Annotated in this window: 53 protein-coding genes (1 of these 53 only partly in view); 27 read left to right on the top strand and 26 right to left on the bottom strand. The window is 52.4% G+C overall.

Going from position 1 to position 57,246, the window contains the following annotated elements; translation table 11 throughout:
- The 4 genes from AGRI_RS11550 to AGRI_RS11535 all read left to right on the top strand — a co-directional run.
- Positions 1-369 carry the 3' end of an efflux RND transporter periplasmic adaptor subunit gene (locus AGRI_RS11550; RefSeq protein ID WP_008985118.1) on the top strand. The gene continues 825 nt to the left of window position 1, outside the view, so only the last 369 of its 1,194 coding nucleotides appear in the window; its start codon lies beyond the left edge, outside the window; its stop codon occupies positions 367-369.
- Between the two features lies 1 nt (position 370).
- The gene (locus AGRI_RS11545) at positions 371-1,606 is read left to right on the top strand and encodes an ABC transporter permease (RefSeq protein WP_008985117.1); all 1,236 of its coding nucleotides are present in this window, start codon (positions 371-373) and stop codon (positions 1,604-1,606) included.
- A 124-nt stretch (positions 1,607-1,730) separates the two neighbouring features.
- A complete protein-coding gene (locus AGRI_RS11540; RefSeq protein ID WP_008985116.1) occupies positions 1,731-2,174 on the top strand; it encodes a nucleoside deaminase in 444 nt (147 codons plus the stop codon).
- 12 nt (positions 2,175-2,186) lie between these two features.
- On the top strand, positions 2,187-2,969 hold the full coding sequence (locus AGRI_RS11535; protein ID WP_008985115.1) for a transporter substrate-binding domain-containing protein: 783 nt from the start codon (positions 2,187-2,189) through the stop codon (positions 2,967-2,969).
- Between the two features lie 49 nt (positions 2,970-3,018).
- Here AGRI_RS11535 and AGRI_RS11530 read toward each other — a convergent pair whose 3' ends face one another.
- The gene (locus AGRI_RS11530) at positions 3,019-3,618 is read right to left on the bottom strand and encodes a redoxin domain-containing protein (protein WP_008985114.1); all 600 of its coding nucleotides are present in this window, start codon (positions 3,616-3,618) and stop codon (positions 3,019-3,021) included.
- A gap of 34 nt (positions 3,619-3,652) precedes the next feature.
- Positions 3,653-5,698 carry a protein-disulfide reductase DsbD family protein gene (locus AGRI_RS11525; RefSeq protein ID WP_156808391.1) on the bottom strand — a complete coding sequence of 682 codons (2,046 nt, stop codon included), beginning with the start codon at positions 5,696-5,698 and terminating at the stop codon, positions 3,653-3,655.
- A gap of 197 nt (positions 5,699-5,895) precedes the next feature.
- On the opposite strand from AGRI_RS11525, the gene AGRI_RS11520 reads away from it, so the two are divergent.
- On the top strand, positions 5,896-8,139 hold the full coding sequence (locus AGRI_RS11520) for a TonB-dependent receptor (RefSeq protein WP_008985112.1): 2,244 nt from the start codon (positions 5,896-5,898) through the stop codon (positions 8,137-8,139).
- A gap of 55 nt (positions 8,140-8,194) precedes the next feature.
- On the opposite strand, the gene AGRI_RS11515 is transcribed toward AGRI_RS11520, so the two are convergent.
- The gene (locus tag AGRI_RS11515) at positions 8,195-9,751 is read right to left on the bottom strand and encodes a serine hydrolase (protein WP_008985111.1); all 1,557 of its coding nucleotides are present in this window, start codon (positions 9,749-9,751) and stop codon (positions 8,195-8,197) included.
- A gap of 11 nt (positions 9,752-9,762) precedes the next feature.
- Complete coding sequence (locus tag AGRI_RS11510) at positions 9,763-10,374, bottom strand: flavin reductase family protein (protein ID WP_008985110.1); 612 nt, start codon at positions 10,372-10,374, stop codon at positions 9,763-9,765.
- 122 nt (positions 10,375-10,496) lie between these two features.
- Here AGRI_RS11510 and ltaE point away from each other — a divergent pair, with 122 nt between their 5' ends.
- The 6 genes from ltaE to AGRI_RS11480 all read left to right on the top strand — a co-directional run bounded on the left by ltaE (position 10,497) and on the right by AGRI_RS11480 (position 16,998).
- Positions 10,497-11,579 carry a low-specificity L-threonine aldolase gene (ltaE, locus tag AGRI_RS11505; protein WP_008985109.1) on the top strand — a complete coding sequence of 361 codons (1,083 nt, stop codon included), beginning with the start codon at positions 10,497-10,499 and terminating at the stop codon, positions 11,577-11,579.
- 32 nt (positions 11,580-11,611) lie between these two features.
- Complete coding sequence (locus AGRI_RS11500) at positions 11,612-12,901, top strand: amidohydrolase (protein WP_008985108.1); 1,290 nt, start codon at positions 11,612-11,614, stop codon at positions 12,899-12,901.
- Positions 12,902-12,971: 70 nt separating this feature from the next.
- On the top strand, positions 12,972-14,474 hold the full coding sequence (locus AGRI_RS11495) for an SEL1-like repeat protein (protein WP_008985107.1): 1,503 nt from the start codon (positions 12,972-12,974) through the stop codon (positions 14,472-14,474).
- 15 nt (positions 14,475-14,489) lie between these two features.
- Entirely contained in the window at positions 14,490-15,467 is a 978-nt protein-coding gene (locus AGRI_RS11490) for a tetratricopeptide repeat protein (protein ID WP_008985106.1), read from the top strand.
- Positions 15,467-15,862, top strand: a complete 396-nt coding sequence (gene gloA2, locus AGRI_RS11485; RefSeq protein ID WP_008985105.1) for an SMU1112c/YaeR family gloxylase I-like metalloprotein — start codon at positions 15,467-15,469, stop codon at positions 15,860-15,862. The genes AGRI_RS11490 and gloA2 overlap by 1 nt, the downstream gene beginning before the upstream one ends.
- A gap of 38 nt (positions 15,863-15,900) precedes the next feature.
- The gene (locus AGRI_RS11480) at positions 15,901-16,998 is read left to right on the top strand and encodes a hypothetical protein (RefSeq protein ID WP_008985104.1); all 1,098 of its coding nucleotides are present in this window, start codon (positions 15,901-15,903) and stop codon (positions 16,996-16,998) included.
- Positions 16,999-17,319: 321 nt separating this feature from the next.
- Here AGRI_RS11480 and AGRI_RS11475 read toward each other — a convergent pair whose 3' ends face one another.
- The 6 genes from AGRI_RS11475 to ppc form a co-directional block, all read right to left on the bottom strand.
- On the bottom strand, positions 17,320-17,736 hold the full coding sequence (locus AGRI_RS11475) for a GFA family protein (RefSeq protein WP_008985103.1): 417 nt from the start codon (positions 17,734-17,736) through the stop codon (positions 17,320-17,322).
- 26 nt (positions 17,737-17,762) lie between these two features.
- Positions 17,763-18,401 carry a hypothetical protein gene (locus tag AGRI_RS11470; RefSeq protein ID WP_008985102.1) on the bottom strand — a complete coding sequence of 213 codons (639 nt, stop codon included), beginning with the start codon at positions 18,399-18,401 and terminating at the stop codon, positions 17,763-17,765.
- Between the two features lie 27 nt (positions 18,402-18,428).
- Complete coding sequence (locus AGRI_RS11465; protein ID WP_008985101.1) at positions 18,429-19,028, bottom strand: dienelactone hydrolase family protein; 600 nt, start codon at positions 19,026-19,028, stop codon at positions 18,429-18,431.
- A gap of 242 nt (positions 19,029-19,270) precedes the next feature.
- The gene (locus tag AGRI_RS11460; protein WP_008985100.1) at positions 19,271-19,501 is read right to left on the bottom strand and encodes a hypothetical protein; all 231 of its coding nucleotides are present in this window, start codon (positions 19,499-19,501) and stop codon (positions 19,271-19,273) included.
- 509 nt (positions 19,502-20,010) lie between these two features.
- Positions 20,011-20,967: a DMT family transporter gene (locus tag AGRI_RS11455; protein WP_008985099.1), complete on the bottom strand. Its 957-nt coding sequence runs from the start codon at positions 20,965-20,967 to the stop codon at positions 20,011-20,013.
- A 135-nt stretch (positions 20,968-21,102) separates the two neighbouring features.
- Positions 21,103-23,733, bottom strand: coding sequence for a phosphoenolpyruvate carboxylase (gene ppc / locus AGRI_RS11450; protein WP_008985098.1), 2,631 nt, complete (start codon positions 23,731-23,733; stop codon positions 21,103-21,105).
- Between the two features lie 169 nt (positions 23,734-23,902).
- On the opposite strand from ppc, the gene AGRI_RS11445 reads away from it, so the two are divergent.
- Positions 23,903-24,613 carry a VC0807 family protein gene (locus AGRI_RS11445; RefSeq protein ID WP_008985097.1) on the top strand — a complete coding sequence of 237 codons (711 nt, stop codon included), beginning with the start codon at positions 23,903-23,905 and terminating at the stop codon, positions 24,611-24,613.
- Here the strand turns inward: AGRI_RS11445 and AGRI_RS11440 are convergent.
- The 3 genes from AGRI_RS11440 to AGRI_RS11430 form a co-directional block, all read right to left on the bottom strand.
- On the bottom strand, positions 24,610-25,449 hold the full coding sequence (locus AGRI_RS11440) for an ion transporter (protein ID WP_008985096.1): 840 nt from the start codon (positions 25,447-25,449) through the stop codon (positions 24,610-24,612). The two genes, AGRI_RS11445 and AGRI_RS11440, sit on opposite strands and share 4 nt — an antisense overlap.
- A gap of 123 nt (positions 25,450-25,572) precedes the next feature.
- A complete protein-coding gene (locus AGRI_RS11435) occupies positions 25,573-28,431 on the bottom strand; it encodes a TonB-dependent receptor domain-containing protein (RefSeq protein WP_008985095.1) in 2,859 nt (952 codons plus the stop codon).
- Between the two features lie 258 nt (positions 28,432-28,689).
- Positions 28,690-29,862 carry a cystathionine beta-lyase gene (locus AGRI_RS11430; protein ID WP_008985094.1) on the bottom strand — a complete coding sequence of 391 codons (1,173 nt, stop codon included), beginning with the start codon at positions 29,860-29,862 and terminating at the stop codon, positions 28,690-28,692.
- A 239-nt stretch (positions 29,863-30,101) separates the two neighbouring features.
- Between AGRI_RS11430 and AGRI_RS11425 the strand changes: the two genes are divergently transcribed.
- Positions 30,102-32,600 carry a TonB-dependent receptor plug domain-containing protein gene (locus AGRI_RS11425; protein WP_008985093.1) on the top strand — a complete coding sequence of 833 codons (2,499 nt, stop codon included), beginning with the start codon at positions 30,102-30,104 and terminating at the stop codon, positions 32,598-32,600.
- Positions 32,601-32,691: 91 nt separating this feature from the next.
- On the opposite strand, the gene AGRI_RS11420 is transcribed toward AGRI_RS11425, so the two are convergent.
- Positions 32,692-33,462 (bottom strand): EAL domain-containing protein, encoded by a 771-nt coding sequence (locus AGRI_RS11420; protein WP_008985092.1) that lies wholly within the window; start codon positions 33,460-33,462, stop codon positions 32,692-32,694.
- 82 nt (positions 33,463-33,544) lie between these two features.
- Positions 33,545-34,198 carry a class II aldolase/adducin family protein gene (locus tag AGRI_RS11415; protein ID WP_040291888.1) on the bottom strand — a complete coding sequence of 218 codons (654 nt, stop codon included), beginning with the start codon at positions 34,196-34,198 and terminating at the stop codon, positions 33,545-33,547.
- 151 nt (positions 34,199-34,349) lie between these two features.
- Between AGRI_RS11415 and ubiD the strand changes: the two genes are divergently transcribed.
- The 4 genes from ubiD (at position 34,350) to AGRI_RS16210 (ending at position 38,167) form a co-directional block, all read left to right on the top strand.
- Positions 34,350-35,834: a 4-hydroxy-3-polyprenylbenzoate decarboxylase gene (ubiD, locus tag AGRI_RS11410; protein ID WP_008985090.1), complete on the top strand. Its 1,485-nt coding sequence runs from the start codon at positions 34,350-34,352 to the stop codon at positions 35,832-35,834.
- Positions 35,831-36,109, top strand: a complete 279-nt coding sequence (locus AGRI_RS11405) for a 2Fe-2S iron-sulfur cluster-binding protein (RefSeq protein ID WP_008985089.1) — start codon at positions 35,831-35,833, stop codon at positions 36,107-36,109. The genes ubiD and AGRI_RS11405 overlap by 4 nt, the downstream gene beginning before the upstream one ends.
- 26 nt (positions 36,110-36,135) lie before the next feature.
- Positions 36,136-36,843, top strand: a complete 708-nt coding sequence (fre, locus tag AGRI_RS11400) for an NAD(P)H-flavin reductase (protein ID WP_008985088.1) — start codon at positions 36,136-36,138, stop codon at positions 36,841-36,843.
- A 94-nt stretch (positions 36,844-36,937) separates the two neighbouring features.
- Positions 36,938-38,167, top strand: a complete 1,230-nt coding sequence (locus AGRI_RS16210; protein WP_008985087.1) for a TonB family protein — start codon at positions 36,938-36,940, stop codon at positions 38,165-38,167.
- Between the two features lie 35 nt (positions 38,168-38,202).
- On the opposite strand, the gene AGRI_RS11390 is transcribed toward AGRI_RS16210, so the two are convergent.
- On the bottom strand, positions 38,203-38,919 hold the full coding sequence (locus AGRI_RS11390) for a hypothetical protein (protein WP_008985086.1): 717 nt from the start codon (positions 38,917-38,919) through the stop codon (positions 38,203-38,205).
- Between the two features lie 182 nt (positions 38,920-39,101).
- On the opposite strand from AGRI_RS11390, the gene AGRI_RS11385 reads away from it, so the two are divergent.
- On the top strand, positions 39,102-39,509 hold the full coding sequence (locus AGRI_RS11385; RefSeq protein WP_008985085.1) for an acyl-CoA thioesterase: 408 nt from the start codon (positions 39,102-39,104) through the stop codon (positions 39,507-39,509).
- Between the two features lie 48 nt (positions 39,510-39,557).
- On the opposite strand, the gene AGRI_RS16205 is transcribed toward AGRI_RS11385, so the two are convergent.
- From AGRI_RS16205 to cyaY, 8 genes are all read right to left on the bottom strand, one after another.
- The gene (locus tag AGRI_RS16205) at positions 39,558-40,883 is read right to left on the bottom strand and encodes a TonB family protein (protein ID WP_008985084.1); all 1,326 of its coding nucleotides are present in this window, start codon (positions 40,881-40,883) and stop codon (positions 39,558-39,560) included.
- A gap of 71 nt (positions 40,884-40,954) precedes the next feature.
- On the bottom strand, positions 40,955-41,464 hold the full coding sequence (locus tag AGRI_RS11375) for a DNA-deoxyinosine glycosylase (RefSeq protein WP_008985083.1): 510 nt from the start codon (positions 41,462-41,464) through the stop codon (positions 40,955-40,957).
- Positions 41,440-42,534, bottom strand: a complete 1,095-nt coding sequence (locus AGRI_RS11370; protein ID WP_008985082.1) for a heme biosynthesis protein HemY — start codon at positions 42,532-42,534, stop codon at positions 41,440-41,442. The genes AGRI_RS11375 and AGRI_RS11370 overlap by 25 nt, the downstream gene beginning before the upstream one ends.
- Complete coding sequence (locus AGRI_RS11365) at positions 42,531-43,655, bottom strand: uroporphyrinogen-III C-methyltransferase (RefSeq protein ID WP_008985081.1); 1,125 nt, start codon at positions 43,653-43,655, stop codon at positions 42,531-42,533. Before AGRI_RS11365 ends, AGRI_RS11370 begins: the two co-directional genes overlap by 4 nt.
- On the bottom strand, positions 43,652-44,389 hold the full coding sequence (locus AGRI_RS11360; RefSeq protein WP_008985080.1) for a uroporphyrinogen-III synthase: 738 nt from the start codon (positions 44,387-44,389) through the stop codon (positions 43,652-43,654). Before AGRI_RS11360 ends, AGRI_RS11365 begins: the two co-directional genes overlap by 4 nt.
- A 5-nt stretch (positions 44,390-44,394) precedes the next feature.
- Positions 44,395-45,321, bottom strand: coding sequence for a hydroxymethylbilane synthase (gene hemC / locus AGRI_RS11355; protein WP_008985079.1), 927 nt, complete (start codon positions 45,319-45,321; stop codon positions 44,395-44,397).
- Entirely contained in the window at positions 45,321-46,004 is a 684-nt protein-coding gene (locus tag AGRI_RS11350) for an alpha/beta hydrolase (RefSeq protein ID WP_008985078.1), read from the bottom strand. The genes hemC and AGRI_RS11350 overlap by 1 nt, the downstream gene beginning before the upstream one ends.
- Entirely contained in the window at positions 46,004-46,324 is a 321-nt protein-coding gene (cyaY, locus tag AGRI_RS11345; RefSeq protein WP_008985077.1) for an iron donor protein CyaY, read from the bottom strand. Before cyaY ends, AGRI_RS11350 begins: the two co-directional genes overlap by 1 nt.
- Positions 46,325-46,396: 72 nt before the next feature.
- On the opposite strand from cyaY, the gene lptM reads away from it, so the two are divergent.
- Genes lptM through AGRI_RS11320 form a run of 6 tightly spaced genes read left to right on the top strand, consistent with a single transcriptional unit; the run spans position 46,397 to position 50,955 of the window.
- Positions 46,397-46,570, top strand: coding sequence for an LPS translocon maturation chaperone LptM (gene lptM / locus AGRI_RS16400; protein ID WP_008609791.1), 174 nt, complete (start codon positions 46,397-46,399; stop codon positions 46,568-46,570).
- Between the two features lie 5 nt (positions 46,571-46,575).
- Positions 46,576-47,832: a diaminopimelate decarboxylase gene (gene lysA, locus AGRI_RS11340; RefSeq protein ID WP_008985076.1), complete on the top strand. Its 1,257-nt coding sequence runs from the start codon at positions 46,576-46,578 to the stop codon at positions 47,830-47,832.
- Positions 47,833-47,845: 13 nt separating this feature from the next.
- A complete protein-coding gene (gene dapF, locus AGRI_RS11335; RefSeq protein WP_008609793.1) occupies positions 47,846-48,676 on the top strand; it encodes a diaminopimelate epimerase in 831 nt (276 codons plus the stop codon).
- A complete protein-coding gene (locus AGRI_RS11330) occupies positions 48,673-49,332 on the top strand; it encodes a DUF484 family protein (protein WP_008950641.1) in 660 nt (219 codons plus the stop codon). The genes dapF and AGRI_RS11330 overlap by 4 nt, the downstream gene beginning before the upstream one ends.
- On the top strand, positions 49,319-50,248 hold the full coding sequence (gene xerC / locus AGRI_RS11325) for a tyrosine recombinase XerC (protein WP_008985075.1): 930 nt from the start codon (positions 49,319-49,321) through the stop codon (positions 50,246-50,248). The genes AGRI_RS11330 and xerC overlap by 14 nt, the downstream gene beginning before the upstream one ends.
- Positions 50,248-50,955, top strand: a complete 708-nt coding sequence (locus AGRI_RS11320; RefSeq protein ID WP_008985074.1) for an HAD-IA family hydrolase — start codon at positions 50,248-50,250, stop codon at positions 50,953-50,955. The genes xerC and AGRI_RS11320 overlap by 1 nt, the downstream gene beginning before the upstream one ends.
- Here AGRI_RS11320 and AGRI_RS11315 read toward each other — a convergent pair.
- Complete coding sequence (locus AGRI_RS11315) at positions 50,948-51,331, bottom strand: hypothetical protein (RefSeq protein WP_008985073.1); 384 nt, start codon at positions 51,329-51,331, stop codon at positions 50,948-50,950. The two genes, AGRI_RS11320 and AGRI_RS11315, sit on opposite strands and share 8 nt — an antisense overlap.
- 283 nt (positions 51,332-51,614) lie before the next feature.
- On the opposite strand from AGRI_RS11315, the gene uvrD reads away from it, so the two are divergent.
- The 3 genes from uvrD (at position 51,615) to AGRI_RS11300 (ending at position 56,717) form a co-directional block, all read left to right on the top strand.
- Complete coding sequence (gene uvrD / locus AGRI_RS11310) at positions 51,615-53,783, top strand: DNA helicase II (RefSeq protein WP_008985072.1); 2,169 nt, start codon at positions 51,615-51,617, stop codon at positions 53,781-53,783.
- The gene (locus tag AGRI_RS11305) at positions 53,784-55,859 is read left to right on the top strand and encodes a tRNA(Met) cytidine acetyltransferase TmcA domain-containing protein (RefSeq protein WP_008985071.1); all 2,076 of its coding nucleotides are present in this window, start codon (positions 53,784-53,786) and stop codon (positions 55,857-55,859) included.
- 66 nt (positions 55,860-55,925) lie between these two features.
- Positions 55,926-56,717: a hypothetical protein gene (locus AGRI_RS11300; RefSeq protein WP_008985070.1), complete on the top strand. Its 792-nt coding sequence runs from the start codon at positions 55,926-55,928 to the stop codon at positions 56,715-56,717.
- A 15-nt stretch (positions 56,718-56,732) separates the two neighbouring features.
- On the opposite strand, the gene AGRI_RS11295 is transcribed toward AGRI_RS11300, so the two are convergent.
- Positions 56,733-57,246, bottom strand: a 514-nt coding sequence (locus AGRI_RS11295) for an IS630 family transposase (RefSeq protein ID WP_008985069.1), incomplete at its 5' end; no start/stop codon positions are given.

The following is a 57,246-nucleotide window of genomic DNA, read 5'->3' as shown; positions in this document are numbered from 1 at the left end:
CTCACCGCGCAACCGGAACAGGTACTACAGGGTAAAATTGTCAGCGTTGGTCAGGTAGCGCAATCCCGCGAGCGGCGCGATCCTCGCCGCTATATCGAAGTAATAGTGGCGCCAGACAGCCAGCAAAGCTTCTTCTTGCCGGGTGCGAAAGTCCGCGCCGATATTCTGGCTAATCGTTTAACGCAGGTGCTGACCGTGCCATTACAAGCGGTGTTTAGCGATGAGCAGGGGCAATATGTCTGGAAACAGCAAGGCACAAGTTTAACCCGTCAGGACGTGAGTTTGGGTGCGAAGAGTCTGACACATGCCGAAATTACCGCTGGCCTGAAAGCCGGTGATCGCATCAGCCTGCTGGCACCGGAGAATTAATATGCAACATAGTGCAATGCTCAAAGATACGCTGGCCGAACTGGCGCAGCATAAGTTACGCACCTTCCTGACCTTACTGGGCATGATCTTCGGTGTTGGCGCAGTGATCGCTATGTTGAATATTGGTGAAGGCGCAGAGCGCGAAGCCTTAAAAACCATTGAAACCATGGGCCTGCGCAATATTATCGTCGAAAGTAAAAGCTTTGATGAGAAAACCCTGCTCGAGCATCGTAAACATTCACTGGGAGTCAGTCAGAGCGATCTGCAGGCGGCGGTCAGCACGCTACCGGATATCACCGGCCACAGTGCCGAACGCAAGCTGGAAACCTATGCCATTATCAGCCATAGCGGCAAAAGTGAGGGTGTTGCGGTCGGTGTCTTACCCAGCTACCTGGAGCTGAGTAGTCTGCCACTGGCAGCCGGGCGTAACTTTACCGAACTGGAAGATCTGTATGCGGCCCAGGTGGCGATCCTGGGCTCGCAGATGGCTGGCAGCTTGTTTCCGGACGGCGAAGCACTGGGAAAATACGTGAAGGTTAACCATGTCTGGCTGCAGGTGGTTGGCGTGCTGGCCGAGCCCTTCAGCAGCCAGAATGAATTTCAGGGTATCAAACTTGGCGGCGAGCAGAACCAACTCTTTATGCCGCTGCAAACCGCCCGTAACCGCTTTCGCAGTATACCGCTGGATGCTGAGTTAAGTTCGTTCCGCTTACAACTGGCTGAGGGCGCCAATACCGCAGTGATAGCGCAGGCACTTAACGCTTTGCTACTGCAGCGCCATAATGATATTGATGATTATCGGATCGTGGTGCCGGCGGCCTTACTGGCACAGCAGGAACAAACCCAGAAAATTTTTAATATCGTGATGTCCTGTGTCGCCGGTATCTCGTTGCTGGTTGGCGGTATCGGTATTATGAATATTATGCTGGCGACCGTACTGGAGCGGACCAAAGAAATTGGCTTATTGCGGGCCATTGGTGCCACCAAACGTGATATTAAACTGCAGTTTGTCGCCGAGAGCTTTACCATTGCTATTGTTGGCGGTATTGCCGGTATTCTGTTCGGCATTATTCTGTCGGAATTAATCGCCTTTTATTCCGGTTGGGCGGTGTCCTGGTCGCTACCGGCCATCGTGCTGAGCTTTAGCATCTGTGCACTGATTGGTATCGCCTTTGGCGTCTATCCGGCGATTAAGGCCTCAGAGCTGGATCCCATCACCGCGCTGCAAACCGATTAACAACCTACTCTGCCGGCAGTCTTGGCAACAGGACCGGCCGGCTATCTGCTTTCCTGCTGACAAACAATTAGTGCAAACTAATAAAACGAGCTATGCTAACTGGGGCGTTAAGCAGGAGAACAAGATGCGCGATCCTTTTCTACAAGCCGCTATCGACGAAGCGAAAAAAGGGCTGTCAGAAGGCGGTATCCCTATTGGTTCGGTACTGGTTATTGATGGCAAAATTGTTGGCCGTGGCCATAATCAACGCGTACAACGTGGTAGTGCCATCCTGCATGCCGAAATGGATTGTCTGGAGCAAGCTGGCCGCTTAGCCCCGGCCGATTATAAAAAAGCCACGCTGTATTCCACCCTGTCACCCTGTGATATGTGTAGCGGCACGGCTTTGCTGTATGGCATCCCGAAAATAGTGATTGGTGAAAATCAGACCTTTCAGGGACCGGAAGACTACGTCAAAAGCCGTGGTGTTGAGGTGAGTGTACTGCAGGATGCAGAATGCATTACCTTGATGCAGGACTTTATCTCGGCCGCACCTGAGCTTTGGTTTGAAGATATCGGTAAGGTTTAGGTCAGAGATACTATGAAGTGGTTGCTATATTGCTTAGTCGCTATCCTCTCTTTGCTAGCGCCGGCCCAGGCCAAAACGCTGGTGAAAGTCGGTGCCTATGAATTTCCTCCCTACGTACAAATACAACAACAACAGGCCTCTGGCTTAACGGTGGAGTTAATTTCGCAGCTGAATCAGTTACAGCAGCAGTATCACTTTGAGTTGGTACTGACGACCGCGGTGCGCCGGCATCAGGATTTTCAGCAAGGACTGTTTGATGCCATCTTTTTTGAAGATATCAACTGGGGCTGGCACAACAAAGGTCTGGCCATGCAGCAATCGCCGGCTTTTGCCCGGGATGATGAAGTTTTTATTGCGCTACTTAGCAAAGCCGGATCACAGCAATGGTTTGACAATCTGCAGGGTAAAAGTATAGCCGGTATTCTGGGTTACCATTATCGGATCGCCAATTACGAAACCGATCCCGCCCGCCTGGCAACTGAGTATCTGATGATACCGGTTACCGACCATTTCGCCAGTGTCGAACTGGTGTTAAAAGGGCGTACCGATACCGCCATTGTCACCCGTACTTTTATTAAGCAGTATCTGAGCGTTAATCCGCAACACCACGACGCCCTGCTGATTTCTGAGCGCATTGACCAAAGTTACGGTATGCAATTGTTACTGCGTGAAAGCCACCCGCTTGATATCGCCACACTCTATCAGTGGTTACACCTGATACTGCAACAGCCGGGGTTTCATCAGACTCTCGCTGAACATGGCTTACAACTGTTACCAATAGTGCCACCACAATAAAAACATCCTGCCGGGGCGGCAACAGGCCAGAGCCCCGGCTGGGTTTAGCTTAGTACTTAATGCTGCAACCATAAGGCCGGCTTACCGCCGGATCCGGCGCTTGCCCGGCCAGCACGGCTTTTGCCGCATTGGCAAAGTACGGCGTTGCCGTTTGGATATCTTCTACTTTAGCAGACGGAATGCTATCAATACCGCCCATATACTGCAGTACACCGTTTTTGTCGATCACATACATATGTGGTGTGGTACGCGCATCATAGGCTTTCCCCATCACGCCGTCTTCATCAAAAATAACTGCGGTTGGCGCGGCGCCACGGCTGCTGGTCAGCTCATCCGATTTTGCCTGATTCACATGGCCTTGCTTACCTGGTGCCGAGGAGATCACGCTCAGCCACACTACATCTTGCGCCGTCAGATCTTGTTGCAGTTGCTGCATATTGCCCTGATAGTGTTTTACTACAAAGGGGCAATCGTGATTGGTCCACTCCAGCACCACATTCTTGCCGGCGAAATCCTGCAGGCTATGCACCTGCCCGGCGGAATCTTTTACGGTAAAAGCCGGTGCCGGTTGACCAACCTGCGGCGCAGCAGCCAGGCTACCGGCGAACACCGCCGCAGCGGCCAAAGCTAACAATTTCATCTTTTTCATCATAGACTCCTGTTGCGTTGAAAAACGGGCGACCTTACTGACTACTCAGTCGCTCTAAAGTTTGCCGGAGCGTATCCGGCGTTAAAATCTGCGGTAATACTTCTGGCGCCTGCCCGGGCCAATACAACACATATAGCGGCACGCCATCACGCTGGTATTGGTGTAAATAGGCGGTAATATCGGCATCACGCCGCGTCCAGTCGCCTTTTAAATAGGTCACATCATACAACGCCAGCGCTGCTTTACTGCTTTCGGTATTTAGCGCCACCCGCTCATTGACCAGACAGGTAATACACCAGTCGGCCGTCATATTCACCAGCACCGGCTTGCCGCTTTGTCGCAGCTGCGCCAGTTTATCCGGGCTCCAGGCTTGCCAGTGCGCATCTGCCGCCGCTGCGGCCGGTGTCGCACTGTCCGGCACTAAGCGCAATACCCCAACTGATAATAAGAGTAGCAGCGCCGCCAATAGCGGGCGGCCCCAGCCGGCGCGGCTAAACTGCCAACTACCGTATAACCAGCAGGCAGCGGCGATTGCCACCATACCGCAAAGCAGCACTGCGACCGCATCGATACCCGCCTGGCGACCAAATACCCAAACCAGCCATACTGCACTTAAATACAACGGAAACGCCAGCAGCTGCTTAAGCGTATCCATCCAGGCACCGGGTTTGGGCAGTGCCTGCGCTAATGCCGGCAAATAGGCCAGCAGCAAAAATGGTAACGCCATCCCCAAGCCCAGTGCGACAAAGACCAGTAAGGCTAACAGCGGCGGCTGGGTGACGGCATAGCCTAAGGCTCCGCCCATAAAGGGCGCAGTACAGGGGCTGGCCACCACAACGGCCAGCACACCGGTAAAAAAGCTGCCTTTGGCACCTTTGCTCTGGGTTAAACCGCTACCGGCACTCATCAGGCCAAGGCCAAACTGCACCACGCCGGATAAACTTAAGCCCAGGGCAAACAGTAAATACGCTAATAAAGCCACCAACCAGGGGCTTTGTAACTGGAAGCCCCAGCCCACTGCCGAGCCGGCCGCGCGCAGTGCCAGTAATAACAGCGCCAGACTGACAAAACTGAGCACCACCCCTAGCGTGTACCAGATTGCATCGCGGCGTTGCTCAGCACGCTGCCCGCTATTCGCGGCGATACTTAACGCTTTGAGTGACAGCACCGGAAATACGCAAGGCATCAGATTTAGAATCAGACCACCGGCGGCAGCCATAAGCAGAACCAGCCACAGGCTAGTGCTTTCCGCCGCAGTGGCAGGGCTACTCTCAGCTGCCGCCTCTAACAGCACGCTGTAGCCCTGGCCGTTACCACTTACCAGCACCAACTCAAAACTGTCCGCGGCACTGGTAAAATAGGTATTCAGATTTTGCCGCAGTAACCATTCACCTTCGCTGAATACCAGTTGTTGTTGTGCAGCATGATCCACCAGCTCAGTGGCGGCGACAAAAAACTGCTGAAAATCGACATCCGGCAAACCGCTAACTGCTGCAGAGAAGCTACCGCCAGCAGTATCAAAGCTGCCGCGTACCGCTAATGGCAAGGGCTGACTGCTTTTACCCCGGGCGATCAGAGCGGTGGCACTATCAGACAGCACCGCCGCTGAACCCACTGTCAGCTCGAGCTGAAATTCGGCATCTGCCGGGATACAAATTTCCTCACAGACCAACCAATCAACCTTAGCCTTAATCGGCAGGCTGCTGTCGGTATAATCGAGTGGTATTGTTAATTCCGTCAGCAGGATAGTCGGACCAGCGAAACCATAGTTCATTAGGGGAGGAATAGAAAACGCCTGCGGTGTCGGCCACTGGATAGGACCGGTGCTAACGCCTTCGGGTAACTGCCAGCTAATACTGGTAGGCAAGCCCGAGTCACCGGGGTTTCGCCAGTAGGTATGCCAGTGTTCGTCCGGAATAAAATGCAACGCCAACAGCAGTTTTTGCCCCGGCATCACTTGCTGATACTCGCTGACCAGCTCAGCCCTGATGTGCTTACTTTCTTGCCAGCCACTGCTGTGCGCCCAGGCTGCGGTACTGATACAGCAGCACAACAGCATGCTAATGAAAATTCTGAACACTGTTTCCACCTCCGGTTATTGGTTTACGTTAATACAACATCTGCGATCAACCGACCAGAGAAATTGCGGTAAAATTAAGCTAAAAGCAGGCAAATACACGACAAACCGCTATAATAGAGCGCCGTCTGCAGTCACTGTGGTCACTCCAGTTCTTCGCGCAGACTGCATCATCTTCTAACAACTAAGGTGTAACATTCATGACCCTATTTACCAAATCTGCTGTGTTTGCAGCGGTACAGGCTGCACTGTTCGGTGCAACTCTGGGTTTTTCTCCAGTGCTGCTAGCACAGGAAAGTGACAAAGATCCGGCCGCTGAAGAGAAAAAACTGGAAAAGATCACTATCACGGCACAGCGCCGCAGCCAAAGCATTCAGGAAGTACCGATTTCTGTCGCTACCCTGTCGGGTGAGAAATTCGATAGCATTTTCGTCTCAGGAGACGATATCACCGCCCTGGCGATTAAAGTGCCTGGCCTGTATGCCGAAAGTTCGAATGGCCGCGCAGCACCACGCTTTTATATCCGGGGTTTAGGTAACACCGATTTCGATTTGGCCGCCTCACAACCAGTATCGATCGTGATGGATGACGTGGTAATGGAAAACGTGATCCTAAAAAGTTTTCCACTGTTCGACGTGCAGCAGGTGGAAGTCATCCGCGGGCCACAGGGTACATTGTTCGGCCGCAACACCACAGCCGGTATTATTAAGTTTGATAGCGTGAAACCCCGCCAGGATTTTGATGCCTATCTGAAAACGACCGCCGGCACTTTGGGTACCGCGCATTTTGAAGGTGCTGTCGGCGGCGGCCTGACCGATTCGCTGTCGGCACGGGCCTCGTTCCTGTCACAACACCGCAGTAACTGGATCGATAACAGCTTTACCGGTCAGAACGATGTGATGGGTGGCTACGACGAGCGCACCGGCCGCCTGCAGTTTTTATATGAAAACGAGCAGTTTGACGCCTTATTCCAGGTACATAGCCGTAACTATGACGGTACCTCGACGATGTTCCGCAAAAACATCTTAAGCCCTGGCAGCAACAAGCTGAACCAGAACTATGACCGTGATGTGGTGGCTTATGATGCGCCGGGTAATAACGTACAGCGCTACGATGCCTGGGGCAGCTCGCTGAAATTCGATTTCCATTTAGATGGTATGACGCTAACCAGCATTTCGGCGATTGAAAAAGCAGCGGGTGGTGGTATCGGTGATATCGACGGTGGTAACCCGGATCAGGCGGGTGCTGCCGCAGTGCCTAATGCCGTCACTGAAGATCAGCTGAAAGATTTAAAGCAAGTCACCCAGGAAATTCGTTTAGCCAGTGATACCAGCACTGCGCTGAGCTGGCAGGTAGGTGCCTTCTATTTCGACTCGTCGTTTGGTGTTAATACCATTGACGGTTTCTTCGGTGCCACTGAAGTATTCCACGGCAATACCAGTTGGGCGCTGTTCGGCCAGACCTCTTATCAGGTTAACGATAAGCTGACTCTGACCGGTGGTTTACGTTACACCGATGACGAAAAAACCTTCTCGGTCGGCCAGCAAAACGTTGATGGCTTCGCCTTAGTAATTGGCGCAGCACAAATCCAGCAGTATGACCCGATTAAAGTGCGCGATGATCAAATTAGCTGGGAATTAAGTGCGAATTATCGCCTTACCAACAGCACCAGCGTATTTGGCCGGGTGGCTGAAGGTTTCCGCGCCCAGACCATTCAGGGTCGTGATGTGGCCTTTGAAGCACCACCGTCAGTCGCCGGTGCCGAAACCATCACCTCGTTTGAAGTGGGTACCAAGTCTGATCTGCTGGACAATACGCTGCGCTTAAACGCTGCCCTGTTCTATTACACCATTGATGATATTCAGTTATCTGCGATCGGTGGTCAGACGCAAGGTAACCAGCTGATCAATGCCGACAAAGGTACTGGCTATGGCTTTGAAGTTGACTTCGACTATCGGGTACTGCCAAACCTGAGTTTTGGTGGTGGTTTTAGTTATAACAATACTGAACTGAAAGACGATACGCTGACCGTCGCGCCTTGTGGTTCTGGCCTTTGTACTGTACTGGACCCCACCACTACTGATGGCTTAGCGCTGATTAATGGCAATCCGTTCCCACAAGCGCCGAAAACCATTCTGACACTGAATAGCCGTTATGCCTATCCGGTCGACAGTGGTGAAATTTATGTGTTTGCAGATTACCAGCTGCAGGGTAAAACCAATTTATTCCTGTATGAGTCTGCTGAGTTCCGTAGCAATAACAACCACGAAGCCGGTTTACGTGTTGCCTACGTTAATGATCAGCACAACTACGAAGTGGGTGTATTTGGTCGCAACATCACCGATCAGGACAACCTGAAAGGCGCAATCGACTTTAGTAACCTGACCGGCTTTGTCAATGAGCCGCGGGTATTTGGCGTTGATTTTAGAATTAACTTCTTCTAAGCAATTGCGTTAATGATAAAAGGGCAGCGCTGACTGCCCTTTTTTATGGCCTGTTTTACTGCCGCCGAAAGCGCATATCACGGTAGCTATGCCGCTCACCCGGCTCAGCCGCATAGGGTTCCAGCGTAAAGCCGGTAACCTGACGGCGGTTATTCAACTGAAAGTGGATTAACGCCGGCCCGGCAACATTAGGATCAGTCCAGCGCACGATAAAGCTATGATCGGCAAAAGGTTCCAGCCGGCCTTGCAGATTAATCATCCGCGCCGATTGCAGACTTAACCCCTGCTCATCCTGAGCTATCAGCATGCCACCAAACCAGTTATCGTTATAGTTGCCAGCATACTCCTGCAGCGCCAGCAGTACCTCGCCGGTACCAACAGGTTGTGCCGCGGCCGGCCGACCCGCCGCCCGCTGTTGCTGCGCGGCATAAAACGCCACCCAGTCCTGTTGCTGGTCAGGCGCCAGATAGTGCTTTAACAGGCTTTGCACCACCGCCTGACGCGCACCACTATTCGAACCATTGTTCAGCACCACAAAACCCAGTTGCTGCTCCGGCACCAATACCAGATGCGCCTGAAAACCAGACAAGGTGCCGGTATGATGTACCACTTTAACGCCATGCATATCAGCCATGCGCCAGCCCAGACCATAGGCGGCAAAATTAACCTGATCCAGCTCGCGGTCATTGCTGCCCACCGCCATCAGGGTTTGCGGCGCCCACATTTGCAGCAACTGCGTCTGACTAAAGGGCGCGTTCGCAGCAGCCTTACCCTGATACTGCGCCAGTAAGAACTGCATCCAGGGCACCAGGTCGCTGGCACGACAGACAACACCGCCGGCGGCGGCCGACATCAGCATCTTGCCGTCAATGGCATTACGCGGAATGGCCACAAAGCCATCTTCGGCACTAAAGCGATAGGGTTGGGCGGCATTTTGCAAGGTATCTGCCGGCTGATCTCCGGCAAAACACTGCATATTTAACGGCGCAAAAATGCGTTTAGCGACAAAATCCTGCCAGGGTTCGCCAGCCACTTTCGCCACCAGCTCGGCAGCCGTAATATAGAGCACATTGCTGTACGCATACTGCGACCGGAAGCTGCTGACCGGCGTCAGATAACGCAGATTATGCACCACCTCGTCGCGGCTAAAGCCACTGGGCTCAGGCCAAATCATGCTGTCACCGGCAGCCCCGGCCAGGCCGCTGCGCTGACTTAACAGATCACGAATGGTAAATTCAGCCGTTACCCAGGGATCCTGCAGCCGAAACTGCGGTAAATACTGCACCACCTTGTCATCCCAGCTCAGCTTGCCCTCATCGACCAGAATCGCCACTGAAGCAGCAGTAAAGGCCTTACTGACCGACGCCAGCCGAAAATAGGTGTCACTATCGACCAGGGCGCCCGTTGCCAGATCGCGCTCACCGAAGCCCGCCAGATGCAACACCTGACCATCCTTTACCACCGCGATGGCCATACCGGGTGTATCAAACTGCTGCAACGCCGCCGGCACCAGCTGCGCCAGATCTGGCAGCGCGGCTGGCGGGTTGGTATTGGCCCAAACGCCAACACTGCCGGCAAAACCAAGTACACAAAGCAAATAGCGTATTGTCATTCTGCTGTCCTTTAAACTTGTGGTCTGAGCAAGGTCATTTTCTGGCTGGCACTGAGCGTAAAGTACTCGCCCGGGCCACCGCCGCGCAACAGTGGATCGGCCGCCAGCGTATCAAAGACGCCATTAACCAGCAGTTGCGGTGCGATATGCACCCCTATTACTTCGCCTAACACCAGCCAGGTGGGCAACTCGCGACCATCGGCGGCCTTTAATGGCAACAACTGGCTGAGTTTACATTCAAAGCGCACCAGGCTTTCTGCGACCTGCGGCGGCCGGACTAAGCGCGATTCGGCCATCGTCAGGCCAGCCAGTTCAAATTCGTTGACCTCAGCCGGCACTGTCGCACTGGTTTGATTCATCGCAGCCGCCAGCGGCCGGCTGACCAGATTCCAGCAAAACTCGCCGCTCTGCTGGATATTTTGTACCGAATCTTTCCAGCCGGTGCTGGCAAAACCAATAATCGGCGGACTGTAATTAAACAAATTAAAAAAGCTGTACGGTGCCAGATTGACCTGCCCCGCCGCGCTGATACTGGAAATCCAGCCAATCGGCCGCGGTGCAATAATGCTGTTTAGCGGATCATGGGCCAGGCCATGGCCCTGTGCCGGTTGATAAAAATGCACGCTTATCTTACTCCTTCTCCACCTTTGCCGTTAGCCTACTACTGATGGCCGCAGCCTGCTTGTGTTTAGCCTGCCAGTAAATTAGCTTAAGTGCCAGTGTTGTTCGATTGAGAGCCGTGCCGATGCCTGATTTTCGCAGTGATACCGTAACCCGCCCCAGCCACGCCATGAAAGAAGCGATGTTTCACGCTGCGCTGGGCGATGATGTTTTTAATGATGACCCCACGACGCTAGCCCTACAAGACTATGCCGCTAAGATGCTGGGCTTTGACGCAGCGCTATTTGCACCGAGCGGCACCCAGACCAATCTGATTGCGCTGATGAGCCATTGCCAGCGTGGCGATGAAGCCATTGTCGGCCAGCAGTGGCACACCTATAAATGGGAAGGTGGCGGTATGGCGGTGCTGGGCTCGATTCAGCCGCAACCGCTGGCGCTGCAGGACAATGGCACTCTGGCGCTGCAGGATATTCAGGATGCGATTAAACCAGACGACCCGCATTTTGCCCGTACACGGCTGATTGTGATTGAGAATACCGTCGGTGGCAAAGTGCTGCCGCTTAGTTATATGCAACAGGTCGCCGCCTTAGCCAAAGCGAATAATTTACAATGTCATATTGATGGAGCCCGGCTATTTAATGCGGCGGTTGCGCTCGCGCCCAATCATCAGCTTAGCCCGCAGGCGATGGCCCGGGCACTTTGTCAGGGTTATGACTCAGTCTCGATTTGTTTATCCAAAGGTCTGGGCGCACCGGTTGGCTCCTTGTTATTAGGCTCTGCCGACTTTATTCAGCGTGCACGGCGCATTCGCAAAATGCTGGGCGGCGGCATGCGCCAGACCGGCGTGATTACCGCAGCCGGCCTGTATGCGCTGCAACATAATATCGAGCGGCTGGCTGAGGATCATGCCAATGCCCGCTTGCTGGCGGAAGGCTTACAGGCGTTAAGCCAGCAAGGCCGCTTTGCCGGCCAGCTCAGGGTATTGCCGGTACAAACCAATATCCTGTTTACTGAACTGCCGCTGGCGCTGGCCGATGCGTTGCAGCACTTTTTGGCGCAGCATCAGGTTCAGCTAACCGCCAGTAACTACGCTAATGCCAGCAGTCAGTTCAAACGCATGCGCTGGGTGTGTCATTTGGATATCAGCCGCGGCGATATTGAGCAGACACTGGATTTATTAGCCAGGTTTGCGCATAGTGAAGCTTAACTATTTTGCCAGCCTTGCCGCGGAGCCTGACCATGAAACTGACCTTTATTGCTGCTGCCTTATTTGCCGGTAGCCTGTTAAGCCTGAATAACAGCCATGCCGCCGAGGTGCTGCGCATCAGTCCGCAACTGGAGCAACAGGTGATCAGTTGGCGGCGCGATCTGCACCAGCATCCGGAACTGAGTAACCGCGAGTTCCGCACTGCTAAGGTGGTCGAAGATCATTTACGTAAACTGGGGCTGGAAGTACAAACCGGCATCGCCCATACCGGTGTCGTAGCCATTTTGGATAGCGGTAAACCGGGTCCGCTGCTGGCACTACGCGCCGATATGGATGCGCTGCCAGTCACGGAACTAACTGATCTGCCGTTTCGCTCGACCGCAAAAGGCGAATATCGCGGCAAAGAAGTGGGCGTGATGCATGCCTGCGGCCATGACTTACATGTCGCCATGTTGATGGGCGCCGCCGAATATCTGGTACAGCAGAAAGCGCAGCTTACTGGCAAGGTGATGTTTATTTTCCAGCCAGCCGAAGAAGGCGCACCAGCCGGTGAAGAAGGTGGCGCGGCACTGATGTTAAAGCAGGGCCTGTTTGCCAAACATAAGCCGGAGGCGATCTTTGGTATTCATGTCTGGTCAGCGGCCAATACCGGTGTGGTGCAGTATCGTAAAGGGCCGCTAATGGCCTCGTCGGATCGCTTTGAAATCCGCGTTAAGGGAAAACAAACCCATGGCTCAGCGCCCTGGGGTGGCGTGGATCCTATCGTCGCGGCAGCGCAGATTATCAATAACGTACAAACCATTGTCAGCCGGCAGATTAATATTACCCGCGCCCCGGCCGTACTAAGCTTTGGTATTGTTGAAGGCGGGGTGCGCAATAATATTATTCCGGATGAGGTTTATCTGGAAGGCACTATCCGTAACTTTGATTTAGGCATTCGCCAGCAAATTTTTGGCCTGTTAAAGCAGGCAGCCGAAGCCAGTGCCGCCGCAACCGGCGCCACGGCCGAAGTTAAAATTGAAGAGGGTTACCCGGTAACATTAAATGATCCGGAGCTAACCAGCCGCTCGCTGCCTATTCTGCAGCAGGTCGCCGGTCAGGATAAGGTGCAGGAAGGTCAGTTGGTCACCGGCGCCGAAGATTTCTCCTACTATGCGCTGGAAACGCCGGGCCTGTTTGTATTTTTGGGTATCACCCCGGAGGGCCAGGATCCGGCTAAAGCACCCGCCAACCATTCACCGCATTTTTATGCCGACGAGAAAGCGCTAAAAACCGGTACTGAAATGTTTATTAACTGGGTGCTGGCGTACCCCGCAAGCTAATTGTAGACTGGTGAACAGCCAGCCAGGAGTGGCATGGCGATAACAATAATAACAACTCACCGGGAGTGATATGCGTTTCGCTATTTTTGTCTTTATAGTCTTTAGCTGCGGTGCAGTATTAGCACAACAACGGCCGATGTCTGAGCAAATGCCAAGCGGTCAACCTTTAGGCACCGGCATGCCAACCGGCTTTCAGTTCCGTGACATGACGCGTTTGAAGGATGCCGCTGATAACGCGGTTAGCACTACTTACTATGCCTTTTTGGTTGATGGCTTACCCGAAGTCACAGGTACCGACACCGGCGTTAACTGGTGGCATGTTAATCCACTGCTTGAACGCGGCGACTTTCCGGCAGCGCTTAGTCAGCTACAACAACTGTTAACATTCGGCAATGAGTGGGCAGCGGTTTTGCTGGCTGTGATGGCCGAACAGGGTCTGGGCCAGCCGGCAGACCCGATTACTGCGCTCGCCTACTATCAGTTAGCCGCCAAAATCCAGGACGGTAAACCGCAACCGGCGCAGTTGGCTCTGCTCAAACAACTGACACCGGAGCAAATTCAGGCCGCCACTGAACTTACTGACCAGTTTATTGCTGGCATGAAGATTCGGCCCTGGGAATACCGGCCCAGAGCTCAGCCAGTGTTGATACCCGATCCCAAAAATGGTCTGGTTTTCAACCGACGGGAACGGAGTAAGGCATTTTTTGGCAGCGCTACCGTACTGTCTCTGGTCAATGAGCGGGGAGAGGTGTTGTTTACCGAAGCCGTATCCGCTAACCCAGCCGGGCATTTCGTACCCTCAACCACTAAATTTATGCAACGCCGTCGCTATGAACCTGCCGGCACCAAGCAAATTGCCCGCTTGGTAGCGGATATTCCACAAGGCAATGCCGTGCACACCAAAATGCTCACTCAACTGATCTCTGAGCATAAGTTATGGCAGCGGGCGACAGCGGGTGAAGCCGAAGCGCAATATCAATTGGCACGGCTGTTAGATTTAGCCGAAATTCAGGTCAGTAAAAGCCGCCTGAATTTTGAACCAATCTTACCTAGTCAGGAACTTCCCAGATTTGAGCTGTATAATCAACGCTACGACGTCTGGACCTACTTCGCTAACCCCATCAATGCCAGCTTTACCAAAACTGAGCAAGGTGAATTAGTGTCAGAAACTCTGGATACCGCAACTTTGGCATTAGTTAAAAAAGAGCTTGGCGAAGACGCACCCGCCGGCCGCTATCGGGTTTATTCGCAAAATCTTGGCTTGAAATCAAAAAATGCCGTTATTGAATGGCAAATTACTGTCCCGCTTGGCTTAAGCGCCAACTTCTGGTTAAAGCGGGCTGCAGAAAGTGGTTTTGAACCGGCCCAACGTGAACTGGCACTGCGCCTGAATACCTGGGAACACTATATCGCCGAGCAGGGTAAAGACCCACTCATTATGGCGTGGTACGCCGTCCGTTTGTACAATGAAGAACGCAAAACCGAGGCGTTAGCGATGTTACAACGGGCAGAGCAAGCCGGTTATCCGCATGCCAGGCGCTTTCGCGAATGGTTAACTGAATACGACCTGTAACCAAGGATTGTTACTATGCCACGACACCTTACACTCACCCTATTATTTGCCTGCAGTCTGCCGGCTCAGGCACAGCTGCCACTACAACAACAACTGGAGACCTTATGGCAGCAAGGCGCCTATGCTGAAGCAAAAACCCTGCTGGCACCCCAGGTAAACAAAAAGACCAAAGATGCGTTTTTACTGGCCGCTTTGGGGCGTACAGAGCTGGCTCTGGGGGAAACCGAAGCGGCTGCCGACTGGTTGGAAAAAGCCATCAAACTGGATATGACTAATGCGGAATATCAGTTCTTATACGGCAATGCCAGTTGTAACCATGCCCAAAAAGCCATTATGTTGAGCGCGTTGGCGCATGCCAAACGCTGTGTAAAAGCCTATGAAACGGCACATAGCCTGGCGCCGGCTGAGCCAAAATATTTGCAGGCGCTGGCGCAGTATTACGCCCAGGCGCCGGGTATTGCCGGCGGCGATAAAGCCAAAGCCAAGACGCTGGCAGAGCAACTAACAACAATCAACCCGCTAAAAGGCCAACTGCTGCAGCTGGAATTGCTACTGCGTGAAGATTTAGCGCAGGCCGAAGCCATGCTGGCGCAGTCTGAACTATTACAGCAAAGACCTGAAGCCTACTTTTTAATCGGCGTAGAGCAGGCAGCAAAACGCGACTATCAGGCGGCAATCCGGCAGTTCCAGCTGGCCAGCGAGCAGCAGGTCACCGATCGTGACGCACAACGCAGCAGATTGCTGGCGCTATATCAGTTGGGCCGCGCCGCGGTGCTGGCGAAAACCGCCACCGGACAGGGAATCAACGCTTTGCAGCAGTTTATTACCGAAAGTCAGGGGCAATTACCCGAATTTCAGGAATGGGCACAGTTTCGCTTAGCTCAGCTCTATCTGGCTAACGAACAACGCCCGGACGCCGAAGCGCTGTTACGGCCTCTGCAAGCCAGCACCAAGGACGATAACCTGAAAACTGAAATTAAAAAGGTACTGTAATGCGGCCACCGGCCATGCAAGGCATTCACCATGTGGCGCTGATTTGCAGCGATTATAAACGCAGTAAGCGGTTTTATAGCGAAACCCTCGGCCTGCCGATCCTGGCCGAGCACTATCGCGCAGCACGCCAATCCTGGAAACTGGATTTACAGCTGCCAGATGGCAGTCAGCTGGAGTTATTTAGCTTTGTCGGCGCGCCACCCCGCCCCAGCCGCCCGGAAGCACAGGGGCTACGCCATTTGGCTTTTGCCGTAACCGATCTGGATGCCTGGCTGGCTTATTTACAGCAGCAAGGTGTTACCACTGAGCCAGTACGGGTAGACGAATATACCGGCAAGCGCTTTACGTTTTTTCAGGATCCGGATGGCTTACCGCTGGAGTTATATCAAGTCTAACCCAACTATCATCTCTACTAAGCCCAGGGAATTGCTAAATGAAATGGATTTATTTGCTGCTAGGTGTTTATAGCCTAATTATTGCCCACAGCGTAACAGCAGAAACTCAGTCAATCACAGGTTATGCCTGTGAGGACTGCTCGGCTAAAGAGGCAGCGAAATTAACAAGCAGCCAGGCGTCAGTGTTACTATCTTGTCAGCCAGACAATAACCAGAATACGTTAAAGGCTGCCTCTTCAAACTGTGTACTTACACAACGCCGGTTTTTAATTTTCGACATTTTTAATCAAAAAGCCCATGCGTTTAACCTTGCTTACCAGCGGCAACGTTTAGCCACAACGCCTTCGCGACTGACCAAAGCGGAGCATAGTGCCGCGAAAGATTTTTTTCAGTTACTGCAGGTAAAATCGCACATCTTAGATAACATCGCTTTATCACATCACGAGGATATTAGCTTACCTAATAGCCAAATCGATTTTAAAGCAAACAGTTGTAGCTTGGATCCGGGGGCTGTCGTACTGAGGTTAGCCTTAGATCCGACGCTGACAACCCGGTTGCGGGATCGTGTTAATGTTGATTACAACAGCCTTAGTGCTGATGATGAGCGAACTGGATTTGCTGCTTTGCACGTCTCAGAAAGTGGTTTCTACGCGCTAAGGAATGGCAGCAACTTTTCGGTAGCTTGGGATAAGCTGCATAAAGCCAGGTTAATTAAAAAACAAATCATCGCAGAGTCAGCCGATTACGCAACTATTGCCCATACTACAGCCTCCGGCCTGCTCGCATTCCGACTTGGTTGGCAAGACGATCTGACCGCCCTTAGCGTAGAGGTTGAACCGCAATATACGATGATTACGCCAGACATATCACTTGCCGATGTGTTACACCATAGTTCGTGGAATATCAAACTTAGTGCCTGCGCTATCGCTGAGCTACAACAACATTTTGTCACCAGCAGTTATGCACGACCAAGGTCCGATTTTTCTGCCGAGAAGCGACAGCATCACAGCAACACCACTGAGATTGCTCCTGAGCACTATTCAGCCGATGCGGTAACAGATGAAACCTGTAGATGGTTATTCCACGACAAGGAAGGTAAGTTAGTTAGTACTGTGTCCGGGCCTTGTCCATCCTAAAAGATTAATTGGGCTGATTTAGCCGCCAACCTGCGGCGGAGAAAAACAGCTTTAAGGGCTAAATCAACCACCGCAGCTTAAACCAGGCTACGACTCCGGTACGCTCGCCGTACCGGAGTCGCCATCTGTGATAGTGGGTTAAACAACTTTGGTTAACGTAACACCCTGCCTGCGAGCAAGACCTACAGCCTTAGGGACGACTAAAGCAGCCACCACAGTATAAACCGGGCTACGACTCCGGTATGCTTGGCGTACCGGAGTCGTCATCTGCGATAGTGGGATAGAAACCTTTAGCTGATGTAATGCACCGCCTGTTGATGATTACTTCTTAACCGCCCGGCCAGGCTCATGTTCATCGTAGCGAGGAAGCTGCGCATCCAGGTCATCCCAGTTGGCTCTGGAAGACACAAAGTTATGTGATATCGGCTTTTCCAAAATATCGGCATCTAATATGCCCAGCCTTAAGCGCAATAACTCTGGCGACGCGTTGTTACTGCTAAAAATTGGCGATGCACAAACTTTGCAAAAATGTCGTTTTTTGCCAGGCGCGGTTTCATAACAACCCATTTGCTCCTCGCCTGTTTTAATGATTAAACCGGCCTTACGTACGAAACCATTTGTTGCATAAGCAGTGCCGCTGCTTTTTCTGCACTTTGAGCAATGGCAATGAATAATTGACTCAATTCCACCATGTACCTCTATCGTTACCGCACCACATAAACAGCTACCCTGATACATCCGACTTCCTTATGCTGTCGCTTAAATTAGTTTGTGCGCTGAGTTTCACGCATCCGTTTTGACAAATTGTCAGGTGTGGTTGCCCCAATATAGACCAGCGCCACCCATACAGCGCCGCTTAGAAAAAGTAACCACTCGATTGCCGGGCTCAGTTCGACGAAAACATTACCTTTAGTTGTCGCCGAAAGCATGGCCAGCAACAGCAGGTTAAAGCTGCCCAGTAACACCTGTTTATACTCAGCTGCCCGCTGCAACAGAACTAACATACCTACGATGGCGATCGCTAAAAAGCTGGCCGAGATAATAGTTAGCAAATTATGCATTGGTGTGGTCACCGCAATAAAGGCATAGACCATAGCACCCACCCCAAATATCTGCACCGTCTTGCTGGCGATGGATTTTGGATACGAAGTGGAAATAAGCCAGAACATTACGCTAAGGCTGGTCGCGTACAGCAACATGGCAACAAAGGCGAAGCTGCGGGCGGTGTTAGTCAGGCCATTTAAAGCCAGCGGCTGAAATAATGCCGAGACATAATTGGCAGTAAAACTAAAACCATCGGTACTGGCATCCCAGCTGGTGCCACCGGGATAGTTCCAGGCGGCAAGGAGCCAGAACGGTATGGAAAGTAGCAGTACGTTGAGTGGTAGATATCGTTTGATCATGGTTGATATAGGTATTTCTTTAAAATGTTAGCGCTGTAATAACCGTCGGAGCGTAGCGACATCCGCCAGCTTGCTGGCTTGGTTTATTACTTTGTTAAATGCACCTGCACCAATGCTTGAATACTGATGTGACAAAGGGTTCATAAAGCCGTGCCCATAATCAGTAATGATGCACTGAACATTATCAATTTCGTTCAGAATACCGCTAACATCATTGACATCAAAATGCTCCTCTCGATTTGGAAAAACAATCGTACAAGGATATTTTGGTGTAATGTGGAGATGATATCTGATTTGCCCAGGGTAAAACCCAACAAAATGCAATATGTTAGATTGCCAGTCGGATTCCATATTTCTCCAAGCGGCAGAAGCGCCTGCGCTAAAACCAATAATTACCAACTCCTCAAGTGAAGAAGAAATTGCATCTTGTACTTTGCGAAAATAGCTATCGTGACCACAATTGGCAAGAAATGCATCATAAGCTGATTGCTCATGGCTAAAGGACTTCTCTTTACCATCATAAGGATCAACAACTTCAACATGAGCCCGCTCAGCCATTAAGGCGTTGGCAAGGGAAAGTACAGAAGCTGTAACTCCAAATATATCCGTAACGATTAAGACTCTCATAGTTCCATTATGCCTTTAACATTTGGATTTGCTGCTGGTTTGGCGACCAGTCCACTCATGCGTTTGTTAGCCATGTTATAGTTTGAAAACTGAGCCAACCCGCTGATATCCGAGCTTCTCATAATAGGCGTCTTCATTTGGCTAGGGCACACCTAAATGGCGAGCAACTTGTTGCGAGTCCAGCGGTTTAAGGTGATTGTTAGCTGCTTTAAAGTATGTCGGGGACATTAAAAGTACCAGTTTTAGAATAAATCATAATCAAGAAACCATTTGGCAGTAAATCCACAAATAACAATTACTGCACCGAATAACGATGCGTTATTGCTATCTCTATAAGTGCCAAATGCCATTAATGAAAACCCTATAGCTAATACTAGATATCCAATTCTCTGACCGTAAAAAATGAAATCAATAAAGTTGACCATGCTAAGAATTACAGCCACAGCTAAAAGTACTTTGCTATCCCTTTTCATTCTGAATTTGCCTCCGAGCTTGAATAATCATACCGCTAACGCTTATCCGACTGAAAGATCCGCATTTAAATACGGACTGCTCCGTATTTGTAAAATTAATGTAGAAACACTATAGTGCTTTTTGAAAACATACAACAGGTTATAGGTACAGCCTACCTTTGCTTTACGGGCAGATTAATTCGCCCAACAAACTGAAATTTGGCTCTTTCCACTTCAGGCGCGATCCCCTCTTTCTTCGCCAAGCCATTACTTCAGTATCACACCAATGGTCTTTAACCCACTATCGCAGATTGCGACTCCGGTACGGCGAGCATACCGGAGTCGGGATTGGGTGCTATTAGGGGGAGCGGTTTAGATTCAGGTACAGGGCGTTTTTTTCGCTGAAGTATTAATTGAGTATCTGACCAAAGGTGTTTTGCCCACTATCGCAGTTGACGACTCCGGTACGCATGCATACCGGAGTCGGGCCGCAGGAGTCGGGCAGTGTCTCAGGCTGTTTGGTGGGAGCTTTAGGTTTGTTCAGGATTGGGATGCTTGGCGGCTTGAGTGGGCTCAGTATTTGCTGCCAGCGGCGCTAATTGCTGCCCGACTTTTGTCAGTGCTTGCGCCACCACTTGGGCCGGTTTATGGCGCAGTGCCAGCATCAGTCCTGTTAGCATAATCAGCAGCACGCCGGCGCCCTGCAACAGACTTAACTGCTCGGCAAACAGCAACCAACCGGCCAGAATAACGGTTACCGGCTCCAGATAAGCCAGGGTAGCGTACACCCGGGTCGGTAAATGCTGCAAGGCGACAATGGCGCAGTAGATCGCCAAAAAGCCGGGGAAGATGCCGGCCAATGCAATCCAGAGCAGGCTGTCGCTGGTTGGCGGCGCCATACCGCCTAAAAATGGCAATACGCAACAGGCGCCGATCAGCAGCTGATAAAAGGTGCGTTGTAACTGCGAGTGGCCAGGCTGCGGCCGGCGGTTTAACAGCAAAAAGCCACTGTACGCCAGCAGTGATAACAGGCCAAACAGTAAGCCGGGCAACTGTGCAACATCCAGCACCAGTTGAAACTGGAACTGCTGTAACATGGCAAAACCTAAAAAGGATAAGACAATCAGGCCGGTATCGGGTAAATCCAGCTTTTCCTGCAGCAGCCAGTGCGCGACGACGGCCGATAGCGGCGGCGCCAGATACACCAGCATTATCGCATTAGCCAGGCTGATATACTGAATGGCACTAAGAAAGCACAGCATAAAGCTGGCCAATAGCACGCCGTTTAGCGCAATGCGCCAGTCGGGTTTGGTCTTTAGCAGTGCCAGCCGGCCGCTGACCAGTAATAACAGCAATAAGCAGAGTGCGCCCACCGCCAAACGATAAAATGTCAGCTCAGCGGCGGCCAGGCCACTTAGTCTGGCAATCACCCCGCTACTGGCCATCGCTACTGCCGACACCAGCGCCAGCAGCATATAAAACCCCATGGCTTACCTCAAATAACAAAACCGGCCTACTCGGTAAAAGTATGCCGGTTTTCACGATTTTTTACGAGCTGTGGTTTACAAGTTGCTCGCTAGGGCCTGGTGTGCAGGCCTTATTTGCTGACTCTGCTTAGCCCGCTAACCCGAGTTCCGCATACCGGCAGCAATACCGGCAATGGTGACCATCAGCGCGCGGTTGCTTTGTGCGGTTAAATCATCCGGTGCCTGGCGGGCGCGCTTTAACAGCTCGACCTGCAGGATATGCAGCGGATCGACATAGGTATTGCGCAGCATAATCGACTCGCGGATCCAGCCTTCTTTTGCCATCAGCGTATCGCTGTGAATTAACTGCAGTAAGAGCTGGCGATCGGCTGCCAGTTGCTGCCGCAGTTGTTCCCCCAACGGTTGCAAGGCGGCCGGCACCAGCACCTTGTCATAGTAGGCCGCTATCTCAGCATCCGCTTTTAAGAATACCATTTCCAGCATCGACAGCCGGGTAGCAAAAAACGGCCACTGCTGCTGCATTTCATCCAACAGCGCGCTGTGGCCAGCGTCGACCGCTTTGGCCAGTGCACTGCCGGCACCGAGCCAGGCGGGCAGCATTAAACGGTTTTGCGACCAGGCGAAGATCCAGGGGATAGCCCTTAAACTTTCGACGCCACCGGTCGGGTTACGCTTCGCCGGCCGGCTACCCAGTGGCAATTTACCCAGTTCCTGCTCCGGCGTGGCGGCACGGAAATAAGGCACAAATTCCGGATTATGCCGCACCACCGCACGATAAGCGTCGCAGGAATCGCTGGCCAGTGTGGTCATGAGCTGACGCCAGCTGGCTTTGGGTACCGGCGGCGGCAATAACAGCCCTTCCAGTACCGCACTGGCATACAGCGCCAGGCTGCGCACCGCTAATTGTGGCAAGCCGAATTTAAAACGGATCATCTCGCCCTGCTCGGTCACCCGCAAACCGCCGACTAACGACCCCGGCGGCTGCGATAAGATCGCCGCATGCGCCGGGCCACCACCACGGCCAATGGTACCGCCGCGGCCATGGAACAACGTTAATTTCACACCATAATCACGACTCAGCTGCACCAAGGCTTCCTGCGCGCTATATTGCGCCCAGGCCGCGGCCAGCACGCCGGCATCTTTGGCTGAGTCAGAGTAACCAATCATCACTTCCTGGCGGCCATTAATATAGCCACGGTACCAGTCGATACTAAGCAGCTGCCGCATACAGTCCGGTGCATTTTGCAAATCACTCAGGGTTTCAAACAAAGGCGCTACCGGCATTGGGAAGCTGATACCGGCTTCTTTTAACAATAGTTGCACCGCCAGCACATCTGACGGCTTACCGGCCATCGAAATCACATAGGTGCTTAAGGCTTCACTGCCATGGCGCGCTACGATATCGCAGGTATCCAGTACTTCCTGTACTTCAGCCGATGGCTGCCATTGCTTCGGGAACAGTGGTCTTTTATTCGGCAGTTCGCGCAGTAAAAAGGCCTGACGATCGGCCTCGCTCCAGGCGGCGTAATCGCCCAGCCCCAGATAACGGGTTAACTCTGAGAAGACCTGAGCATGGCGGCCGGCATCCTGGCGGATATCCAGTTTTAGCAGCGTTAAACCAAAAGCATAGCCGCGGCGCAAAGTGTCAGTGAGCCGGCCCTGGGCAATGCGGGTCATGCCGCTTTGCTGTAGTGACTGATAGCACAGCAGCAAGGGTTCTAGCAGCTGCTGATGATGCCAAATCAGATCGGCCGGGCGCTGCAGCCGGTCATGTTTTAATGCTTCGGTTAACCAGTCGCGGGTATAAACCAGTTGCTGGCGTAACTTATTTAACACGGCGCGATATGGCTCAGATGCCTGTTCACTGGCGGCTTGCAGCTCTGCCGAGGCCTGATTCATCGACAGCTCGGTCGACAGCAGATCTAAATCCTGAATAAAGAGATCGGCCGCTTTCCAGCGACTTAGTAACAACACCTGACGGGTTACCTTGGCAGTAACGAAGGGATTTCCGTCGCGGTCGCCGCCCATCCAGGACGAAAAACGCACCGGGGCGGCGTCCAGCGGTAAACCCTCGCCCAGTGCGCGTTGTAAATCGGTATCCAGTTCGCGCAGAAAATCCGGCACCGCCTGCCAGAGTGAGCTTTCAATCACAGCAAAACCGGATTTTGCTTCATCTACCGGCGTTGGCCGCTGTTCGCGGATTTCATTAGTATGCCAGGCCTGGCTAATCAACTCGGTGAGTCTGAGCTCGGTTTGCTGGCGCTGCCACGGCGTTTGCGGCTGTTCCAGTGCAGCCAGACAGCCGGCAATTTCGGTAAGCTTGTGGATCAGGGTGCGGCGCGCGACCTCGGTTGGGTGTGCGGTTAACACCAGCTCAATCGACAAATCATGCAGCGCCTGGCGGATATCGCCTTTCGCAATGGCCTGCTGTTGTAAGCGCTGAAACAGTTCGGTGAGCGGTTCCGGTTTTTCAATACTGCTGCGCCCGGCGGCGCTAATACTAAATTGCTGTTCGGCCAGATTGGCCAGATTCAGAAACTGCGCAAAGGCGCGGGCCACCGGCAGTAACTCATCATCCGACAGTGCCGTCAGCACCTGCCGTAGCTGTTCCGCCTGCTGATTATCGCCCTGCCGCGCTGCCTTAGACAGCTGACGGATTTGCTCCACCCGTTGTAACACCGCATCACCCAGATGCTGACGCAGCGTTTCACCCAGCTCGGTACCCAGTAACCCGACATTGGCTCTGAGAGCCGCATATTGATCCATAACCGTGCTCCACTGCTTATTGATAAAATACACCCTAGCGCGTTCTGCTTTGGTACTCAACACTGATTGCTTACCAATTGAGCAACAGTTTTTACAGCATGTCGCCGCGCACTGCACCGCGGCGCATTTGCGTTTATACTGCGCCAGTACTTTGTAAACAGGAGCTGCTATGAGTGATTCAGCCAGTCAAACCAAACCGAAAAAAGGTGGCGGCCTGCTACCCAACCTGCTGATTAACGTGGCCATTCCGGCCATTATCTTAAGTAAATTCTCCGGCGAGCAGCACTTGGGGCCGGTATGGGGTTTAGTGGTCGCGCTGGCGTTTCCGGTGCTGTATGGCCTCTGGGATTTAAAACAGGCCGGCAAAGTGAATTTTTTCTCGGTGCTGGGGGTGATCAGTGTGCTGCTTACCGGCGGTATCGCGCTGTTGCAACTGGACGCCAGCTATATTGCGATTAAAGAGGCGGCCATTCCCGGCGCCATTGGTCTGGCGGTGTTAATCAGCCAGTATACGCCCTATCCGCTGGTGCAAAAGTTTATCCTGAACGGCGAGATCCTCGATACCGACAAGCTGTATCAGGCACTGGCAGAGCGGCAAAACACGGTATTATTTGAGCGCAAACTGGCGCAGGCCGGCTATCTGGTCGCCGCTTCGTTTTTCCTGTCATCGGTGCTGAATTATATTCTGGCCAAGGTGATCCTGGTCAGTCCGCCGGGCACCACTGCCTTTAATGAAGAGCTGGGCAGAATGACCTGGCTAAGTTACCCGGTGATTGTCCTGCCCAGTATGCTGGTGCTGTTTTTTGCCATCTGGTTTATTTTCAGCAGTATCAGCAAGCTAACCGGTCGCGAGCTGGATAGCTTTTTAAACCAGCCTTAATCAACCTTGTTATTTGGCGGCAGCTGCGCCCGCAGTGCTGCCAGCTCGGCCTGCAGCTGTTGCATCTGGCTGACTAAGTCATGTTGCAGCTGCTGTTTGGCATCAATTTCTTCTTTATGCTCCTCGTCATGCATGCTTTGCACCGCATTCACGATCACCGCAATAAACAGGTTTAACATGGTAAAGGTGGCGATTAGGATAAAGGGCACAAAGAACGCCCAGGCATACGGGAATTGCTCCATCACCGGCCGTGAAATACCCATCGACCAGCTCTCCAGCGTCATGATCTGGAACAGCGTATACAGGGTGCGGCCAATATTACCAAACCACTCCGGAAAGGCTTCGCCAAACAGCTTAGTCGCCATTACGGCCGACACGTAATACACCAGGCCCAGTACCATGGCAATCGACAGCATACCGTTTAACGATTGCACCAGCGCACCAACGATTTTCTTCATCGAGGGTACAAAGGTCAGTACCCGCAACACCCGCAGTACCCGTAGCGCGCGCAGCACTGCAAAAGGCCCGCTGGCCGGTACCAGCGCTATCGCAACCACGGTGAAGTCGAACAGGCTCCAGGCATCTTTAAAAAAGGCGCCGCGATAGGCAAAGATACGCAGTGCAATCTCCAGCACAAATACCGCCAGGATCAGTTTATCTAATAACATTAACGGCGCGCCGGCCACCGCCATTACACCCGGTGCCGTCTCCAGCCCCAGAATCACCGCATTAATTAAAATCAGGCTTAATAAGCTGCGCTGTACCCAGTTTTTTTGTAACCAGGTTGCCACCTGTTGCTGCAAGCTTCGCTCTACTGTGCCGGTTATCTCTGTCATAGCGCCTCCAAATTGAATGCGCGCTATTGTAGAAGAACGCGCTAAGAGATCAATCACCGAAACGTCCGGGCCAATAGAAAAAAACCCGGCACTTAGGCCGGGTTGGATAGTTAACCGCTGCGCTTAGAAAGCGTAAGAGAAGCTGGTGTAGAAGAAACGGCCGATATTGTTGTACAGGCCGGTTTCAGCTGTGGTGCCAGTACTCACGCCCGGTAAGTCACGGTCTAGCAGGTTATCGATACCGAATGCCAGTTTAACGCCGCTGGCGAAGTCGTAACCCAGGCGGATATCAGTTACGAAGTAGCTGCCGTAACTCATAATATCGCTTGGATCCGGGTTCAGCGCCAGTGACTGGCTGGTGAACAGTGAAACCGCATCGATATAGCGGGTTTTCACACCAGCTGTCCAGGCATCGTAACGGTAGTTCACGCTCAGGTTGGCTTGCCAGGTCGCGTCACCGGCAACACCGGCGTTCTCAATATATTCGCTCGGGAAATCCTGGAACGAATAGGTTTTGCGCGACTCCAGCCAGGTACCGATTAACTTGGTATTAAAGCGGCCGCCCAGCGCATCGAAGTCATAGCCAAATTCAAAATCGATACCACTGGCCGTTTGTGCCGCCACGTTTTGCACCACTGACGTAATCAGTTCCGGGGCCAGTGTTTGCGGGTTACGCTGCACCAGATTACAGAACTGCATGTTCGGGCCAGTAGCCGAATCGACACAGCGGTTCAGAATATTCTGTGCTGAAATCGCCGCGATAGCATCGTCAATTTCAATCGACCAGTAGTCAACCGTCAGGCTAAAGCCGCTGATAAAGTCTGGCTGATACACAAAACCAACAGTGTAACTATCTGACTTTTCAGCACGCAGGTTCGGGTTGCCACCACTTAAGCCTTCAACTGTCGCGGCTGGGCTATTCAGCTGGAAGTCTGGTGCAATACCGATAGCCGCACAGTTATTGACCCGGGTCTGGCTCTGACGTTCTGCCGTCGCACAAGGGTCAGTGATGCGGAAGAAGGTTTGGTTTTGCGGGCCAAACAGCTCGCTGATATTTGGCGCCCGCAGCGCTTCAGAGTAGGTTGCCCGTACCCGGAACTCGCCGTTCAGGCTCCAATCCAGACCGGTTTTCCAGCTGGTAGCATCGCCAATGGTACTGTAGTTGGCATAACGCACCGCAGCATCAAATACCAGATCCTGAATCAATGGCAAATCAGCCAGTACTGGTACCGACACTTCAGTAAAGGCTTCTTTCACATCGAATTCACCGCGCATATATTGCAGCGAGTTCAGGAAAGTCGCACCTGTGGCGGCAAAGCGATCCGGCACAGATTCACTTTCTTCTTTCCGGAACTCAGCACCGGCAGAGAAACCGACCATACCGGCTGGTAATTCGAACAGACCGCTGTTGTTAACGCTGGCATTCGCCACTTGCTGGCGAATGGTGCTGTGGCTGTAAGAGGTGGTATTAAACCAGTTACGTGCCGCATCATTAATGGCGTTGTCGCCAAACAGGCTGGTTGGTACACAACCATTGGCACGGGCGGTGGCATCGCGACAAACGATATTACCATTGCCATCGAATACCGCATCCACTGACTGCGCGAAGTTAGTGCGGATCAGATTGTTATAGTTCACCTGCTCCAGCTTGGTTTCGCCATGAGTGACATAGGCTTCAAAGCCCCAGTCTGCTGACAATTCACCCTGAGCTCCGGCAACAAAACGTGAGGTAGTACGGGTGTTTTGCTCAAAGCGACGACCGGCATCTTTCTGGAAGCGGTGAATACGGATCGAAGCCAGATTATTGGCGTCCATCAGCGCTGCCATGCTGTCATCCAGATACGCATTGTCACGCAGAATGCGGATAGCAGAGCCATATTCAAAGAACGATGGCTGGCCTTCACTGCTGCCTTTGCTGCGCACATATTTGCCTTCGGCAAACAGATTAATACTGTCTGTCAGGTCAAAGTTCGCTTTCATATTCAGGTTCTGGCGGTTAAAGCTTGGCTGCAGATCCTGATACTGCCGTAAATCTAAAAATTCACAGTTGCTGCAGTGTTCAATATTGCCATAGGTGGTACCCAGGTCCTGCAAGCGCACACTGCCATCCTGATTGAAGATGTACCAGTTGCCATTTAAATTAAAGTTACCGGCGGTAGAACTGTCATACCAGCCAGCATTGGCAACAGTAATCCGATCCGGAATACCATCGTGAATAAAGACGCCGTTGCTGTCCCGACCATCACGGTCAGCCGGGTTAGCGACTGCCATATAAGAGGTACGGGTTTGCCGGCGATCAGTGGCGTTCATGCCTTCCTGGCCAGAAAACTCTGCTGCGACCGCAAAGTTACCGCGGCCGGCCGCAAAGTCAGTACCAAAGGACAGCAAGGCTTTATGGTTATCGTACGGATTATCTTCGGCAAAGCCACGGCTAAGTACCAAATCAAAACCCTGAATATCTTTTTTCAGCTTAAAGTTGACTACACCAGTAACGGCATCGGCACCGTAAACCGCTGAAGCACCACCGGTAATAATTTCTACTGAGTCTAACCAGGCAGTCGGAATGCTGTTGGTATCGACCGCGGCGCTACCGGCACTGCTGGCGACATGGCGACGACCATCCACCAGCACCAGCGTACGGGAGGCACCCATGCCGCGTAAATCCAGTAAGCTTAAGCCGGCAGTACCGATAAAGCGCCCGGCGTTAGCCAGTGAGTAAGTGGCAGCCAGTGACGGTAATTCTTTTAACACTTCACCAATGTTCATGGCGCCGGTTTCCACCAGATCGCGACCAGAAATCACCGTTACCGGTGACGGGGCTATGGCACCTTCACGCAGAATGCGCGACCCGGTAACCTGAATACGCTCTGGCGCTGCTTGCGGGCTTTCTTGCGCCAGCACCAATTGTGGACTGGCGGCAGCAACGGCAACGGCCACCACACTTAAACGCAAAGAATTCACTTTGGATAACGATACAGACATGCTTGCTCCTGAATAAAACAGCCAGTGGCTGATACAACTCAGCAGTACCTGTACCGGCACTGCTGCAGAGGGCGCGCATTGTAGGGAATTGTGGTGAAATCGCCAGCAAAAACTGCCTGAAAAATACCGATTGATGAGTATTTATGCAGTTCCTGAATAAGAAAAAATCAAACTGATGGCTTTTAAGGCAGCATAAGAAAGGGCTGATTCAGCTTGAGCCTTTGTGGGACCAAGCCTCAAACTGTATAATTATGCAACTCAACCAGCAGCATGAAAGCGCGTAAAAGCCGCTGCTAAATCGGCGACTAAATCCTCCGGATCTTCCAGGCCAATATGCAGTCGAATCAGCGGTCCGCTATAGGGCCAATGACTAGCACGGCGCAATGCCTGCACATTAAAGGTCGCGGTGATCAGGCTTTCGTAGCCGCCCCAGGAAAACCCCATCTTAAAATGCTGCATGCCTTCAATAAAGGCGGCAACCTGCTGTTGGCTGCCTTGCTTTAATACAAACGAAAACAGTCCATTACTGCCGCTAAAGTCGCGTTTAAACTGCTGATGGCCCGGATGATCAGCAAAAGCCGGATGCCTTACTGTCTCTACCTCGGGCCGCTGTGCCAACCAGTGGGCAACCTGTAACGCATTTTGCTCGTGTTGCTTTAACCGCACTCCTAAGGTCCGTAAACCACGGCTGGCAGCATAGACATCATCAGCCGAAGCACAGTAGCCCATTAAATAGCTATGCTCACGCAGTTGCGGCCAGTACTGCTCGGTAGCAGTGGCGGTGCCGAGCATGACATCAGAATGGCCGATAATATATTTAGTCGCCGCCTGAATTGAGATATCCACGCCCAGTTCAAAGGGCTGACACAAAATCGGCGAGGCCCAGGTATTATCCAGTACCGTAATGATTTGACGCGCCCGCGCCACCGCACAAATCGCTGGTATATCCTGCACCTCCAGCGTCAGCGAGCCCGGCGATTCCAGAAAGATCATCCGGGTATTGGGTTTAATCAATGCCGCAATACCGGCTCCGATCAGCGGGTCATAATAAGTAGTCTCAATCCCCAGCCCAGCTAGTAACTTATCGCACAGGGCCCGGGTCGGTTCATAGACACTGTCCACCATCAACAAGTGATCGCCCTGCTTTAAAAACGCCAGTAAAGCACCTGATACCGCAGCGGCACCACAGGGATAGAGTGCACAACCCACGCCGCCCTCCAGCTCACACATCGCTTCCTGAAAAGCGAAATGAGTTTGGGTACCGCGTCGGCCATAATAGGGTACCCGGTTACCACGTTGCTTCGTCGCCTCACGCAATTCCTGCATGGTATCAAATACGATTGTGGAGGCGCGTACCAGTGGTGGATTTACGGCACTGCCTGTCCATTGCCTACTGCGACCGGCATGAATTAACTGGGTATTTTTTTTCATGTTGGTGCTCCAATTCGACCAAAGTGGCGTAGTAAAGACATCCGGAAGTCTGTATGCTCTAAAATATCGACATCCTAAGGCATAATTTAGTCAACGTCACGCTATCTTTAATTGCGGTACTGGTTTGACCCCAGGTTATTTAAGCTCTAGCTTTAATTATGAAACCTAAGCAATCTTAACAGTAATGTCATACACATCTTAAGGTTGTGGCGGGAAATAACAACAAGGAGATAACACCTATGCACAGCTTCAAGCCCCACCCTCTTGCTTTAGCCGTGACGCTGGTGCTCACCAGCCCTTTGGCTTTAGCGCAGCAAAGCAATACCAGCGAAACAGAAGAAAAAGCGGAACGCATTGAGCAAATTGTAGTCACCGGTACCCGGGTAGCCGGCCGCTCAGTGTCGGATACGGCAGTGCCTATTGACATCGTAAGTGCCGAAAGCTTAACTCGCGCTGGCTCTACCGAACTGAACCAGGTGTTATCTACCGCCCTACCATCCTTTAACTTTCCGCGCCCCGGTCTCACCGATGGTACCGACACCGTACGCCCGGCCACGTTGCGCGGCTTAGGGCCAGATCAATCCCTGGTGCTGGTTAACTCGAAACGCCGGCATTCAGCTTCATTGGTTAACGTTAACGGCTCTGTCGGTCGGGGTTCGTCCGCAGTAGACTTAAATACGATTCCCACCGCGGCCATCGGCTCAGTCGAGGTACTACGTGATGGGGCTTCGGCCCAGTATGGTTCTGACGCAATTGCCGGGGTACTGAACGTGCGGCTACGTGAAGCCAGTGAGGGTGGCAACTTTACCACCTCTTATGGCTGGCGCGAATCCACTTACACTACACCGACTACACCACCACCAGCCGGTGCTACCTGGAGTGCGCCCGCTAATATTGAGCGTAGCCGTACTGACGGTGAAACCTTGACTTTAAGCGGCTGGCGCGGTTTTGACTTAGGCAATAATGCCTTTTTAACCGTCTCTGCAGAGTATAAAGACGCCGAGCGTACCGAGCGCGGCGGCTGGGATTACCGGCAGCAATATCCGTTGGTTAATGGCCAGTTTGATGAGCGTGAAACCTTCTTTAACCGCTTTAGTGCCTGGTACGGTGAGCCGGAACTGGAACAGTTCACCCTGTTTGCCAACGCCGGTAAAACACTGGATAACGGCAAAATTTATGGCTGGTTAAGCTATCAGGATCGCGAAGCACGTTCAGCAGGCTTCTATCGCCCGGCTAACGATTCCCGCAACATCCCGGAAATTTATCCGAACGGTTTCCTGCCAATTATCGCGCCGGATGTCACCGACGCCAGTGCGGCGGTGGGTTATGAATTCGACGTTGGCGAATGGACTATCGACACCTCGTTAGTTTGGGGCCAAAACCGTATGGCCTTTACTATCGAAAATACGCTTAACCGCTCCATTGGCCCATTAAGCAAAACTGAGTTTGATGCCGGTGGTTTCCGCTATGGCCAGGCGGTGTTTAACTTATCCGGGGTGCGTTCTTTTAATGTTGATGGCTTAGCCTCACCGCTTAACGTCGCGACCGGTATCGAAATGCGCCGTGAGCGTTACAGCATCTTTGCCGGCGAGCCGGATTCCTGGCGCAATGGTGGTGTGCTATTAAATGGTGCCCCAACTCCGTCTGGCGCTCAGGTTTTTCCTGGCTTCCGGCCATCAAATGAAGTGCGGGAAACCCGGCGTGCTTTGGGTGCTTATGTCGATTTAGAGGCGAATCTTACTGATAATATGTTAGGTTCAGTGGCAGTTCGTGCCGAAGATTATTCTGACTTTGGTAGCAATGTCACCGGTAAAGCCGCGTTACGTTACGACTTTACTGATAACTTCGCCATCCGTGGCTCGCTGCAAAACGGCTTCCGTGCGCCGTCGCTGCAGCAACAAAACTTCACCGCGACCTCTACCAACTTTATCAATGGTGTTCCTTTTGATATCACAACTTTCCCAGTCAGCGATCCGGTAGCACAAGCTTTGGGCGCGCAAGCGCTGGATGCGGAGGAATCGGTAAACTATTCACTGGGCACAGTGTTCCGGATTGGCGGCGTTTCAGTCACCATCGACGGCTATCGGATCGATATTGACGACCGTATCGTGTTGTCAGAAAACCTGACAGCAGCAAATGTGCGGGATTATCTGACGTCACAAGGCTTTATTGGTATAGGTGGCGGCCGCTTCTTTATCAACGGCGTTGATACCGAAACCCAGGGTGTTGATGTGGTGATTAACTGGAGCTTACCAACTGATAAGCTTGGGTTGTTCGATTTTACCTTAGTGGGGAATTACAACGAAACCAAGGTGACGTCAGTACCGGAAACCTCACAGTTATCGGCGTTAAATCCGGCGCCGACACTATTCGGCCGTGTAAACGTGCTGACCTTTGAAAAAGGCACACCGAAAGATAAATACGGCGCCACCGTAAACTGGAGCTTTGATAATTTAAGCGCCACCTTGAAAGCGACCCGCTATGGTGAGGTTTTAGCGCCAGGTACAACTCCAGCCACTGACTTTATCCTAAGCCCAAAAACCCTGGTTGATCTGGAAGCCCGTTATGAGTTTAACGATAACTGGACGCTGGCCTTTGGCGCGGACAATATCTTTGACCAATATCCGGATGCTTTCCCGATTAACCTGAATACCACAGGCGCTACCTCGTTCTCGAACTATTCACCGTTCGGACGTTCAGGCCGCCTGTTCTATGGTCGGGTTGCCTACAACTTCTAACAGTAGGTCAGTAACAGCAAAGGCGCCATTTTGGCGCCTTTCTATTTCGGCTCGTTAACCGTTTTTGGTTAGAGATTTGTGGCGGCGCGGCTTAATTTAAGCCCTGAATTTCTGCCAGCCGTGCTAATTTTTCCAGCTCTGGTCGGGCAAAATAGTACCCTTGTAAAAACCGAATACCGACGGAGGTCAGGTACTCAAGCTCTTCCTTAGTTTCGATCCCCTCAGCTAACACCCGGGTGCCCTGTAATTCACACTGCTCAATCGTGCGCTCAACAATAAACTGTTTTGCCGGGTTTTTATCGATATTGCGGATTAACTGCATATCCAGCTTTAAGATATGCGGTTTTAATTCAATCAACCAATCCAGCGTGGCGTAGCCTGAGCCGTAATCATCAATTGCCGTCTGAAAACCACGTTTGGCATAACTTTGGAAAATCCGGTTTAAGTGCGCTTTATCCGGGATTTGCTCGCCTTCGGTGACTTCAAAAATCAGCTTGGTTAAATCAAAACCGTAGGTATCCGCCGCTTCAATGGTTGCTTTGATACAGGTTTCCGGGTTATACACCGCATTGGGTAAAAAATTGATATTTAAAAAGGTTTTACAGCCTAATCTAGCTGCCGTTTCGATTGCTTTTACCCGACAAGCCTGATCAAAGTAATATTTATTATCGTCATTAATATGCTGAAACACCCAGCCGGCACCCTCACCATTGGGCCCACGCACCAGCGCTTCATAGGCGATAATGCTCTTCTCCCGCCAATCAATAATAGGTTGAAAAGCCATGCGGATCTGAAAGCCAAGATCCTGACCACTAAGACAATCGCTACAGGTTTGTTGTTTTATATTGGCCGGAAACTGCATCTTACTGGTGTCTCTACACTTGTCGGTTTATTAGTTTTACCAGAAAATTCCGACTGTTGCCTGTTTTTCCGATATTTTTTCGCTAACCGGGCCAAAGATTCGGCTCAGCGCCCAGTGCCAGTGCCTTGGCATAGTATTCGGCCAACACCTGAAACGCCGCAGCAGCAGTGTTGCCAAATGTCACAACGCCATCTTCGTGCCCCGCCATAGTAAAAATACCTTGTCTGGTTACAGTGGTAGCACTAAATAACCTTGCCACCTCCGCCGCCATTTCTACCGTGCCATAAGGAATCTCAGCGGCGGTTTGTGGCAGCTGTAATTCGTTGGCCAAATGCCAGATCGCCGGGCAATGGGCGTGGATGACAAAATTAATGCCGGGGTCCAGCAAATATAGCTGGCCATGGGTCATAGCTTCAGATGATGGTTTGCAGGGACCTGTCGCCGCAATCTGATTCAGTTCGGGCTGGCAGTGGCTCACCAACGCATAATCGGCGGCGGTTAATACCGCTTTGCCTCCGGTTTGGGTGCCACTAATCAGGAACTGGTCAGTACCCGGTAAACGCTGGCTGATATTACCAAAACCGTAGTTATCATAACGTAATGGATGCTGGCCCAGCATGCCGAGCTGCACACAGAGCGTGCGCCAGGCAGTTAGCTCACTGATATCGGCCGCGGCTGTTAGCTCAGCTTGCTGATAACTTAACTGAAATTTTATAACCCCTTCTTGCTCAGTCATCGTATAACCCGCGTCACTGTTTTTTCGCATTATAAAAGGCAGCTTCGGCTTTCCCCAGCCGCATAGCAGGCCAAAACTGGCAGGAAATGGCTGGCAATGTATAATACGGTCAGCTTTTGTCAGGCTGCGGCTGACAACATTAAGGGCAAAGATGAAATATAAAGATTTACGCGACTTTATTGCACAGCTGGAGCAGCGCGGTGAACTGGTGCGGATCAGTCAGCCGGTGGATCCGGTGCTGGAAATGACCGAAATTGCCGACCGCACCCTGCGCGGTGGCGGCCCCGCCTTACTATTCGAAAACCCGAAAGGCTTTACGATCCCGGTACTGGCTAACTTATTTGGTACCCCAAAGCGCGTGGCGCTGGGTATGGGCCAGGACGAGGTGTCTGCGCTGCGTGAAGTTGGCAAACTGCTGGCCTTTTTAAAGGAGCCGGAGCCACCGAAAGGTTTAAAAGATGCGTTTAGCAAGCTGCCGATCTTTAAACAAGTGCTGAATATGTCGCCCAAGCAAGTAAAAAAAGCAGCCTGCCAGCAAGTGGTATTAAGCGGAGACCAGGTGGATCTAACCAAGCTGCCGGTGATGACCTGTTGGCCTGGCGATGCCGCGCCGCTGATTACCTGGGGTTTAACGGTAACCAAAGGCCCACATAAAGAGCGGCAAAACCTTGGCATATACCGGCAGCAGGTACTGGGTAAAAACAAAGTGATTATGCGCTGGTTATCGCACCGTGGCGGCGCACTGGACTTTTTTGAATGGCAAAAAGCCCATCCGGGCCAACGCTTTCCGGTTGCTGTGGCCTTAGGCGCCGATCCGGCGACCATTTTAGGTGCCGTAACACCGGTACCAGATACACTATCGGAGTATGGTTTTGCTGGTTTGTTGCGCGGTGATAATACCGAAGTGGTGAAATGTATCAGCAATGACTTACAGGTACCGGCCAGTGCCGAGTTTGTGCTGGAAGGCTATATCGAGCCGGGCGAGTTGGCACCGGAAGGCCCCTATGGCGACCATACCGGCTACTACAATGAGGTGGATAACTTCCCGGTATTTACTGTGACCCATATTACCCATCGTGAAGATCCGATCTATCACAGCACCTATACCGGCCGGCCACCGGATGAACCTGCCATCCTGGGTGTGGCGCTGAACGAAGTCTTTGTGCCGATTTTACAAAAGCAATTCCCGGAAATTACCGACTTCTATCTGCCACCTGAAGGCTGCTCATACCGGCTGGCCGTGGTGACGATGAAAAAGCAATATCCGGGGCATGCCAAACGGGTGATGATGGGCGTTTGGTCTTTCCTGCGCCAGTTTATGTACACCAAGTTTGTGATCGTTTGTGATGATGATATCAACGCCCGAGACTGGCAGGATGTGATCTGGGCCATTACCACCCGGATGGATCCGGCGCGGGATACCACCCTGGTGGAAAATACGCCAATTGATTATCTCGACTTTGCGTCACCGGTATCCGGTTTAGGTTCAAAAATGGGGATGGATGCCACCAATAAATGGCCAGGCGAAACTAACCGTGAGTGGGGCGAGCCTATCGTGATGGATCCGGCGATTAAACAGCGGATTGATGCCTTATGGCCGTCGTTGGGTATCACTTTACCAGAGCAAAAAACATGAGCTATCAGGTACGGATCCTACCGGCAAAACTAACCTTTGAGGTAGCAGAAGGTGAAAGTATCCTCGCTGCGGCCTTGCGCCAGGGTATCGATTTTCCGCACCGCTGCCGCCAGGGTGTCTGTACCAGTTGCGTATGCAAATTGCGCAGTGGCAGTGTCAGTTACGCCGACCCTAGCCCATTAACCGAAACCGATCGCCAGCAGCAGTTTGTCTATTGTTGCCTGGCGACTGCAGACTCAGATTTAGAGCTGCACCATCCTTTTATCCGCGGTTAGTTGCCGCCAGAACCATTGAGAGCTTTATGAACACCATTTCTTGCCAGGTTATTGCTATTAGCGCTCTGACACCGGTGGTCAGCAAAGTATTGCTGCAACCGGCGCAGCCAACTAGCTATACGCCTGGTCAGTATTTACAGCTGTGTCTGACCGAAAATGACAAAAGACCTTTTTCGATTGCCAGCATTCCTGCACAAGATCTGCTTGAACTGCATATCGGCGCGCCAGCAGGCGATAACTGGTCCAGCGCTGCGCTACAGCATTTACAGCAAGCGTTTGCGCAGGGCTTATCGGTACAGGTTGAAGTCGGCTTAGGTCATGCCGGTTGGCGTCAGGACAGCGCGCGACCAGTCATCCTGTTAGCCGGTGGCACGGGTTTCTCTTATGTGCACAGTATTGCTATGGCACTGGCCGCAGCGTCACAGGATAAACCGGTATTTTTATACTGGGGGGTGCGGCAGGAAGATGCCTTGTATTATCAGGCCGAGCTGCAACAATGGGCAGCGGCAAATGCTAAATACCGCTTTATCCCGGTAGTACAAGAGCCTGGCGCCAACTGGCAGGGCCGGAGCGGCCTGGTGCATGAAGCGGTGTTACAGGACTTTGTCTCACTGGAAGCTTACGATATCTATATCGCCGGCCCCTTTGCCATGGCCGGCGTAGCCCGCGAAGCTTTCGCCGAGCAAGGTGCACATCGCGAACAGATGTTTGCAGATGCATTTGCTTATATCTAGGGCGTGTTAAAAAGTACGCAGCGGAATTATAGATTGACCTGAGCAGGCAGCTTGTTATTATCTAATTGATAACAACATTAATAGGGATGTTAAAATGCTCAAGCGTTTTGCTTTTTTGCTACTCTGCTGCAGTTTCACACTCAGAGCCGACTGGAATCAGGCGTTGCTCGCCTACGAGCAACAGGATTACAACACTGCCCGATTGCACTTTAGTGAACTCGTGAAAGTGGGTAATGCCAACGCCATGTTCAGTCTGGCGGCGATGTATTTTAACGGTGAAGGACAAGACGCGGATAAAGTGCAGGCAGCCGCCCTATTTAAGTTAGCGGCAGATTTTGGACACGCCGATGCCACGGCGCTCGCGGCACAACTCGGTGCCAGCTTGCAGCCTGCGGAGCAGACCAACTATGCGCAGATGGTACAGCAATGGCAACAACAGGTGATGGTACCGGCCGGACCAGCAATGCTAACGCGCCCATCCGTTGCTACAGCTGCTCAACCGATACGCCGGGTTGAACCGCGTTATCCGGTAGATGCCGCAAGACGCGGCCAGTCAGGCTATGTAAAAATGCATTACCGGGTCGATGAACAAGGACGGGTCACGGATATCACGGTATTGGATGCTTATCCGCAGCAGCTCTTTATCAAAGAAGCGCTGAAAGCCCTGCAAAGCTGGCGTTATAGCAGCGGTAGCCCGCAACTGACGGTAACTGAATTAAGCTTTACGCTGGAAATTCCCGGCCAGGCCAGATTAAATATCCCACGCCTGGAGCAGGCGTTATTTCAATCCAAACTCTGGGATTTGGCGGTTGCCGGCTCCGCTGAGCATCAGTTAATCCTCAGCCAACTGTTGCGCCATTTGGTAACGCAAGGGGCTCATCACTTTATCATCGACCCGGTATTACCCTTAACAGCACCAGATTTGAATTTACTCCAGCCAGAATTAACCGTGAAAGCGGATTTTACCACTATCGCGCAGCAGACACTGGTGACTGTTGACCCGTCGGGAGTTATCACGACAGCAGAGGCAGACCCGGCGCTTATTGGTAAACAATTATCAGGTGTTAAAACTGCCGGACAGTTTTTGCTGGAACCCCGTATTGTAAACACTAAAGCAGAAGTCTTTGTGCAGCCGGCACTGACGGTTTCCCGGGCCTGGTCGGCGGATTATTGGCTGGAGCAGGCAGCGCGCAATGGTCAAATCGACGCTCAGCGTAATCTGGCAGCGACCGATCAGCATTGGTTGAACTATCTGTTAGCTAAGCAAGACCCCGTTGCCATCAGCTGGCAGGCAACAGGTTTGCTTGCCCAACATAATCATTGAGCTATCAGGCTTTAGCGGGCGGTCGCGTAAACTCACTAACGTGACAGCCACTTCGCCATAGTCTGGCGGAATAGTATGGCATCATCGCTCTCCCTGCATGGCACCCCTTTCAGCTTTATCAACTGCTCAAATCCCGACAGCGCCGGATCAGCAATCAAACAGCGACCATTCACCCGCACTAATTGTTTGCCGTCATGATAAGTAAAAAGCACACTTTGCTCTGGCGTGGCATCGGGTTGTTGCCAGCGCTCACTGCGGCTGGTCGGGATCTGTTGCTGTTGTCGCCTCCAGCCAACATAATCCGGTGCCGGCTGCTGATACTGATTAGCAAGGCTCGCCAGACTACGTTCAGCTAAACCCGGGCGCGACAGCGCTAGGCGTTCAGACACTGCTGTGTCATCTGTGCCAGCAAGCTGCGCTTGCTCCGGTTTAGCTTGGTCCACTTGCGGCTGTGGATTATCTGATACGTCTGGCTTTGCTGAGGTAGATCTGACCGGCGCTACGGCTTCAGACCCAGGTACTGTTGCAATTTCGGCCGCTGACGATGATACCGTCGGTGCTGGTAATGCAGGCAGCGGTGCAGCGACAGGCTCAGTAATCTTGGGTGGCGTATACAAATAGCTGCTAATCACCGCAGCCTCTGGCGGCTCGGCCATCTTTACAGGTCGCAACAACACCAGCAACACAGCCAGATGCAGCAGCAGTGCCCAACACACAGGCCGGAAATAATCGTGATGCCAAGTCCCTTGCATAATGCTCTCACCCCAATGACCAAGCTAAGACTGCCGCACCGACTGAAAATTCCGCCAGCCGCCACTATGGCACGTAAAATGTCCGTTGTTCACCGGCATTAGTGGTTGATAATCGCCCACGACATAGTATTTACAACGCTTTCATGCCAGAATCAGAGTAATTGCACTAAAGGAAAACTGTTATGCAACATAAAACCCTGATTAAGGTTCGCGGCTACCATTTAGATATCTATCAGCATGTAAATAACGCCCGTTATCTGGAATTTCTGGAAGAAGCGCGCTGGGGCTATCTGGAAGATAGCGGCGATATCGAATGGTTTGCCAAACATGGTCTGGCCTGGGTGATTGTGAATATCAATATTAACTACCGGGTAGCCGCCACCATGGGCCAGACGCTGGAAGTCTTTACCCGCTTTAGCAAGATTGGCAGTAAAAGTGCTGTCGTATCACAGGAAGTGCGGATCGCCGGCTCCGATGCCGTGGCAGCTGATGCTCAGGTGACCTTTGTTTGTCTGGATCAGAAAACCGGCAAGGCAGTGCCAATTGAGGGCGAATTGCGTGAGCGGTTAACTCAGCATCTGAGTGAATAAAAATCGGCTTACAACAAGAAAGCGGCAGCTGCCGCTTTCTGTCCGGTGTTACATTAACTGTTTCTTTAATTCTTCCGCCAGAGGATAGCTTTTAGCAATCGCCGCATCCAGTAATGCTAAGCCTTGTTGCCGTTGCCCCTCCAGAATCAAGCGGCTGCCAACCCAAGCCATCACCTCAGCATCTTGCTGAGCTAACAGATATTGCTCCCATCTCTTATCATAGGCAGCCATAATCCGTTGTGCACCCCGATGCCCATTTTGGGCCGCCTGATCCCACCAGAAATTTGCCGAATAACTGGCCGGAACTTTAAAAGAAGCACTGACCCAGGGCGCCTTATTATGCCCAACATCATTCTTAACGATCTGATATACATCATGATCAAACTTGCCTGTTAACTTCAACCCCAATAAAGACTTCACTTTACTTTCGGCAGCAAAGTCCGCGCGCAACTCTTCGGTGATAGTACCATCATCGGCTATACGCACTACTGCATATCCGACAAAGCCATCAAAATCCACTTTTACCGGATTCGTCCGCCGGAACACCGATAAATCAAGTTGCGGTTCAATATCTAAGGAATCATCAATAGATAAATAATTCCGGCTCTGCACATCGACCAATCTCAGAACACCACCCAGCAAAAATTGATGTTGCGGTGAGCCCATCAACGCGCCTTGCCATAGTTGATGTTGGTCGATAAGTTCTTCAACTTTTTCTACCCGCACCCCGCCATCCATTGCAAAATCCAGACGTACATTAAACAGGTGCTTACTACCGGTCGCTTCATACTGCCAACGACTTATCGCGCGCACAGATTCGCGATCAAAGACACCTTCCGGATATGCATCAACAACGTCTGCTGACTGCACTTTGCCTTGTTCATCTACCAGAAAGCGCATCGCGACATAACCAAACTGGCCAGCCTTTGCCGCAGCCACCGGATACTTTGGCGGGACACGTTTAATAGGGTTCGGCCGCTCGACAACGGCTGGCTCATTTTCCCAACTCTTTGGCCAGACTTGTACTTGTTGTTTCAATAACTGCAGCTGCTGCTCCACTGCTGCCAGAGACTGCGCATCAATATTTTGTTGTTGTTGCGCAACCAGATTACCGGCATCCGCCCGGCCCAACTCCGCAGCCAGCATAAAATAGGCTAAGGCCTTATTTCGATCCTGAGTTACGCCTTCACCATTAAAATACATCGCCCCTAAATTAAAGGCGGCGTCCTTATTTCCTAATGGTAATAGCTTCTCAAATTCCTGCTGCGCAAGGTTGTAATTTTGTTGCTCATAGGCCGTCAAAGCCTGCCACCAATCCGCAGTAGCAGGTTGCGCAACCAGCAGACCTGCTGCGAAAAACCATAGTTTTTTCATCAAAACTCCTTTTCAAGTCATTTATGGCGTGACTAAATTGAGGACAGCAGTATCAAATACTTACAATTAAATTACAAGATGCAATATTGGCAGATGCTTTGCCAGGCTTTGAGTTTGTTGGTTAAATTCAACGAAGCGTGGGCAGGACTGGTGGAGGGTAACTGCATTAAAGCAGGTACCTGCTCCGGTGCCAGCGTCGGCAACACCAGCTTGCGGAAACTTTGCGCCGCCTTGGCACCGTTAAACGCCAGTGCACGAATTTGCGGCTGTTGTTGCAATAAACTGGCAAAGTCATTCGGTGTTTCAGCGCGGATCGCGCTATCCAGGCTACCCTGACGCTCGCAACTCTGCAGCACGTCCCATAGACCGATACCCTGCGCCTGCAATTGCATTAGTCGCTGTGGATAGGGTAAATCGTAAGCAAAATCAAACAGCTGCCCCATAATAGGCCAAAACGCATTGCGAGGATGGGCGTAGTATTGCTGGGCGGCCAGCGAGGCGGCACCCGGCATACTGCCGAGCACCAACAACCGGGTATCAGGCGGGAGAACCGCCGCTAGGCTGGTAAGGCGTTCTGCCATAGCTCCGGCTGATATTGCCGCACCTTCTGCCAGGCCATGACCGCTTGTTCTTTATCGCCCTCCTGCTCTGCCAGATAGGCTAATACAGCATACAGGTAACCATTGCTGGCGTGATCACGCAACCAGTGCTGCACGGTCTTGCGTAGTTTTAACACTGAGCGACCGAGCGGAATTTGCCGCAGATAAGGCCAGGCCGCGGGTAAATCATCCAGCGTCAGCGCCTGTACCAGTTTCTGCTCGGCTTGTTCGTTTTGGCCCTGCTGCGCCAGCGCCCAGGCCAGGCCTAACATAGCGGCCGCGGATTTACGTTCCTTCGCCGGTAAATTCTGCCAGTAGTCGGCCTGCTCTGAAAAACCCTGCAAACTGAGCTGACTGATTGCCGCCGGATAAATAGCAAAGCGCCGCTGCTGCCAGCTATCTTTACTAAACCAGCGCTCGCTCACGGCTTGTGGTACCGTTTGCAGCAAACTTTGCCATTGCCCGGCCTGCTGTAATGCCTGCAAATACAACTGGCCCAATGCCGGGTCCTGCTTTGCCTGCGACAAATGCTGCGCCAGTAAGCGACAGGCTTCTCCTGCCTGCCCTTGCTGTAATAACAAATCGGCCTGCACAAAGGCACTGTTAGAGCCACTGACTTCAAGCGCACCGGCTAAATGACCGGCTTGCTCCGTTTTACCCGCATACAGGCTGGCATAGCTGGCCAGCATCCGCTTTTCGGTGGCAAAGCTGGGATCATTCAACGCCAGCTGTAACTGTTCACTGGCCTGAGACCATTGTTGACGCGCATAGGCTTGTAACCCCAGGGCAAAAGCTGCTTGCGCTTTTTTCGCCCGCCGCACCCGAAAAAAGCTAAATGACCATTTTTGCCAGCGCGCTAAATGCCGCAGCACCGTGACGAGTAAGGCGCCAGCCAGCAGCACTAAACCCAGCGCAATCACCAGACCGAGTAACGTCATTTCGACACTGTGGCCGGCCACAATCAACTTGATATAACCCGGATTATTAATCAGTACCGGCCCCAGCAACATTGCCAGAATTAAAATCAGTGTTAGCAGCAACAGCTTAATCATAAGCCCTCCTCAGAGAGCAGGGATAACTGGCGCTCCAGCTGCGCCGGACTTTGTAGTACCGGCAACTCAACCTGACTCAGCGCCAGCTGGCTTAATTGCACCAGCTCGCCTGCAGCCTGCTGTACTGCGCTACTCTCTGCGGCGAAATAGCGCTGTAGCAGATCGGCAGCTTGCTGTATTGCCCGACTAAATACCGCTTGCTGGCCCTGCAACAATGCTTGCTCAGCCAACAATAATTGCTGCTGTAAGGTCAAACGTAGCTGCACCTGTTGTTCCGCGCTCAGATTAATAAAATCTTCCGCCACGGCCGGGCGTACCTGAAATAACTTGCTCCAGCTTTGTTGCCAGTATGCGGCCAAATTCTGGCGCCAGTTGGCCAGCTCGCCATCAGCAACAGGCTGAGTAACCAGAGCTTGCTCCTGCTGCTTCAGCGGCAGTTGTAAACTTTGCTGCCGCAGTTGCGCCAGCTGCAGATAAACCTGGCTATAGTCCGGCAGGCTTAACTGCTGCAACGCAGTTAAGTCATCACGAATACTTTGCCGTACCGGTAACAGCGCCGGATTATCCAGTCTTACCAGCTGAGCATCGGCCTGCTGCAGTAACATACGCGCGCTGCGTAAATCCTGTTGCAATACCAGACTGTAACTGGCGCGTTTTAACAGGTAGCCGACCTCTGACAGTAACCAATGTTGTGGCGGCGCGCCGTCCTTTTCCTGCAACTGCTGACGTAATAGCGCCAGCTGGCTTTGTAATTGGCTGGTCAGCTCTGCCTGACTCGCCTGCTGTGTGTGCTGCCAATTTTGCCATTGTTGTTCAACGTTACTTTGCTGCTGCGTTTGTTGCTCGCTAAGTTGTGCCATGGCCTGCGCCAGCTGTTGTTCCAGCTGCTGTGCGCTACGCTGGCTTTGACTGAGCTGCTGCTGCATACCCTGCCATTGTGGCCATAACCACCAGCCGGCAGCAGCAATGCCGCCTCCGAGCAACAACACCAACAATAAGGCGAACACGGCCATGCCACTGCCGCCGGAGCCAGCGCGCTCGTTTTCAGTCTCGGCCAGCTGGGCTTTTAGCTCGGCCAGCGGCGCTTCACTGTCGATGGTAGTTGGCTTTTGCTCACTCATAACAAGTCCTTCTTAAACTGCTGTATCGCCTCTAATAAGGCATCATCATTCGCGCTTTGCGCCAGCTGGATCCTTGGCGCGGCAATGCCCAGCGTCAGCGCACTGTCACGCGCTCTTGGGCTGACCAGGATCCAGCCCAGCTGACAAAGCCAGCTATGTTCGGCAACCGGCACCAAATCAAAAATACGCTGCAGGATTTCATTACTGGTCGCTACCACACAGCGGATGCCCTGCTGACGCCATTGTTGGCACAACATAGCACCGTCTAACGGCAGCGGGATCCGGCTATAGCTTTGTACATAACGCACCAGGGCGCCGCGCTGACTTAGGGTTTGTTTAATCAATTCGCGTCCGGCATTACCGCGCACCACCACGACCTGCAAGCCGGCGACATCCTGTAATTCGGGCAAACCGAGCAAGCCTTCGCTGCGCTGATCTTGTGGCACCAGCACACTGCGGCCGGTCCAACGGGTTAAAGCAGCGGCGGTGGTTTCACCTACCGCCAGTAAAGGCGCGCTCAGTTCGCTTGGATCGAGTTGCTGCTCCAGTGCATGCACCGCACTTAAACTGACAAACACCAGCAAGTCCGCTTGCTTTAATAAGCGCAGATCTTTGGCTTTTAACTGTACCATCTGGGTAGTAATCACCGGCTGGTACAGATAGGGCACGCCGCTGTCATCCAGAGCTTCCAGCAGATGATCCGCTTTGCCGGCCGGCCGGGTGATTAAAAACATGCTGGTTAGCTGCCCTGATACACAGCAGTTAAAATCTTACCGGCGCCCGCGGCCAGCAGCCGCTCAGCCAGTTGCAGCCCCAGGGCTTCAGCGCTGCTGGCCGGCCCCTGCACTTGATCGCGGATAATTTCGCTGCCATCGAGGGAACCCACCAGACCGCGCAGCGTGATTTGCTCACCGTGCTGGGTGGCAAAGGCACCAATCGGCACCTGACAACCGCCCTGCAGCCGGCGGTTCATTGCCCGCTCGGCCAGCACACAATTGCGGGTCACACTATGCTCCAGCGGCGCCAATAACGCTTGCACCCGCTGGTCGCTGGTGCGGCATTCAATACCAACGGCCCCCTGACCATTAGCCGGTAAACTCTGCTCTACCGGCAGATAGCCCGCGATGCGCTCTGCAAAACCCAGCCGCAGCAAGCCGGCCGCCGCCAGAATAATGGCCGCGAACTCACCGTTATCCAGCTTGGCCAGCCGGGTATTCACATTGCCGCGCAAGTCCCGCACCTGTAAGTCGGGACGTAGCGCTTTTAACTGACATTGCCGGCGCAAACTTGAAGTACCGACAACCGCACCTGGCGGTAACTCGGCAATAGAGCGGAATTGATTGGAGACAAAGGCATCGCGCGGATCTTCACGCTCGCAAATGGTGCTCAGCATCAACTCATCCGGGAACTCCACCGGTACGTCTTTCATACTGTGCACGGCGATATCGGCGCGGTCTTCCAGCATCGCTGTCTCCAGCTCTTTAACAAACAAGCCTTTACCGCCAATTTTGGCCAGTGGCGTATCGAGAATCTTATCGCCCTGGGTCGACATCGGCACCAGCTCTACCGTTAACTCCGGGTGGTGCTTTAATAATTCGGCTTTTACAAACTCAGCCTGCCACAGCGCCAGCGCGCTTTTCCGGGTGGCAATACGGATCCTCTGCATCAGAGCTCCTCAGCATGTTGCAGCAGCCGGCTTTGTAAAAAGCGGCTGATTTCATCAATTTCCTGCGCGCAAACACTGTGCGGCATCCGGTAATCCTGCCAACTGACTTTAAAGCCAGCCGCTTTAAAGGTTTGATACGCTTGCTGACCCGCGGCCAGCGGTACCACCGGATCCTGAGTACCATGCCCGATAAATACCGGAGTCGCTTTGTTATGGCTCAACATTTCAGCAGTCAGCTTGTCCGGGCAGGCCATATAGGTGGATAAGGCAATAAAACCGGCTAGCTTATAGGGTAAGCGCGGTAATAAATGTAGCGTAATGACGCCACCCTGGCTAAAACCAGCCAGTACAATGCGCTCACTCGGGATGCCATCGGCAATCAGTTTGTCCAATAAGGCGGTCACGGCTGCAGCCGATTGCCGCACCCCTTCTTCGTCGGCGCGGTTAGTTAAGTCCATGGTTTTAATATCGTACCAGGCGCGCATCCGCATGCCGCCATTGACGGTAACCGGTATTTCCGGCGCATGCGGGAAAATAAAGCGGATACCGGCCGCTGCCGGTAACCGTAGCTCCGGCACTATGGGCGCAAAACCATGGCCGGAATCCCCCAGGCCATGCAACCAGACGACTACGGCTTTCGTTTCGCCCTGTGGTTTCACATCAACAAAAGGAAGTAACGCCATTATGCTGTACCCAACGCAATCGGATAACCGGCTTGCTTACTGGCCGCATCATTAATCAGTTGCCAGAATTCGGTACCGCTGCGGTTATCAATCCACTGGCCATTACGCAGTTCAAAATGGTGGCCGTTAAACTTGGTCGCAACCCAAACCTGCTGCAGTGGTGGCTGCTTGTTGATAATGATTTTACTGCGGTCGGCAAAGGTGATCGCTAACAAGCCACCGTTCGACTCGTAATCCAGATCAAGCTCCTGCCGCTCTATGCTCTCTTCGACGGCCAGTAGTAACTGATCCGTTAATTCCTCATATTCTAGGTCATTCATCTGCTTCACCTGTTTGCTTTTACTGCTAAGGATGCGATTATAGAGCGTCGATTAATTAATGAAATAAAAACCATGCACGCTCAGCGAATTTCGCGCTTACTGCGCCTGTTAACCGGCGCGTTGCTGGCCACAGTATTGCTTAGTGCTTGTGGTCAGAAAGGTCCGCTTACCTTACCACAGGCCGAGCCGGAAGTGGCAGCGCCGCCACCGCAAAAGATTACCGAAGACACTGAATCACAGGGGTAAGCAGATTGGATTACTTTAGTTATCAGGGCAATAGCTTATTTGCCGAACAGGTGGCCCTGGCCGATATCGCCAGCCAATATGGCACACCGACCTATGTTTATTCCCGCGCCACCATAGAGCGCCATTACCGTGCCTTTGCCGATGCCGCGGCGGCGCATCCGCACAGCCTGGTCTGTTATGCGGTGAAAGCCAATAGCAACCTGGCGGTATTGAACCTGCTGGCCCGCCTGGGCAGTGGCTTTGATTTGGTATCCGGCGGCGAACTGCGCCGGGTCATTGCTGCCGGTGGCGATCCGGCAAAGGTGGTGTTCTCTGGTGTCGGTAAAACTGCCGAGGAAATGCACTTTGCGCTGCAATTGGGCATTAAGTGTTTTAACGTCGAATCGGTCAGCGAGCTGCACCGCTTACAGGACGTTGCCAAAGCGCTGGGCAAAAAAGCACCGGTGTCGCTGCGGGTTAACCCGGATATTGATGCCAAAACGCATCCTTATATCTCTACCGGGCTAAAAGCCAATAAATTTGGCATTGATATCCTGCTGGCAACGGATATTTACCGCGCGGCACGCGAATTGAGCCATATCGAACTGGTCGGTGTCGACTGCCATATCGGTTCACAACTGACCGAAACCCAACCCTTCCTCGATGCACTGGAAAAACTGCTGGCCCTGATTGAAGCCCTGAAAGCGGATGGTATTGAGCTGAAGCATATCGATATCGGTGGCGGCCTGGGCGTGACCTATGATCAGGAGGTGCCACCGTCGCCGGCTGACTACATCAGCAAGGTGGTGGAACGTTTAAAAGCCTATCCACAGCTGGAACTGATTATGGAGCCGGGCCGGGCCATTATGGCCAATGCCGGTATCCTGCTGACTAAGGTCGAGTTTTTAAAGCCTGGTCAGGAAAAGCACTTTGCCATTGTCGATGCAGCAATGAATGATTTAATCCGGCCGGCTTTGTACAGCGCCTGGATGAATATCGTGCCGGTGGTACTGAATAACAGCTTGCCACGACAAAACTATGATGTGGTGGGCCCGGTGTGCGAAACCGGCGACTTCCTCGGTAAAGATCGGGAATTGGCGATTGCCGAAGGTGATTTACTGGCAGTTCGCTCTGCTGGCGCCTATGGTTTTACCATGAGTTCTAACTACAACAGCCGGCCACGCGCCGCTGAAGTGATGGTAGACGGCCAGCACTGTCATCTGATCCGCCAGCGTGAACAATGGCAGGATCTGTGGCGTGGTGAGCAGGTGATCAGCAGTTAATCTTAAGGGCGCTATGTTACTTAACTTCAGCAAGATGCACGGTCTGGGCAATGATTTTATGATGGTAGATGCCGTCAGCCAGAACATTTTCCTGACCAAGGAGCAGATCAAGCAGCTGGCCGATCGCAATTTCGGTATTGGTTTTGATCAGCTGTTAATGGTCGAGCCGCCTTATGATCCGGACCTGGACTTTCACTACCGCATTTTTAACGCCGACGGCTCCGAGGTTGAGCAATGCGGCAATGGTGCCCGTTGTTTTGCGAAATTTGTGCGCTATCGTGGCCTGACCAATAAAACCAAGATCAATGTCAGCACCAAGTCTGGCAAGATCACGCTTTATGTCGAGCAGGATGGTCAGGTGACCGTCAATATGGGCGTGCCACAACTGGAACCAGCACGGGTGCCTTTTAAAGCACAAAAGCAGGAAGCGACCTATATTTTACTGAGCGAACAGCAAACCGTATTCTGCGGTGTGGTGTCGATGGGTAATCCGCATGCGGTGCTGGACGTGCCAGATCTCGATACGGCGCCTGTACGCACTCTGGGACCGGAGCTGGAATTGCACGAACGATTTCCGGAAAAAGCCAATATCGGCTTTATGCAGGTGCTCAATCCGCAGCATATTAAACTGCGGGTATGGGAGCGCGGAGCCGGCGAAACGCTGGCCTGTGGCACCGGTGCCTGCGCGGCAGTGGTGGTTGGCCAGTTACAAAAGAAACTCGCGCAACAAGTACGGGTGGATTTACCGGGCGGTAGCCTGCAGATCCGCTGGAATGGACCTGGCCAACCGGTAAAAATGACCGGCCCGGCTGAACATGTTTTTGATGGACAACTGACGTTATGACCGACACCCTGATAAAAAGCCAGGAACTGGTTGCTGCTTCGGTAGTGGCTGATTATCTGCAACAACACCCGGACTTCTTCCAGCATTATCCGGAGCTGCTGCCATTGTTACGTCTGCCGCATCAGCAGCGCGGCACGGTATCGCTGGTCGAGCGCCAGCTGGAGCTGCAACGCGAAAAAATCCACCTGTTACAGGAAGATATTACCCGTTTAATGTCGGTAGCCCGCCAGAACGAACATATTTTTCTGGCGTTAAATGCCTTGCATATCGCGGTGCATCAGGCCAAGAGTCTCACTGATGTGCAACAGGCATTACAGGCCTTTGCCGATGCTATGCCGCAGGTGAAATATTGCCGTTTGCTCGGGCTGGAGCAGCCAGGCGCTGATCTGAGCCCTTATCAGCTGCTGCTGAGCCGTCGTCTGCAACAACAGCCGGTATATCTGGGCCGGCTGAATAAAGAAGAACAGCATGATATCTTCCCGGCCAAGGTGCATTCAGTGGCCTTGCTGCGGATTGACCAGCAAGACACGCCACTGGCGATCCTGGCCTTTGGCAGCGAGCTGGATGATCATTTCCAGCCCGAGATGGATGTCTTATTCCTGCGCCACCTGGTGACCTTACTGGCACTGGTGCTGCCTGCTTATGTCAACGCCTGAGCTACCGCTGCACTGGGCTGAACCGGTGCAGCAGTTTCTCAACTACCTGAAGCACGAACGTGGCTATAGCCCGCAAACGCTGAGCAGCTATCAGCAGCAACTGACAAAACTGGGCCTTGCGCTGCATGCTGACGCAGCCAGCTGGTTTGTGCTCAGTGAACAACAATTGCAGCGACAGTTTTTACGCTTCCGCAAAAGCGGCCTAAGTGCCCGCTCACTGAGTCTGGTGGCCTCAGCACTGCGCAGTTTTTACCGCTACGCTATCAGCCAGCAGTGGCTAAGCCAGAACCCGGCCGATTATCTCAAGCTGCCGAAACCAGACAAAACCCTGCCCAAACAGCTGGAAATTGAACAAATCAGCCAGTTGCTGAGCTTTGCCAGCCACGACGATATTCTGGCCTGTCGCGATAAAGCGATGCTGGAGCTGTTTTATTCTTCCGGCTTGCGGCTGACCGAGCTGGTTGCACTGAATTTGCCGGATTTACAACTGAGCGAAGCCTTAGTGCGGGTTACCGGTAAGGGCAATAAGCAACGCCAGTTACCAGTTGGCCGGATGGCGCGCTCGGCGCTGCGCGAATGGCTGGTGCAGCGCCCGGCGCTGTTAGGTGCAGATACGCCAGTCACCGATCAACAGGCACTGTTCTTAAGTATCGAGCGGCAGCGTATTTCACCGCGCCAAGTCAGAGAACGGGTTTTACACTGGGCTAAACAACAAGGCTTGGGGCAACAGTTACATCCGCATATGCTACGTCACTCTTTTGCCAGCCACTTATTGCAATCCAGTGGCGACCTGCGCGGCGTACAAGAGCTATTAGGCCATGCCAATCTCAGCACTACCCAGGTGTATACCCACCTGGATTTTCAGCATCTGGCCAAGGTTTATGATAGCGCCCATCCAAGGGCCAGGAAGAAATAATGCAATTATTTAAAGCTTTACAACCTATTTCGGTGTTGTCTTTCGATTTAGACGATACCCTGTACGACAACAAACCGGTGATTGCCGCCGCCGAAGCCGCCATGCTGCAAAGTCTGGCACAGCATGCCCCGCTTACCCGCGGTTACAACAGTGATTTCTGGTGGCAGCAGCGCCGTTTACTGGCCAAGGCCACACCGGAGATCCGCCATGATTTAGGCCGTTGGCGTCTACTGGGTATTGAAGCCGGTTTAGTCAGTTTAGGATTAAGCCAGTGTGAGGCAGGCGAAATTGCCGAGGTGGCTTATACCGCTTTTTGGCAGGAACGTACCAATATCAAGATCAAGCCAGAAGTCAAAGCGCTGCTAACGGCGCTAGCCAGCCGTTATCAACTGATTGCAATCACCAATGGCAATGCCTGTATTCAGAAAATGGGCTTGGGCGATTTATTTGAGTTTAGTCTGCAAGCCGGCCCGGATGGCCGGATGAAACCCTACGCCGATTTATTTCTTACCGCCGCCAGCCGGTTACAGGCCGCGCCACAGCATATTATGCATATCGGCGACAGCCACCGTGCCGATGTGATGGGCGCGCTAAATGCCGGTTGCCAGGCTGCCTGGTTGGATCACCTGCAGCAGCCGGTAACTATCCTGCCACATCTGCGCCTGACCGAGCTGGCACAGCTTGCCGCCCTTCTGGATGCTAGCTAGCACGCGGTTTATGTTGACGAAAGCCGGCCACAATCCAACTGAGTATCAGATAGATTAATAGCGGTGGTAGTGTCGCTAATACCAAAATAAAAATCAGGTTTTGTCGCTTAGCCTCGGTAACTTGTGTAAGTTGCGCTTGGTAGTTAGCGAGCCATTGTTCAGGGCCTGGGCCTGAAAGATGGTGCGTTATAACACTGCCATTTGCTAAGACTGTTGTATCTTCCTGATGGTTTTGATAACGCTCTACAGCTGCTTGTAATTCAGCAATTCTGCTCTCGGCCACAGTAAACTGGGAATATGCGATATAAGCCAGATAACTTAGCCAACTAACAACGATGACAATATAGATTCTCTGCCATCCATTTAAACCTTGCATTAATTTACTCCCTTAAATTTCCATGCGTACCATTTTAGTTGGCCAACACAACAAGGTGTTTCTATTCTTTATTTGCCCAAAAATTAACAACTTGAACCTATCATATAAATACCACCCTCTCAAGGCGCATGATTTGTGCACCACTACCCTGCCTAAATAAAGGCTTTCCAATACATGTCAGGAGGTAGCAACTGGTTATTTATCCACTAAATCACCCCCTCTGACTTGGCGCCCCGCTGCTGGCTGTTATAATGCCCCGATACTAAGTAAACGAGGCCAACTAATGGATGTTTCTTACCTGCTGGACGGGCTAAATGATAAACAACGCGATGCGGTAGCGGCACCCCCGCAACATATGCTGGTACTGGCCGGAGCCGGTAGTGGTAAAACCCGGGTGCTGGTGCATCGCTTAGCCTGGTTAATGCAGGTAGAGCGGGTTGCGCCCTACAGTTTGCTGGCCGTCACCTTTACCAATAAAGCGGCGCAGGAAATGCGCGCCCGGATTGAAAGCACCATTGGCGTCAGCCTGAATAATCTGTGGATGGGCACCTTTCATGGCCTGTCACACCGTATGCTGCGCGCCCATTATCAGGAAGCCGGTTTACCGCAGGGCTTTCAGATCATCGATTCTGACGACCAGTTAAGGCTGGTGAAGCGGGTATTAAAAGCGCTGAATCTGGATGAAAAGCACTGGCCAGCCAAACAGCTGCAGTGGTTTATCAATGCGCGTAAAGATGAAGGCCAACGCCCGGGTATGCTGGACGCCGGTGGTGATTACAGCCTGGCGCAAATGATTAAGATCTATGCCGCGTATCAGGAAATGTGTGATCGCGCCGGTCTGGTCGATTTTGCCGAAATCTTGCTGCGCAGCTTTGAACTGTTAAAGCAGAATTCCGAGGTGCGCGGTCACTATCAGCAGCGTTTCCGCCATATTCTGGTCGATGAGTTTCAGGATACCAACGCCATTCAATACCAGTGGCTGCGATTGCTGGCCGGCAGCAGCGCTAAGGTAATGATTGTCGGTGACGATGATCAGTCGATCTACGGTTGGCGCGGTGCCCGCGTTGAAAATATCCAGCAGTTTTTAAAAGATTTTGACGGGGCGGATACCATCCGCCTGGAGCAAAACTACCGCTCCACTGCAACAATTTTGAAAGCTGCCAATGCGGTGATCAGCAATAACCAAAGCCGGCTTGGCAAAGATCTGTGGACCGACGGTAGCGAAGGCGAAAGTATTTCGCTGTATACCGCCTTTAACGAACTGGATGAAGCCCGCTTTATTGTCAGCCGTATCCGCGACTGGCATAACAAGGGTAATCCGCTCACCGATACCGCCATTCTGTATCGTAATAACGCCCAGTCACGGGTGTTGGAAGAGGCGTTAATTCAGGATGGTTTACATTATCGCATCTATGGCGGCCTGCGCTTCTATGAACGACAGGAAATTAAAGATGCGCTGTCTTATCTGCGGCTCATTAACAACCGTCAGGATGACGCGGCGCTGGAGCGGATTATCAATACGCCGGCCCGCGGTATCGGTGATACCACCCTGGATAAAGTACGGCAGCAAGCGCGCGCGCAGGGGCAGACGCTGTGGCAGGCATTAGAGCAACTGTTGCAGCAAAAGCAGCTTAGTGGCCGTGCGGCGAATGCCATCGCGCAATTTATGCAGTTAATTGGCCAATTGGATGCTGAGCTGACCGAGCTGCCACTGCATGAGCAGGCCGAACATGTGATCAAACAATCCGGGCTCTATGCCATGTATCTGGCGGAAAAAGGCGAGAAAGCCCAAACCCGGATTGAAAACTTAAACGAGCTGATCACCGCCTGCCAGAACTTCGACAGCCCACTGCTGGAAGAAATGAGCCCGCTGTCGGCGTTTTTATCTCAGGCGGCGCTGGAAGCGGGTGAATATCAGGCAGAAGAGCATTCCGATGCCGTACAGCTGATGACATTGCACACCGCCAAAGGCCTGGAGTTCCCATTAGTATTTGTGTGTGGCCTCGAGGAAGGGCTGTTCCCCAGCCAGCAAAGCGGTGATGATCCGGTAAGGCTGGAGGAAGAGCGGCGCCTCTGTTATGTCGGCATGACCCGCGCCATGCAAAAGTTGTATTTATGCCATGCCCAAAGCCGCCGTTTATACGGCCAGGAGCAATATCCGAAACCGTCGCGCTTTTTACGCGAGCTACCGGCCGAGTGTGTCGAAGAAATCCGTTTAACCACACAGGTTAGCCGGCCGCTGGTTAATAACCGCTTTAGCGGTGCCGCCAGTCATAGCGCCTTTGAAAACACCGGCTTTAAGCTCGGGCAACGGGTGCTGCATGAAAAGTTTGGCGAAGGCACTGTCCTTAATTACGAAGGCAGCGGCCCGCAATCGCGCATTCAGGTCAACTTTGATCAGTTGGGCAGTAAATGGCTGATGACCGCATACGCCCGGCTGGAAGCAATCTAAATGCGACTGCAGCAGCTCGGCCAGTTATTACAGCAGGCCGCTGCACAGCGGGTACGGCTGCCAGTATGGCTGCAAGGTGAGCCTGCCGCCTTATTGCACCTTGCCAACCAAATGCTGGCGCAGTTTGCGCCAGAGCATTGTTGGTGGCTGGGGAGTGAGGCTCCGGAGCAGTGCACAGCGCTTAAGCAGGCGAAAGCGCATCAGTTGCTGGGTACCGAATGTGACTGGTTGGTAATTAACGCCTGTAGCGGCTTTAACGGCGATCAGATCGCCGCCGCCAGTGGCGCCTTAAAAGCCGGTGGCTTGTGGCTGCTGCTGACACCGCCAACCGATGGCTGGCTGGCGCAGCCCAATCCGGACCATCAGCCGTTATTATCCTACCCACTGACCCCGCCGGCCGGCGCGCAAGGCTTTACTGCTTTTTGGCGCAATACTTTGCAACAAGCCAATCTGTTGCACGCCCAACTTACAGCGGATGGCGATATTCAAATCCTGCAACAACCCATTTTTCCCCCGCTAGCTGTGGCGGCTGAGTGCCAGCCGCCTTTTAAAACTGCCGGGCAGCAGACAGCCGTGGCGGCTATTGTAAAAGTAGTAACAGGCCATCGCCGTCGCCCGCTGGTATTAACTGCCGATCGCGGCTGTGGTAAGTCGGCTGCGCTGGGGCTGGCCGCAGCAGAGCTGGCTAAGCAGGGTAAACAACGCATCCTGATCACGGCCCCCTCCAAGCTTCAGGCCAGTGTTGCCCTTGCGCACTTCGCCAGTCAGGTCCAGCAAGCGCAACAAAAAGCACTGCAGTTTATCGCGATTGACCAGTTATTGGCTGAGCTGCCAGTCGCTGATCTGGTGCTGGTGGATGAAGCGGCAGCCCTGCCGGCCCCGCAATTACAACAGCTGGTTAATCACTATAGTCGCTTGGTGTTTGCCAGCACCGAGCATGGTTACGAAGGCACAGGCCGGGGTTTTCAGTTAAGGTTTCAGCCTTATTTAGCGCAACAATGTCCTGACTGGCGGCAGCTACGCTTAACCGAGCCAATCCGCTATCAAGCACAGGATCCGCTGGAACAGTTAATCCGGCACAGCTTTCTGCTAAAACTGGACTTGCCCGAACCCGCATACGACAGTACTCAAGCTGTGCTGTTAAAGCATTATCAACATCACGACTGGCTGGCTGAGCCGGAAAAGCTGCAGCAGGTCTTTGCCTTGCTCAGCTTTGCCCACTATCAAACCCAGGTTAAAGATTTACTGGCGTTAATAGAAAATGCTGCTCTCGCAGTGTATACCCTGGAGCAAAACGGCCAATTACTTGGCTGTATGTTGCTTAGCAGCGAAGGCGAGTTTAGCGCCGAACTGGCAGAGCAGATCTATCAGGGCAAGCGGCGGGTACAGGGGCATCTGCTGGCGCAAAGTCTGGCCTTTCATCTTGCCGAGCCCGGATTGGCGTGCCTAAAACTGGCGCGCATTATGCGCATCGCCATAGTGCCCGGCTTACAACAGCTAGGGCTGGGTAGCCAGCTACTGCAATTGGTCAGTTATGAACTTAGCCGCCGTGGTTATCATTATCTTGGTAGTAGCTTTGGCGCCACGCCGAGCTTATTAGGTTTTTGGCAGCGCAATGCTTTTTTGCCAATCCGCCTCGGTCAACAACTGGATAAAGCCAGCGCCGAACCCTCGGTACTGGTATGTAAAGCCTTAAAAGGTGATGAGGATATTGTTAGCCATCTGGCGGAACATTTTTCGCAGCGACTGTATCTGGAACTCAGCGAATACCCGTCGGATCTGCAGCCCGCTTTACTGCTGCAGCTAATTAAACCGCCACTGCGTATCCTTAGCCCTGCCGAGCTGCAGCAACTTAGCTTGTTTGCCAACGGGCAACGACCTTATGAACTGGTTTCAACCTTGCTGGTCTATTGGTTTAACCAGTACCGGTTACAGTTAGATCCGCTGGCAACTGCTGTCTTTATCGCCCGCTGCTGGCAAAGACAGCCCTGGTCACTGCTTGCCAGGCGTTTTCAACTCGCCGGTAAAGCCGCCATTATTAAACTGATGCAGCAAAGCGTCGCCAAACATCATTAAACAGCGCAGAAATAGTGGGGCTGGCTGCCGAAAGCTGGTACAGTCAGGAAAATTTGCGGAGCCCTTATGCTTAGTCTGTTATCGTTATTACTTGCCACCAGCCAACCAAGCCTGGAACACCTTAGCCAGTCCGAGCGCAGCCTGCTCCAGGCCGCCTTGGCAGCGCAGCAAGCTCATAGTGTACTAAGCGTGCAATATGAAGCATGCCAATCACAACGTGACTACCGTCAGGCCGGTTTACCGGATTTGCAGCTGTTACGCTCGGCGATCGAGGCCAAGCTGCAGCTGCCATATCAGGATTTCCTGTTCGCCAGCCAACAAGCCGGTGACTGGCAACGCCTACAGCCTAGAGATCCTCTTGAAGCAGGTAACTGCGACGAATTTATCCGTTTTCGTGAGAATCTGGACTATTACGAATTACAGTTGTTTGCATTGGAGATCGCCGAGCCAATGGCACGCAGTCTCACGGAAAACCGCAGCGAAGCAGATGATACTAAACAGCTACAACTACTGCGCGGTTACTTACAACGGTCCAGCAGTGTTGCTGTTGCTAAAGTATTTGATCGCAGCCAACTCAATGCGATCGAACAGGCTAATTTTTTGCACCCCGACTATCAGAGTCGTTACATCTTCCGGCTGGAACAAGGCTGGCGTAGCGTAATGCCAGTCTATATGGGTATGCATAGCCAATTTAATGAACAGGATATCGCCAAACAAGCCAGTGAATGGCTGATCTTTCTTGATACCCAAAAGCAATTTATCGCCGCCAGGCCATTAGCAGAGGTATCGGCATTGCTCGCAGAGCTTGGCCCTGCCGAATGGAGCTTTGATCTTAATGGCAATTTGATCCGCAAATAGTTATACCATTCCATCTTAAAGTTTGTTCAATACCGCCCAGTCTCTTGAGCACATCTTGATCACCCGAGCGGTATCGCTGATAAAACTGTTCCAGGCTTCGCTACACGCATCCACAATGGCCTCGTAGTTTTCAAAACAACGGTTTGCTAAATGATGTTGCCGCAGCCAACTCCACACCTGCTCTATCGGATTGAGTTCTGGTGAATACGGTGGCAGTTTTAAAATCGCCAGATTATCGAAGTCATCGGCAATATCTTCGGTATGCCAACCTGCGCCATCCATCACGACAACTGCAAATCGGTCTGTTGCCGTTACCACTGAAATTTGCGCTAAGTGCTTTTTCATCACGTCTTTGCTCAGAAAGGGAACTATCAAGGCTTCCGTTGCGCCGGTTGCAGGGCAAATGGCACCGAAAAGATGCGCATACTCAAATTGTTGTTGCCTCACCGCGCGGGGACGCGAGCCGGTTTTAGCCCATAAACGGGTAGTCGTATTTTGTTGACCAATTCTCGCTTCATCTTGAAACCAG

The organism is Alishewanella agri BL06 (genome assembly GCF_000272005.1).
In the GTDB taxonomy this organism is placed as follows: Bacteria; Pseudomonadota; Gammaproteobacteria; order Enterobacterales; family Alteromonadaceae; genus Alishewanella; species Alishewanella agri.
Note: the sequence above shows the minus strand (reverse complement) of the source record. Positions and strands in the feature narration are given on the sequence as shown.

What these genes read in the sequence shown, in the direction of transcription:
- AGRI_RS11300 (WP_008985070.1), top strand. Translation starts at nt 55,926, where the DNA reads ATGCTTAGTCTGTTATCGTTATTACTTGCCACCAGCCAACCAAGCCTG.
- AGRI_RS11520 (WP_008985112.1), top strand. Translation starts at nt 5,896, where the DNA reads ATGACCCTATTTACCAAATCTGCTGTGTTTGCAGCGGTACAGGCTGCA.
- AGRI_RS11490 (WP_008985106.1), top strand. Translation starts at nt 14,490, where the DNA reads ATGCCACGACACCTTACACTCACCCTATTATTTGCCTGCAGTCTGCCG.
- AGRI_RS11535 (WP_008985115.1), top strand. Translation starts at nt 2,187, where the DNA reads ATGAAGTGGTTGCTATATTGCTTAGTCGCTATCCTCTCTTTGCTAGCG.
- ppc (WP_008985098.1), bottom strand. Translation starts at nt 23,733, where the DNA reads ATGGATCAATATGCGGCTCTCAGAGCCAATGTCGGGTTACTGGGTACC.
- AGRI_RS11475 (WP_008985103.1), bottom strand. Translation starts at nt 17,736, where the DNA reads ATGTATCAGGGTAGCTGTTTATGTGGTGCGGTAACGATAGAGGTACAT.
- AGRI_RS11445 (WP_008985097.1), top strand. Translation starts at nt 23,903, where the DNA reads ATGAGTGATTCAGCCAGTCAAACCAAACCGAAAAAAGGTGGCGGCCTG.
- AGRI_RS11540 (WP_008985116.1), top strand. Translation starts at nt 1,731, where the DNA reads ATGCGCGATCCTTTTCTACAAGCCGCTATCGACGAAGCGAAAAAAGGG.
- AGRI_RS11460 (WP_008985100.1), bottom strand. Translation starts at nt 19,501, where the DNA reads ATGAAAAGGGATAGCAAAGTACTTTTAGCTGTGGCTGTAATTCTTAGC.
- AGRI_RS11320 (WP_008985074.1), top strand. Translation starts at nt 50,248, where the DNA reads ATGCAATTATTTAAAGCTTTACAACCTATTTCGGTGTTGTCTTTCGAT.
- AGRI_RS11515 (WP_008985111.1), bottom strand. Translation starts at nt 9,751, where the DNA reads ATGACAATACGCTATTTGCTTTGTGTACTTGGTTTTGCCGGCAGTGTT.
- xerC (WP_008985075.1), top strand. Translation starts at nt 49,319, where the DNA reads ATGTCAACGCCTGAGCTACCGCTGCACTGGGCTGAACCGGTGCAGCAG.
- AGRI_RS11465 (WP_008985101.1), bottom strand. Translation starts at nt 19,028, where the DNA reads ATGAGAGTCTTAATCGTTACGGATATATTTGGAGTTACAGCTTCTGTA.
- dapF (WP_008609793.1), top strand. Translation starts at nt 47,846, where the DNA reads ATGTTACTTAACTTCAGCAAGATGCACGGTCTGGGCAATGATTTTATG.
- AGRI_RS11425 (WP_008985093.1), top strand. Translation starts at nt 30,102, where the DNA reads ATGCACAGCTTCAAGCCCCACCCTCTTGCTTTAGCCGTGACGCTGGTG.
- AGRI_RS11330 (WP_008950641.1), top strand. Translation starts at nt 48,673, where the DNA reads ATGACCGACACCCTGATAAAAAGCCAGGAACTGGTTGCTGCTTCGGTA.
- ubiD (WP_008985090.1), top strand. Translation starts at nt 34,350, where the DNA reads ATGAAATATAAAGATTTACGCGACTTTATTGCACAGCTGGAGCAGCGC.
- AGRI_RS11420 (WP_008985092.1), bottom strand. Translation starts at nt 33,462, where the DNA reads ATGCAGTTTCCGGCCAATATAAAACAACAAACCTGTAGCGATTGTCTT.
- AGRI_RS11365 (WP_008985081.1), bottom strand. Translation starts at nt 43,655, where the DNA reads ATGAGTGAGCAAAAGCCAACTACCATCGACAGTGAAGCGCCGCTGGCC.
- AGRI_RS11430 (WP_008985094.1), bottom strand. Translation starts at nt 29,862, where the DNA reads ATGAAAAAAAATACCCAGTTAATTCATGCCGGTCGCAGTAGGCAATGG.
- ltaE (WP_008985109.1), top strand. Translation starts at nt 10,497, where the DNA reads ATGCCTGATTTTCGCAGTGATACCGTAACCCGCCCCAGCCACGCCATG.
- AGRI_RS11360 (WP_008985080.1), bottom strand. Translation starts at nt 44,389, where the DNA reads ATGTTTTTAATCACCCGGCCGGCCGGCAAAGCGGATCATCTGCTGGAA.
- AGRI_RS11375 (WP_008985083.1), bottom strand. Translation starts at nt 41,464, where the DNA reads ATGGCAGAACGCCTTACCAGCCTAGCGGCGGTTCTCCCGCCTGATACC.
- AGRI_RS11350 (WP_008985078.1), bottom strand. Translation starts at nt 46,004, where the DNA reads ATGGCGTTACTTCCTTTTGTTGATGTGAAACCACAGGGCGAAACGAAA.
- AGRI_RS11500 (WP_008985108.1), top strand. Translation starts at nt 11,612, where the DNA reads ATGAAACTGACCTTTATTGCTGCTGCCTTATTTGCCGGTAGCCTGTTA.
- AGRI_RS11440 (WP_008985096.1), bottom strand. Translation starts at nt 25,449, where the DNA reads ATGACAGAGATAACCGGCACAGTAGAGCGAAGCTTGCAGCAACAGGTG.
- AGRI_RS11305 (WP_008985071.1), top strand. Translation starts at nt 53,784, where the DNA reads ATGCGACTGCAGCAGCTCGGCCAGTTATTACAGCAGGCCGCTGCACAG.
- AGRI_RS11455 (WP_008985099.1), bottom strand. Translation starts at nt 20,967, where the DNA reads ATGGGGTTTTATATGCTGCTGGCGCTGGTGTCGGCAGTAGCGATGGCC.
- AGRI_RS11385 (WP_008985085.1), top strand. Translation starts at nt 39,102, where the DNA reads ATGCAACATAAAACCCTGATTAAGGTTCGCGGCTACCATTTAGATATC.
- AGRI_RS11415 (WP_040291888.1), bottom strand. Translation starts at nt 34,198, where the DNA reads ATGACTGAGCAAGAAGGGGTTATAAAATTTCAGTTAAGTTATCAGCAA.
- AGRI_RS11315 (WP_008985073.1), bottom strand. Translation starts at nt 51,331, where the DNA reads ATGCAAGGTTTAAATGGATGGCAGAGAATCTATATTGTCATCGTTGTT.
- fre (WP_008985088.1), top strand. Translation starts at nt 36,136, where the DNA reads ATGAACACCATTTCTTGCCAGGTTATTGCTATTAGCGCTCTGACACCG.
- AGRI_RS11405 (WP_008985089.1), top strand. Translation starts at nt 35,831, where the DNA reads ATGAGCTATCAGGTACGGATCCTACCGGCAAAACTAACCTTTGAGGTA.
- AGRI_RS11545 (WP_008985117.1), top strand. Translation starts at nt 371, where the DNA reads ATGCAACATAGTGCAATGCTCAAAGATACGCTGGCCGAACTGGCGCAG.
- gloA2 (WP_008985105.1), top strand. Translation starts at nt 15,467, where the DNA reads ATGCGGCCACCGGCCATGCAAGGCATTCACCATGTGGCGCTGATTTGC.
- AGRI_RS11530 (WP_008985114.1), bottom strand. Translation starts at nt 3,618, where the DNA reads ATGAAAAAGATGAAATTGTTAGCTTTGGCCGCTGCGGCGGTGTTCGCC.
- AGRI_RS11470 (WP_008985102.1), bottom strand. Translation starts at nt 18,401, where the DNA reads ATGATCAAACGATATCTACCACTCAACGTACTGCTACTTTCCATACCG.
- AGRI_RS16210 (WP_008985087.1), top strand. Translation starts at nt 36,938, where the DNA reads ATGCTCAAGCGTTTTGCTTTTTTGCTACTCTGCTGCAGTTTCACACTC.
- hemC (WP_008985079.1), bottom strand. Translation starts at nt 45,321, where the DNA reads ATGCAGAGGATCCGTATTGCCACCCGGAAAAGCGCGCTGGCGCTGTGG.
- lptM (WP_008609791.1), top strand. Translation starts at nt 46,397, where the DNA reads ATGCACGCTCAGCGAATTTCGCGCTTACTGCGCCTGTTAACCGGCGCG.
- AGRI_RS11435 (WP_008985095.1), bottom strand. Translation starts at nt 28,431, where the DNA reads ATGTCTGTATCGTTATCCAAAGTGAATTCTTTGCGTTTAAGTGTGGTG.
- AGRI_RS11370 (WP_008985082.1), bottom strand. Translation starts at nt 42,534, where the DNA reads ATGATTAAGCTGTTGCTGCTAACACTGATTTTAATTCTGGCAATGTTG.
- AGRI_RS11495 (WP_008985107.1), top strand. Translation starts at nt 12,972, where the DNA reads ATGCGTTTCGCTATTTTTGTCTTTATAGTCTTTAGCTGCGGTGCAGTA.
- cyaY (WP_008985077.1), bottom strand. Translation starts at nt 46,324, where the DNA reads ATGAATGACCTAGAATATGAGGAATTAACGGATCAGTTACTACTGGCC.
- AGRI_RS16205 (WP_008985084.1), bottom strand. Translation starts at nt 40,883, where the DNA reads ATGAAAAAACTATGGTTTTTCGCAGCAGGTCTGCTGGTTGCGCAACCT.
- AGRI_RS11480 (WP_008985104.1), top strand. Translation starts at nt 15,901, where the DNA reads ATGAAATGGATTTATTTGCTGCTAGGTGTTTATAGCCTAATTATTGCC.
- AGRI_RS11390 (WP_008985086.1), bottom strand. Translation starts at nt 38,919, where the DNA reads ATGCAAGGGACTTGGCATCACGATTATTTCCGGCCTGTGTGTTGGGCA.
- uvrD (WP_008985072.1), top strand. Translation starts at nt 51,615, where the DNA reads ATGGATGTTTCTTACCTGCTGGACGGGCTAAATGATAAACAACGCGAT.